Raw genomic sequence first — 57,671 nt, 5'->3', positions numbered from 1 at the left:
GCCAGAAATATCATTAATAATATCTGCTCCAGCTTCTACAGATGCCTTGGCGACAGCAGCACGGGTTGTATCTACAGAAATCGGGACTGAAATCTCTGGTCTTAACACCTGTAATACCGATAGTACCCGGTCAAGTTCCTCCGCCAGAGTTATTTGCTTTGCCCCTGGTCGAGTTGATTGACCGCCCACATCGATGATGTCAGCACCAGCAGCCACCAGTGCTTGCGCCTGTATTAAAGCGGCAGAGGAAGTGTTAAACTCACCCCCATCACTAAAGCTATCGGGCGTTACATTTAAAATGCCCATCAAATAAGTCCGCTGTCCCCAATTGAAACAGCGTCCTCGAATTATCAAGTTCCTTGGCATAAAACAGGAGTCAGAATGGGCTAAACGCCCCGCTACCGCTAACAGGAGTCAGAATTCAGAATACTCCATCCCTTCAGGTGTGGAGTATCAACTCTTGAAAAATATTTTAATTTTCTTTCGCCCACAAAGAGCAATCTTTTTAAGCAATATTCATAACCCAGTCGTACAAAATTCAATTCTGAATTCTGACTACTGAGTTCTGAATTCTTCTTATCTACATTAGGCATTCCCATGCTCTGCATGGGAACGAGAAAAAAGCACATCACACTGATTTAAAATTCACAATCCGAGCGAAACTCTCAGGTTCTAGACTTGCTCCTCCTACGAGGACACCATCAATTTCTGGTTGAGCCATAATCTCATCAATATTATTCGGCTTGACTGAACCGCCATATTGAATTGAGACATTTGGATTAGTCAACTTGCTACGAATTAAGCCAATTATTCGATTAGCTTCTTCTGCTTCACAAGTGTCACCAGTACCAATGGCCCAAATCGGTTCATAGGCAATCACCAAATTATCCTGATCGATATCTACCAAGCCTTTGTCGAGTTGGAGAGCAATCAGTGATTCAGCTTCTCCCGCATCTCGTTGTTGTTTGGTTTCGCCAACACAGAGAATTGGAGTCAACCCAAACCTTTGAGCAGTTCGGAGGCGCAGATTAACGGTGGCGTCCGTTTCCCCAAAATATTGCCGTCGTTCGCTATGACCGACAATCACAAAGCGTACACCGCTTTCTGTCAGCATCGGGCCAGAAATCTCACCCGTATAGGCTCCATATTCTTCCCAATGGATATTTTGTGCCCCCAGTTGGATGAGGCTACCGTGCAAGGTCTTGGACAAAACACTTAAATCAGTGAAAGGAGGACACAATATCACTTCTCGCCCTTGGGGGGTTTCTTCTAAGTGGGGCAGAAATCCTTGTAAAAACTCCTGGGTTTCTGCCTGGGTTTTGAACATTTTCCAGTTGCTAGCAATAACGATTTTCCGCACAGGTAATTTAGTCAAGATCCTAACGCGTTATATTTAGATGCATTTTTCAGTTTATGACTTTTTGTTAGCCATTAGTCACTTGTACTGAGCGAAGCCGAAGTATTGGTCATTGGTCATTAGTTATTTATTATTCTCCCCCGCTCCCTGCTCCCCTGCCCCCCTCCTCCCTAATCTGCACAAACCTCTGTTAAAAATAACTAGGATAAGAGACAGGGCTAATTTAAAAATCCCAAATTTCAAATCTAAAATTGACATGACTTCGACATTGCCCGTGCCTGAACCTCATCAAAGCGATTCTGCTAACCCTGACGCAAATTCTCTCAGCTGGGAGGAAGAATTGGATAGTGCTATTTTCAGTTTTGAAGACATTCAGACGGAACTGAACTATAAACAAGCACAAACAGCGTTGCGAAACTTGGTAGCCAATCTCGACCTTACTCCCCAAGAAAAAACCGGGTTAGAGACGGAAATTGCTGAGTTGGAAACCATGCTGGGAAAGTTAGACCGCATGGTAGTGCAGATTGCGACTTTTGGCATGGTGGGACGTGGGAAGTCTTCTCTACTCAATTCTTTGGTTGGGCAAACGGTATTTGAAACTGGGCGCTGCACGGTGTCACCCGTACTGCCCAAACAGTTAATTGGAGTATTAGCGAGGAGATGATTGGGGAAACTGAACGTGCTTTGCGTGTCACTCTCCCTGGTGTAGGTCAATCTCAAGTGGAATTAATTGATACTCCGGGGTTAGATGAAGTAGATGGTGCAACCCGCGCCGCCTTAGCTGAACAGATTGCCAAACAAGCAGATTTGATTTTGTTTGTGATCTCTGGCGACATGACAAAGCTGGAATACGCCGCCCTTTCTCAGTTGCGGGAAGCAGGTAAACCGATCATTCTGGTATTTAACAAAGTAGACCAGTATCCAGAAGCAGACCGGATGGCAATTTATCACAAAATCCGGGATGAAAGGGTGCGGGAATTACTTACACCTCTAGAAATTGTCATGGCTGCGGCATCGCCATTGGTGAAGACAGCAATTCGTCGCCCTGATGGTACGAGGGGCATACAGTTACGTACAGGGAATGCCCAAGTCGAGGAACTGAAGCTGAAAATATTGGAAATTTTGCATCGTGAGGGTAAAGCCTTGGTTGCCCTCAATACTATGCTTTATGCCGATATTGTAAATGAGCAGTTGATAGAACGAAAACTAATGATTCGGGAACAGAATGCCAATCAGTTGATTTGGAAGGCTGTGATGACTAAAGCATTAGCGATCGCACTCAATCCTGTAACTGTGGTAGATATTCTGAGTAGTGTGGTAATTGATATTGCTCTAATTTTGGGTTTATCTAAACTCTATGGCTTCTCGATGACCGAAGCTGGGGCTGTACAATTGCTACAAAAAATTGCCCTGAGTATGGGCGGTATCGGTGCTAGTGAATTGTTAGCAAATTTAGGCTTGAGTGGATTAAAAACTTTACTTGGGATCTCTGCAACAGCTACGGGTGGCATTGCGCTAGGCCCTTATATATCGGTAGCAATTACCCAAGGAGGAGTAGCTGGTGTTTCTTCTTACGGTATTGGACAAGTTACCAAAGTTTATTTAGCAAATGGCGCAACTTGGGGGCCTGATGGGTCGAAAGCAGTAATTAATCGGATATTGGCAAACTTGGATGAGACTTCAATTCTTAACCGGATTAAAGATGAATTACTCCACAAAGTAAAACTCAAAAAGTGATGCATCAATAAGCTTTGGTTAGCCATATTTATGCTTATATTTGATTCGTCAAGAAAAGCTTAAGGTGTCATTCGCTTTACCATCAGACGAATCAATGAGCCATAAATCATTGCTTCACTTAACTCTGTGTACAACTCATAATCCTTACTCAAACGCCGAAATCGATTGCGACATCTAATTTGTGAATGTACAGGTGTGCTACCAACTGCGCTATGACCCCTTAGAGAATGTTTTAAAAGGGTCTTTTGCTCTCATAATTAGCACAGCCAAGCATTTAAGTATATAGCGAGAACCTTAGTTTTTCGTTGTACTTACCGTAGTCCAGAAGGCAAAAATTATACTTTTTGGTACTTTGAAAACATCTTCTTAAAATCAGGTATATATAGTTACTGAGTTATTATTACTTTGTCAAGCTTTCTGGAAACTAAATTTTAAATATCTCTTCTAGCACTCAGCACTCTCTAGGATACTTGCAACAAATAGGTCATACAATGCCCCATCAAAAAGTAAACTACTAACATGGCAGCAGCAGCCAGAGCAACCAATGTACCAGCCAACATTAGAGAAAATTCTTTACTCTCGTAGGCTTTTTCCATTAAGTGCAGCGACCACGCTACCAGGGCTACATCAAAAAGCAAAATAGGAAGCAACATATTTCTTAATATTTGTTAATACTTGTAAAATAATATTAACACCCTTTTCAGGAAGTGTGTCTAACCTTAGATGGATGTCATTAAATGGGGAATGATGGATCAAGATAATGTTCTGACTGGCACGTTGCGATCGCGCAAGTAACTTTTAATTTCTGCTACGCTTAATTGTCCGTAATGTAACAGTGATGCAAGTAATGCGGCTTCAGCTTTGCCTTGGGTTAGGGCAGTGTAGATATGTTCACAATTACCTGCACCACCAGAAGCAATAACTGGAATTTCTACAGCATCGGCAATTGCTCGTGTGATCTCAATGTCATACCCGGCTTGGGTTCCATCCGCATCCATACTTGTGACTAGCAGTTCTCCGGCCCCCGTTTTTCAACTTCCTGCGCCCACAATAGGGCATCTAAGCCCGTATTTTCTCTGCCACCCCGCACATACACATCCCAACCTGGATTTTCCGGGTTATTTCTGCGTCTGGCATCAATAGCAACAACTATGCACTGATTACCAAAGCGATCGCTGGCCCGATTAATCAAGTCTGGATCACGCACCGCCGCAGAATTAATACTAACTTTATCTGCGCCCGCTCGTAACAAAGCTTTAACATTTTCTAAGGATTGAATGCCACCACCTACAGTCAATGGAATAAAGACCTGTTCAGCAGTGCGGTAGACCACATCTAAAATTGTAGCTCGGTCTTCATGAGTAGCTGTAATATCCAGAAATACTAACTCATCAGCACCTAGCTTCGTTGTAAACCTTGGCCAGCTCTACCGGATCGCCTGCATCTTGGAGATTAACAAAGTTAACTCCTTTTACAACCCGTCCCGCCTTCACATCTAAGCACGGTAAGATTCTTTTAGATAACATAATAACTTTTGTACTTCTGGGTAAATGACCGGAATTTAAATTTTAAATTGGCGCGGGTATTCTCAACCGAAAATTTTCATGGGTATTGGGTATGGGGCAGGGAGGCAGAGGACAAGGGGACAAAGAGAATTGGGGACAAGGGTCTAACTTTTGTCACCCTGCCTCCCCTGCTCCCATGCCCCTCTGCCTCCCTGCCTCCCCCACTCCCTAGTCCCTTATAAAGTAGATAGCTGAATTATGGCGATAATCTCATCGAAAAAACAGCCTCCAGAACCCAACGGAGAACCAAAACAGCGTCGAGAGTCGGCGAAAGCACCATCCACAGAAAATATTTTGAAGCCTGAAGCTGCTATTGATGAGCAAGAACAGCAAGAAGAAGGTATTCGACCACACCGATTTGCTGATTACATTGGGCAAAAAGATTTAAAGGATGTGTTAGATATTGCCATCAAAGCAGCCAAGTCTCGTGGTGAGGTACTGGATCACTTGCTGCTGTATGGGCCGCCAGGATTGGGCAAAACCACAATGGCAATGATTTTAGCATCGGAAATGGGGGTAAATTATAAAATTACCAGTGCGCCAGCCCTAGAACGTCCACGAGATATTGTTGGGCTACTGGTGAACATGAAACCAGGAGATATCTTATTTGTGGATGAGATTCATCGCCTCTCACGGATGACGGAGGAAATTCTCTATCCAGCAATGGAAGATTATCGCTTAGATATTACTATTGGTAAGGGTTCTAGCGCTCGGATCAGAAGTTTGCCGCTATCAAAGTTTACCCTAGTAGGGGCTACAACCCGTGTGGGTGCTTTAACTTCACCACTGCGCGATCGCTTTGGTTTAATTCAAAAACTCCGATTTTACGAAGTTGACGAGCTGACTCAAATTGTACTGCGAACCGCTCAATTACTCAAAACCCCGATCACAGAAGATGGAGCCACAGAAATTGCCTGTCGTTCCCGCGGAACACCACGTATTGCTAATAGGTTACTAAAGCGTGTGCGTGATTATGCGGAAGTAAAAATATCTGGGGAAATTAATGAAACCATTGCATCCGAAGCATTGCAACTATTCCAAGTAGATCCTTGCGGTTTAGATTGGACAGATCGCCAAATGTTAAGTGTGATAATTGAACAATTTAACGGCGGGCCCGTAGGTTTAGAAACAATGGCAGCAGCTACAGGTGAAGATACTCAAACAATTGAAGAGGTGTACGAACCTTACCTCATGCAAATTGGGTATTTAACTCGGACTCATCGTGGAAGGATGGCGACTAAGGCAGCATATAAGCATTTGGGATTCACGCCGCCTAATGAACAGTTGTCATTATTGTAATTATGGGGGTTGGGCAAAACAGTGCTGAGTAATGAGTTAGGAGTTAGGAGTTAGGAGTTAGGAGTTAGGAGTTAGGAGTTAGGAGTTAAAAGTTAGGAGTTATTCTCCCTTCTGCCCCACTCAGCACTCTTGAGGGGCATTGGGCATTGGGCATTAGGCATTGATACTCGTAAATGAGCCTTTGAACTCCATTCCTCTGCCCCATACTCAATGACAAATGACAAAGAACAAATTAGGTAAACCTAGATGATTAAATTGATTGGTATTTTTCTCAGTCTGTTACTTGTGTTTGGCTGGGGTACTCCAGTTATGGCACAATCTCAGCCGCCCATTACTCAAGAACAGTTAAAACAAGGTGATGAGTGGGCAAATCAAGCGTTTATAGCGACGAATCAAGGTGACTTTGCTACGGCTGAAACTTACTGGACAAAGATTATTGAGCAATTTCCTACGAATGCCGGGGCGTGGAGTAACCGGGGAAATTCGCGGGTGAGTCAGAATAAATTGCCAGAGGCGTTGGCAGATTATAACAAAGCCATAGAACTAGCACCAAATGTCACCGATCCATATTTAAATCGGGGTGCGGCGTTGGAAGGGATGGGAAAATGGGATGATGCGATCGCAGATTATAATCATGTCTTAGAACTCGATCCTAACGATGCGATGGCATATAACAATCGCGGCAATGCCAAAACAGGTTTAGGAAAATGGGAAGATGCGATCGCAGACTATAAAAAATCTAATGAGATAGCCCCAAATTTTGCCTTCGCCCGTGCTAACTACGCCCTCGCTCTGTATGAAACTGGTCAAAAAGAGCAAGCAATCCGCGAAATGCGAAATATCGCCCGTAAATACTCCAAGTTTGCTGATGTGCGTGCCGCTCTCACAGCTGCATATTGGGTAAATGGAGAACAAGGTGAAGCCGAAAGCAACTGGGTAGCAGCTTATGGACTTGATAGCCGCTACAAGGATATCGACTGGGTAAAAAATATCCGCCGNTTGGCTCCCAGCCTAGTTACAGCTTTGGATAAGTTCTTGAAAATCAAGTAGAGGCGTTTATCATGACTCATTTTGGTATCATCTGTCCTGGTGCAGCAACCGGCCCCCTCAACACCATGCTTCCCTTGGGACAGGAACTTCAACGGCGTGGGCATCGCGTCACCTTCTTTGGCTCACTCGATACTCAATCTAAGGTACTGGCAGCAGGAATAGAATTCCAAGCAATTGGTGAAAAAGATTTTATTCCTGGCTCAACAGCAGAAACCTTTGCTAAATTGGGTCAACTGCGTGGATTGGCTGCGTTGCGATACACTATTGACCTGCTGAAGCGTGTTTCATCTGTGACACTCCAAGAGGCTCCAGCAGCAATTAAAGCAGCAGGCGTAGAAGCTTTGCTAGTAAACCAAAGTTCAGTAGAGGGAGGGACAATTGCCGAGTTTCTGAAAATTCCTTTTATTACTGTATGCAGCGCCGTGGTGCTGAATCGAGAACCTAGCATTCCTCCTTTTTTCACAACTTGGAACTATAACCCATCTGGGTGGGGACGCTTACGCAACCAAATGGGTTACACGTTACAGAATAACGTCGTCAAACCACTTCAAGATTTGATCAATGAATATCGTCGAGAGTGGAAATTACCCCTGTACTCTAGTCTTAAAGATAGTTACTCTCCACTTGCTCAAATAAGTAATGCACCTGCTGAGTTTGAATTTCCCAGAGAAGAATTACCTCCTTGGTTCCATTTCACGGGAAGCTATCATACTTCAGCCAGTCGAGCAACTGTTTCTTTCCCTTATGAAAAATTGACAGGGAAACCATTAATTTACGCTTCGATGGGAACATTGCAAAACCGTCTGATTTGGGTTTTTCAGACTATTGCTTCAGCTTGTGAAGATTTGGATGCTCAGTTAGTGATTTCTCTGGGGGGTTCTGCTAAACCAGAATCACTACCACACTTGGCAGGAAATCCTTTAGTAGTTGAGTATGCACCTCAATTAGAAGTGCTGGAGAAAGCCACCCTCATGATTACTCATGCGGGAATGAATACAACAATGGAATGTCTCAAAAAAGGAGTGCCAATGGTGGCGATTCCAGTTGCTAATGACCAGCCAGGAGTAGCAGCGCGGATTGCTTGGACAGGGGCGGGTGAGCTTATCACTCTCAAAAAACTGAATGTTCCCCGATTGAAAAATGCTATCAAGCGGGTGTTGGCAGAAGAATCTTATAAACAGAATGCGCTCAGATTACAAGCAGCTACTCTCGCGGCTGGGGGGGTAAATCGAGCGGCTGATATTATTGAGCAGGCCGTATCTACAGGTAAGCCTGTCTTGGCTTAAACAAAGTAATAACGATATTTCTCAGTTTTTATAGTAACTGTAGAATTTGGCGCTAAATAGTAGTTAGTAATACCTTAGAGAATGCAATGGAAAAATTGAAATATACCACTAAAAGCGAAACAGATAGGGTATTTAGCGTATTTGACACTTTCAAACAAGATGCTGAAGATACTAAAGACTCTCGTACAAATGATGTCATAAGTGCTAAAGAGCCAGTTCTAACAATGTCCTCTCTTGGACAGTTTGGGCGATTCGGTAATCAGCTATTCCAGTATGCTTTTCTGAGAATCTGTGCAAAAAAAAATGGAGCAAGAGTAGAGTCTCCTCCTTGGATTGGACAAACTCTCTTTGGTCATAAGGATGCCCCCATTTCCAAGCGCTTACCTCCTGCAATTGAGTCCTGCAATTTTAGAGAAAGTTTATTTGAGATTATTCCAGAATTTATCCCTTATCTTGAAAAACTTGCTGATGCGAAAAGTTCCTATGTGGGTTCAGAAGCTCTAGAAGAGGGTCTTGCTAACGTCGATATCTGGGGTTTCTTCCAATTACCAACCCATTTACTAGCGCCATACAAAGAATACTTTCGTTCGCTCTTCCAGCCCGTTCAGGAGCTAAAAATTCCGTTGGTCAATACTCTAAATATTCTCCGTTCTAAAGGTAAAACAATCATTGGAATTCACTTACGCCGAGGTGATTATATTGCAGAGGTTAGGGCTAGTTTTACGTTAGTATTTCCTGCAAAATGGTATTGTGAATGGCTAGATGAGATATGGGAAAACTTAGAAGAACCGATTCTCTTTCTTTGCAGCGATGATATCGACAGCATTCTTCCAGAATTTGAAAAATTTTCTCCTGTGACTTCGAGAGATTTGGATGTAAATTTGCCAGAAGAAATGAAAGAGTTAAATATAGAGTTCTACATAGACTTTTTCATGTTGAGCAACTGTGACATAGTATGTATTAGCAATAGCGTCTTTAGCTTTGCCGCTTGTATGCTTAACGAGGGTGGAGAAACTTTTATCCGTCCCCATTGGGATTTTTCTACAAAGTTCATAGCTTTTGATCCTTGGAATAGTGAACCACTGTTACGGTTAGGGGGTAAAGAACCTAAATTCTTCAAAAGTTTGGTTGATATTTTGTATGTTACATATATCACCCAAGGGATATGGATAATGCTCAAATCCATATTTATCTATGTTCCTAAGAGCCGGATCAAAGGGTTGCAACTTCGAGCATACTTGGGTTACCAAATCCAAGGTATTTTAGGTATAGTTAAGAGCTTATTGTATACATTAGGTTGGGATTCTTTATGGAAAAAACCGGGTTTACTTAGCTCTAAATAGTACAGTTTTTTGCTCATCTTTGAGAATTAATTAAGCTGCATTAAAAAGGGCTTATATGGATCACAGCAAGGTAGGCGAGGCAAGTCGAGCCATTGATATTATTGAACAACTCGTTACTATATAGGCAAACCTGTTTATCTAGTCAAACATAAAATGCTATGTGCGATCGCTCCCACCCCATGCCATCACATTCTCTCACTCTTCACGCTAAACTAGAACTTGTCTGCAAAACAGACTGATTTTGCTGGCGTTTCCCCTTTACCACCATCTTCACACCACCTGCTGGGCTAAATAGCAAACCCTTACGTACTGGTTGCACAGGTTTACTATCAGCCAGTTCCATCTTCCAGTGAGACAGCACTTTTGCCAACACCAATTTCATCTCAAACAAGGCAAATGCCATACCAATACAGCGACGGTTGCCGCCACCAAAGGGTAAATACTCATAAGGAGAAAATTGCCGTTCCAGAAAACGCTCTGGCTTAAATTGCTTCGACTCAGGATATAAATCTTCTCGATGATGGGTCAAATAAATAGAGGGATTGAGCAAAGTACCAGGTTCAAAGTTGTATTCTCCAATTTGTAGCGGTGATTTGACCACTCGATTTAGTGCCGATATCGCCACTGGGTAAAGGCGTAGGGTTTCAGAACAGACAGCATTCAAATAAGGCAATCGGAAAATAGCGTTTGGATCTGGTTGTTCACCCAACTTATCTAGTTCTTGCAGCAGTTTTTCACGCACCTGTGGTAGATGATGAATCCAGTACAGGGCCCATGATAAGGAAGTTGCAGTAGTTTCGTGACCCGCCACTAATAGCGTCATCAGTTCATCACGTAATTCCAAGTCTGTCATCGGCTCTCCCGCCTCATCACGAGCAGCCATCATCAAAGATAGAATATCAGTCCGAGATGGATCGGGTTGTGCTTTGCGTTCTTGAATCTGGGCGTAGATGAGTTGATCGATTTGCTGCCGTAAACGCAAGTATTTTCCCCAAGGACTCCACGCTCCTAAATCCCGTCGCATTGCTGGGAAAAGAAGCAGAATTGTTCTTAATATGGGGATTTTGGGATTTAGGATTGTAATTAGGAGTTCATTGAGTTTTTCATAACGTGGCCCATCTTCTAGACCAAATACAGCCTTCAAAATCACTTGGAAAGAGATTGCTTGCATAGAAGGCAGAACTGCAAAGGTTTCTCCAACCTGCCACTGATTAATCACTTGCTGAGTGATGTCGCGGATTAATTCACCATAAGCTAGCATTCGTTCCCCATGTAAGGGTGGTGTCAATAGCTTTCGTTGTCGCTGATGAGGCTTTCCTTCCAACGCCAGTAGTGATTGGCGTCCTAATAAAGGCGATCTAATCCCTGCTGGCTCACCAGAGTCTAACTGTTTTGGATCTGTAGTAAAAATCTGCTGAATCGCTTGGGGATTGCTAATGAAAACTTGAGCAGGAGAATTTTGTCCTAGCTGAAGGGTGAAGATATCACCATAACGTTTAGCACAGTCTTCTAGGTATTCTAAAGGATTAGTCAGCCATTGATACGTCTGTACCCAAGGGTGAGTTTGAGGGCCGTTAGGCAGTTTAAGTGCAGACATTTTTATTAATCTCCCAATGATTAAAGCAAGATTGTTATCAGTCAGTCATTCATGCACCCGTAGCTTGATTAATCTTAGACCACAAATTGGGGAGATGAACTCACCAAAAACTTGGGTCTGAAGCCCCGTCCTTTGAAGACGAGCTTTTTATCATCGGTGACAGGACTTTAAATGAGTAATGAGTAATGAGTGGATGAAAAATGGGTATTTACTCATTACTCATTACTTATTACTTATTACTCCAGAATCACCGACCCTTCAGGGCAGTGAGTATGTCAACAATTTTTGAATCTGTCTTGGAGTCAATTCCTGCACATTACGCAAAACTACTGCTGCTCCTGCTGCTATTAGTGTCTCACTGTATGCATCACTACGCGCTGCTGTTTCCTGGACATGGGGCGGTAAAACGCCTACACCAATCCAAGGGCGAGAAGAATCTAGACTCCGCGCTTTCTCGACGGTATACATATCTGCTACCGTATCTCCCACATACACGATCGCTAATCTTTCCTCAATTCCATTATCTAACTCCCGAACTGTAGCGAAAAGTCCCGTAGGATCAGGTTTCCCCGGTGCATCTTCCATCGCAATCAACACTGGAGATGCCAAACCCAGCCGTTTTTCTAAGACGTAGTTCGCAGAAGCACGAGTTGCACCACTAAAAAATCCCCATGCAATCCCCGCTTCGGTAAGTTGCTCTAAATAGCTGGGTTGCAATAATAAAGGTTCATTACAGATATACCCAGTAAAATTATTTGGGTCAGGGCCGCGGTAACTGGATTGAAAAAANGCAACGATCGCAGTGTAATCTAGTTGCAGTTGTTCACGGCTCTGTTTTTGGGTTTCAAAGTAGCGGTAAATTAATTCCTGTGATGCTTCCCAATCGTTATTCCACACGCCTTCAGACTTCAATTGGTCAATATCCAGTGGGGTTGGACGATATGCTTGGGTAGTAAAATATTCTACGGTATCTGCGATCGCCCGGCGATAGGAACCGCTAACATCGCGCACAACGCCATCAATATCGAAAACAACGATCGCTTTTGTAGAAGTGAGTTGAGTCATGGGGTAGGAAGCAAAAGAGTTTTAAATTATCATAATGCGCTTAGGCACTTGGTACTTAGCACGGGCTAAACGCCCCACTAACGCTAACAGCGCTCCTGAATGTTTGGTCATTTGATAGGGTATTGCGTTAAAATAAGCGATCGCTATCCTTGTTAAATAATGCCCGGAAATTCCCGGAGGTGTGATTGACCAAGTTTATTTTGAAAATTTTGTGGTTAGACGAGAACGTTGCTCTCGCAGTGGATCAAGTTGTAGGCAAAGGCACCAGTCCCTTGACTAAGTACTTTTTTTGGCCCAGAAATGATGCCTGGGAAGAGTTAAAAAAGGAATTAGAGTCCAAACATTGGATTACTGATCTGGATCGGGTTGAGTTGCTTAACAAAGCGACAGAAGTGATTAACTACTGGCAAGAGGAAGGCAGAAACCGTCCAATGGCAGAAGCTCAGTTGAAATTTCCAGAAGTTGCCTTTACAGGTAGCGCTTGATATTACAAAATTAGCTATTGTCCTGTTCTACAAGCTGCCACAGTTTGATAGTCTTGTCCCGGCTGCCGCTTGCAATTAATTGTGTAACTTTGCTCACAGCAACAGCAGATACTGTGTCTACATGACCAGAGAGAGTAACAATCTCTTCTGCTGTGCTTACCCTCCAAAGTTTAACTGTTTTGTCGCAACTTGCACTTAGGAGCGTTTCGCCATCGGCAGTAAAAGCCACAGCCACCACAGACCAAGAATGGCCTACAAGTGTGCAAATTAGCTGACCCGTGTTTACCTCCCATAACTTAATAGTGTTATCATCACTACCCGTCGCCAAAATTTTCCCATCGGGACTAAAAGCGACTGTCAAAACCGCCCATGCATGACCCGAAAGGGTGCTTAACAAGCTATAGCATGGGCGGTTTTGAAATTCTCTTGGGGAACCTTCTATCTGCCACAAGCGAATTGTTCTGTCATAACTAGCGCTAGCTAAAAGCTGTCCTTGGGGACTAAATGCTACTGAATTTACCTGTAATTGGTGTCCAGTTATGGTGCAAATTTCTGTGCCAGTATTGACATCCCAAAGTTTGATTGTCTTATCCCAGCTACCACTAGCGAGAATCTGCCCATCTGGACTAAAAGCAACTGATTTTACCGCGTGTGAGTGTCCCAAGAGGGTGCAGATTTCTTTTAATGTCTCAATCTGCCACAATTTAATAGTTTTATCATCGCTAGCAGTTGCCAGAATTTGACCATCAGGACTGAAGGCAACTGATTTTACAGCTTGGGAATGTCCTGATAAGCTAGCTAGGACTTTTTTATTATTTAAATCCCACAACTTGATGTTTTTGTCATCACTACCACTGGCTAAAGTGTGACTGTCTGGACTAATGGCAATGGTATTCACCCTACTCAACGCACCAGAATCTCCACTTAGAGTATGCAAGCATCGCCAAGGAGGAGTTGGTAATTTAAAATTTTGAGTTTTACATTCCATACCCATTGCTTGCATAACTTCATCAGCCGATTGAAAGCGACGGTTAACAGCGTTTTGCAGCAGCTTGTCGAGGATTTGGGACAAGCGTAGACTTTTTGAGTCTTGTCGCCAGACATCGCTAACTTTGGTAGTAAGATATTGTTGCCAGACCCAACAATCATTTGCAATATCATATAAATCAAAGGGAGAAATCTGGGTCAGTAAGTAAATACAAGTTACACCCAAGCTATATAAATCACTCGCAAAAACCGCTTTTCCTCTTGTTTGTTCTGGTGCAGCATATTCTGGACTGCCGATACTGGTTTCAGATGTTAAGCGATCGATTTCTGTAATAATTTTCGCAGTGCTAAAATCAACTATGAAAAAATCCCCCTTCTTGCTAATTGGGGATCTACGGATGATATTTTGGGGTTTGATATCGCGGTGGATAATCTTGCGATCGCTCATAAACTGCAAAACTGGCAACACATCTTCTAACAGTTGCCAAATCTGAGTTTCATTAAAAGCGCCTTCTTCTTCAACCACCTGAGCTAAATTAGTGCCTGCAATAAACTCCTGCACTAAATAAAAATGCCCGTTATGCTGAAAATAATTTAATAAAGCGGGAATTTGGGGATGCTTTCCTAATTCCTCTAGCTTGTGCGCCTTTTGCTGAAAATTTTTAAATGTTTCGGATTCCAGCAATAATTCTTGCACAACGCAAGGAATTGGAGGAAACTGGCCTTCATCTACAGCGAGGAAGGTTTTACAGAATCCCCCTTTACTAATCTGCTTGATTAAACGATAACGTTCTTGTAAAAGCAAAATTTCTCCGCCATATTTACAGGGTAGGCTTTCCGGCTTATATCATGTCCGCTTGATTGCTTATTAAACCCGAAGAACCCCACCCCGCCAAAGCTGTGCTTTGTCTCCCCTCCCCGCAGGCGGGGAGGGGGTTGGGGGTAGGGTTATTTTATTATGGGTAATTTGGCGGACATGATATTACCCCACAATAAAATATCGTTTTAAATTACGTTTATCGTAGTAGCAAGCGTTCTAGAGTTGCCCTCATCCCCTAACCCCTTCTCCCAACATGGGAGAAGGGGAATTGGAGAATTTGCTCCCCTCTCCCAATTTAGGGGCTGGGGCTGAGGGCAAAACTCATGCAGCCAAGAGTTTTAGCTTAAACACCAATGATGGCTGTGTGCGCCTACCAAATGTTCCTGATGTTACTTATCTTCAGGAAAATTCACAACTATAGGTGGATAACCGTTTTCTGAGGTTGGTTGTGCTTTAGTAACTACTGGTTGTGGATGCAAAGGTGTTGGTGTCAATTCACCCTTACCAGTTTGATTCCATAAAATCATCGATAGTAGCCCATCCACTAAGCCGTTATTGCTGCCATTACTGCCAACTAAGACATCTGGAATCAAACGGACATTGCGATCGCCTATAATCTGCATTAGTTGCATTGCTGTATAACCTTGTGGCCCCAAGGCTTCCACACCAGCGCGGTAGGTTTCAGCTTTGGCGTTACCTGTGGCGCGAATACCTTCAGCCTCAGCAATTGCCCGGAGTTTTGTACCCTCAGCTTCACCGTTCGCCTGCTTAATTTGAGCTTGGGCTTTAAGGTCAGCTATATGCACACTCTGCTCTGATTTCACCATTTCTTGCTGAATATTAGCGAGTGCCGTCTCCCGAACAAGCTGCTGCCGTTGGGTTTGCGCCATTTGCTGGACTTCATAAGTCTTGCGTTCTTCTTCGGCAATTTTCCGGTCTGTCTGTGTCTGCATTAACGATGCTGGTGGCTGAATATCACCAATGAGGGTGTCGATCGCTTGCACGTCATAAGCCCGCAATGCTGTTTTAATATACTCAGCAGCCTCAGCTTGGCGTTCGCTCCGAGCGGTGAGAAAGTCTAGTACAGTATAGTCTTGGGCTGAGTTGCGGAAATAATTACCGATGGTCGGTTCTAATACATGGTCTACGAGATTTTGCATAGCACCAACACGAGAAATTACCTTCGGCGCATCTAAAGCACCCACATGGATAATTTGTGCTACTTCCAAATCAAAGGCAAACCCATCACGCGATCGCACCGTTAAAGAAGCCAGTTTAGCATCATAACTGTGGCGTTCAGTCCGACCTGACCAGTTTAAGACGATGTTGGTCGTTGGCACGAGTTCAATCTTCATAATTCGAGAATTAATCGGGTGCTTACCAGGATATAGCGGTTCGACCCACACACCTTTATGTCCTTGATTCACCAAATTACCGTGGGTGAAAGCTGCACCGCTGACATCTTGATGTGCCTTACCCACGAAAGAAATCACCACACCTACATACCCAATGGGAATTTCCGTCATCGGCACTTGCTCAACTTGGACAAACCAAGGATTCAAGTTCCAAGAACCAGAAAGCAAGGTTTGTTCTTGTAAACCTCGCCGCCCACCCCCATTAATAAATTTCTGACCATTTTGGAAGTTGTCGTGTCCGTCAATTATCGGGCCTGCGAGTTCACCAGCAGAAATTGGTATGCCATCTAAAGTAGTGACGATGCCAACTTTGTCAGATGCCAGACTATACACCCGCAACTGTTCTGGAGTCATGCCATGAGCGCTGGCATTTGATGCCATGATGACTTTAAACAAGGCGGTATTAATCCTGTACGTACCAGCCGTAAGAAAACCCATTTGCCGCCCTTTTTCGCCGCCTTGGGTGAGGAATTTTCGAGCATCTTGGAAGTTGTCACAACCCACGATTTTACCCAAAATCCGCTCTGGTGGGTTGGATGCGCCATCTGCCGCTACAATCAAAGCGATTTCCCCTTGGGGAACGACAATTACTGGTTCTTTTTTTACAGAATACTGCCAAGGCCAATAGCCCCAGTGCCAACCAGGAGCTAAAGTATCTGCCTGTAAGCCAGCTTCGCCGTTGAGGGCAATCAAACTACCAGCGGGGAGTCCACGCCCGGAAAGGGTAAATTTTCTAACTACAATGCCAACTTCCCGTTCGCCAATAACTACAAGCCCGCCAAAGAATAGGGGGACGAATATGACTAAACCGCCAACAAGTAGAATGGGAACCACTACAACTGGATCAAGTCCAGCAGCTTGATATTGAGTCCTGCTCGTTTGTAACTGGGTAATATTTGGTGTGGTCTGATTTAGCTGGGCAGTCGCTGAAGTAATTTCTTTTGCAGTAGTTATTTTGACAGAAGTAGCATTGGCAGAGTGAACACTACCAGCAATTGCTAACGTTGCTACCACAGATGCTGCAAAACGAGCTACTTTATTTTGTTTACACGTACCAAGCAAAGATGAAATGCTTTTCATAATTTGTGCCCATTTGGGCAACTAATTAGTTAAGTTAACACTTCATCAAAGCTTGGCTCGATTTCTTAAACTTGGCGTAATTTTTTTAAAATTTAATAAACAAGGAGTCAGAATTAAGAATGGGCTACGCCCCGCTGCGCTAACAGAATTCAGAATTCTCTATCCGTGAAGGGATAGAGTTTTAGCATCCGTACAGAATTTATACTGAATTCTGGCTCCTGACTCCTGAGTTCTTCTGAATAAATATTTTGTAGGTTGAACATTGCCCAACCTACAAAGTGGAAATATAAAGTTAAATTAGACCGAACCGCCAGCAGCTTGAAACCGAGCGCGGGCGCGTTTGAAGGCTTGGGTTGCCTGAATTTGGGCTTGGCGATCGTCTGCGGAAACTTGACTTAGACGTGTTTCTGCTTGGTTATAAGCAGTACGAGCTTCATCAAGGTTAATTTTGTCGCCACGTTCAGCGCCGTTAACCAGAATTGTCACTTCATTTTCTTCGACTTCGGCAAAGCCACCCAAAAGAGCGATCGCTTCCCAATTCTGATTTTTAGCGCCACGAACTCGCATGACACCAGTATCTAGAGCGGTCAAAAGTGGTGCGTGTCCAGTTAGGATACCTAGTTGACCAGTAGTGCTAGGCAAAACGACTTCTTCAGCTGGAGCATCCCAGACTGTTTTATCTGGGGAAATTACACGAACGGTTAATGTCATTTGTCTTTTGTCCTTTGTCCTTCGTCCTTTGTCCTTTGTCTTTTGTAATTGCCATTAGTCATTAGCACTTGAACTAATGACTAATGACTAATGACCAATACTTCGGCTTCGCTCAGTACAAGTGACTAATGACTAACCTTTGATTTTTTCAGCTTTGGCGATCGCTTCGTTAATATCGCCAACCAAGTAGAAAGCCTGTTCTGGTAGAGCGTCTAACTCACCAGACAGAATCTTTTGGAACCCTTTAATGGTGTCTTCCAACTTCACGTACTTACCAGGAGAACCAGTGAATACTTCTGCCACAAAGAACGGCTGAGACAAGAAACGCTCAACTTTCCGGGCCCGCGCTACGATGAGACGGTCTTCTTCAGACAATTCATCTAGACCGAGAATGGCGATAATGTCTTGGAGTTCTTTATAACGTTGCAGAGTTGATTGCACCGCCCGCGCAGTATTGTAGTGTTCTTCACCTACAATGTTTGGTTGGAGCATAGTGGAAGTTGAACCAAGGGGATCAACTGCGGGATAAATTCCCTTAGCAGCCAAACCGCGAGACAGTACTGTGGTTCCGTCCAAGTGGGCGAAGGTAGTAGCAGGTGCGGGGTCTGTGAGGTCATCCGCAGGTACGTATACTGCTTGAATGGAGGTAATCGAACCTTCTGTAGTCGAGGTAATTCGCTCTTGCAGTTCACCTACGTCGGTTCCCAATGTGGGCTGATATCCCACCGCTGAAGGCATCCGACCTAGTAGCGCTGATACTTCCGAACCTGCTTGGACAAACCGGAAAATGTTGTCAATAAACAACAGCACATCCTGCTTGTTCACATCACGGAAGTATTCTGCTACTGTCAATCCCGAAAGACCAACCCGCATTCTGGCTCCGGGTGGCTCGTTCATTTGACCGTAGACTAGAGCAATTTTTGATTCGTTGAGGTTGTCTTTGTTGATAACCCCAGATTCAATCATTTCATTGTAGAGGTCATTGCCTTCACGGGTACGTTCACCCACACCAGCAAAAACGGATACTCCACCGTGCTGAGTAGCGATGTTGTTGATCAACTCCATCATGATCACGGTCTTACCAACACCAGCACCGCCGAACAGACCAATCTTACCGCCGCGTCGATAGGGAGTCAGAAGGTCAACAACTTTAATCCCAGTCTCGAACACGGAAGGTTTAGTTTCCAGGTCGGTGAATTTGGGAGCAGAGCGGTGGATGGGTAAACTTGCCTCAGCATTTACAGGGCCTTTGTTGTCCACAGGTTCGCCAAGGACGTTAAAAATTCGACCTAAAGTGGCTTTACCAACTGGCACGTTAATGGGAGCGCCTGTATCGGTGACTTCAAAACCGCGCACTAAGCCTTCGGTGGAACTCATCGCAACAGTCCGCACTTGGTTGTCGCCCAGCAGTTGCTGTACTTCAACGGTGATGTTGATTTCCTGTCCAGCTTCGTTGGTGCCAACGATTTTCAAAGCGTTGTAGATTTGTGGCAATTTCCCGCCGGGAAATTTAACGTCTACAACTGGGCCAATGATTTGGGTAATGTAGCCAATGTTTGTTTTTTCTGCGGTTGTGACCATGCTGCGCCTAATGATTGAAGCTAGATTTCAGATAAGGTCGGAGAAGACATAAGAATAAGAAATGTCACCTTTCACTCTAGCACCGGACGGGGACATAACTCTCTTAGTAATTCCTTAAAAAGGTGTTTGGTGGCTATGGTTGTAGTCCCCATCTTGACTAGATTGACGGGATAGGCTCTAGTTTATCCCTAATCTCCTTTTTTAGATGCGATCGCCCCATATCTAACGCATGTAGCAAAAAGTACTGATGTCCTAGATTACTTAGATGTTTACACTTGCAGGCAAAAAGCTAGATATTTGATACCTAGCTTTTGCCTTGAAATAATTCATATTTGTATTACATCATGTGCCTTGCATGGGTACAGCCCATCGAAGACATCACCAACACAGCATTTGCTAAAAGTTAGTTAGTAATAGATATATAAAGCTATCCATAAACTACATTTCCAAAACTTCTGAATATCCATAAGATGAAGATAGATACAAAAAACAGCTTTTGGCCAAGCTGCGATGCCTGGGTTAGTCGTAGCTGCGGCTTCATCCTCACACTTACACCGAGCAACAGCTTATGAATTTCTCGTCAGCACGACAATATTTTTACCAAGAGATTCAGCAGTCTGACGAGCGCATTGATTTGGCAAAGGCAGCTTTGTATATTGCACAAGAAGAATATCCCAATCTAGATGCAGAAGAATATCTCAACGCCCTTGATACAATGGCTTGGGAACTTCAAGAACGCCTGCCTGATTCACGATATCCTTTGCGGATAGTTCAAAGTATTAATCAGTATCTCTACGATGATTTAAAATTTTCTGGTAATAAAATTGACTATTACGACCCGCGCAACAGCTTTTTCAATGATGTAATCGATCGCAGATTAGGGATTCCCATTACCTTAGCGTTGCTTTACCTGGAAGTTGCTCGACGGATTGATTTTCCGATGGTGGGTATAGGGATGCCAGGACATTTCCTGATCCGCCCAGATATTCCTGATATCGAGATTTTTGTGGATGCTTTCAATGGTGGTGAAATAATATTTGCCCAAGATTGCGAAGAACGCCTGTCTCAACTTTATCAGCAACCTGTGACGCTACAACCAGAATTTTTAGCTGTAGTTAGTAATCGGCAATTTTTGGCCCGGATGTTGACAAATTTAAAATTTATTTACCTTAAACAGCAAGAGTTAGAAAAAACGCTGGCAGCAGTTGAACGAATTTTGTTGCTGTTTCCTGGTTTAACTTTAGAATTGCGCGATCGCGGTTTGATCTACTATCAACTCGGTTATTATCCCCAAGCCGTAGACGATTTACAAAACTATTTAGCAAAAGTTCCAGATGCCGAGGATGCATCTGTGATTCGGCGGCTACTTACGGAATTGGGTAAAGAGAAGTAGGGCAGGGGAGCAGCACTTCTCTACGAGAGGCTTCTCTTTCAGAGACGCTAACGCGAACGCCAACGGCTACGCTCAGTGACCAAGGAGCAGGGGAGCAGGGGAGAAGTTGCAGTAAGTTTTTCCCCTCTGCCCCTCTGCCCCTCTGCCTCTTCTGCCCAATTACGAATTACGAACTTGTATTGAGCGCAGCCGAAATATTACGAATTATTTTCTTCTTCTGCGACTCGTTTGAGGCGGCGCAGTTGGGCTTGCATATCTTCTTTCGTCCAAGATGCAGCAAAAGTGTTGAAGCCCCAACTTACTAAGGGGTTAGGGATATCGTACTCAAAGCGATTGAGTAAAAGCGTTCCCTTTTCTGTGGGTTGACATTCCCAGCGATCGCGCCCTTGAAAAAATCCCTGAAATTCCCAAACTACTAAACCCGGTTGTCGTTCTACAACTACGCTATTCAAAGTGGGTTTTATTAGAGGAATTTGAATAATAAAACGACTTTTACTGCCGACATCGGTACTCCAAGCTTCGCCCATAGGTTCGCAACGAAGAACGGGGTTGAGCCAACGGTGCATGAGAGCTAAATCGCTAAGACAGCGCTCCACCACCGTAGCTGTAGCATTAATTTGAATCGATTGTTCCAAAACTTGGGACATTCCACATCTTTGATGCTGTTGCTGCAATTAGAGTAACGCAAAATTCAGCGCAGTGGAAGATGAGGGAGCAAGGGAGCAGGGGAGAAGTTGCAGTAAGTTTTTCCCTCCGCATTTCTGCCCCTTATGCCCAATCCCCGTAGATTAAATCAAATATGAGTAAATATGTATGTTTTTACTGGTAAATTGATAGGCAAAACACTGACTCAGTGTTTGCGGCGAATACTTAAACATAATTCCCGAAAACCATGAACACAACTTGGCAAGAAATAACCCAGGTGATGTCTACGACGGGCTACGCCTACGGAGTTAGTTTATCCACAAGGGTGCAGCAATTTTTAGCACAATCATCGCCCAGCCTACAACCAATACAACCAGCAGTGAATCAAGGAATCGCTGATGTGCAAGGTATTGTACAACAGTTGATTCTGTTTACGCCTCGTCTTTTGGGGGCGGTAGCAATTTTATTAGTAGGTTGGCTCATTGCAGCGATCGCAGCAGCACTGACGCGAGGAATCCTCAATCGTACAAACATAGATAACCGCATTGCCGCAGGGATAACAGGTCGTCAAGATGTTCCCCAAGTGGAGAAATTCATCTCCGGCATAGTCTTTTGGAGTATTCTCCTATTGACAGCGGTAGCTGTTTTACAGACATTGGATCTGGAAATTGCCTCTCGTCCCCTCAATAATTTCCTCAATCAACTTATTGGCTTTTTGCCAAAGTTGGTTGGTGCAGGAATCCTTTTGGGAGTAGCCTGGTTGTTGGCGACCATTGTGAAGATTATCACTGTGCGATCATTACAGGCATTTAACCTAGATGAGCGTTTGAATCCAGAACCAGAAGACAGAGCGCCCAGCCTGAATCAGCTGTCTTTGAGTGAGACGATTGGCAATGCTCTGTATTGGTTTATATTTTTACTGTTTCTCGCCCCAGTTTTAGATACTCTCGGACTCAGGCAGGCTTTACAACCAGTACAAGCTCTAATTACAGAAGTTCTGCTAATTCTGCCGAACATTTTAGCGGCGATCTTGATTGCTGTAGTTGGCTGGTTCATCGCTAATGTAGTACGGCGGATTGTGACGAACTTGCTGGCGACAACTGGTCTTGACCATTTAGGTAGTCGCTTAGGATTATCTTCAGCTGCGGGGGTGCAACCTCTATCGAGTATCATCGGCACAATTGTCTATGTTTTGATTCTGATTCCTGTAGCGATCGCAGCGCTGAATGCCTTGCGAATTGATGCGATCTCAATACCTGCGATCGCTATGCTGCAACAGGTTCTCAATGCCCTACCTGCCATCTTTACAGCGGTGGCAATTTTGATTGTTGCCTATTTCGTCGGGCGGTTTATCGCGGACTTGGTTACAAGTATCCTCACCAATTTAGGGTTTAATAACATTTTCACTATTTTGGGTCTGACAACACCCAGCAGACGAATCGTCATTTCCACAGAACCAACAGTTGAGCCGATTACAACCCGTACTCCATCGGAAATTGTAGGCATTGTTGCCTTAGTGGGGATCATGCTGTTTGCCACAGTGGCGGCGGTGAATATCTTGAATATTCCAGCTCTCACAGCATTAGTGTCTGGTATTGTGATTATATTCGGGCGGATTTTGGCGGGATTGGTAATCTTTGCCGTTGGCTTATTCCTGGCAAATCTGGCTTTTAACATCATTACCAGTTCCGGCGAACGTCAAGCCCAGATTTTGGGACAAGTGGCGCGGATTGCAATTATTGCCTTAGTTTCTGCAATGGCACTGCAACAGATTGGAGTTGCCAGTGATATTGTGAATTTAGCCTTTGGACTTTTACTGGGTGCGATCGCAGTTGCTATTGCCCTAGCCTTTGGTCTTGGAGGGCGCGATATTGCAAGAGAGCAAGTTCAAGAATGGCTAAACTCTTTCAAAGGTAGAAACTAACAATTGATGAAGGCGCAATTTTATCTGTAAATCTGGAAAAGTGCAGCCGTAAGCATCAATAGTGCAGAAAATCTATCGGCAATTTTGCTTAAGAGGTTGAAAGCTAGAGCTGAGAAACTCGGAGTTTGAGTAGAGAATTTGACGTTTTGAGTTCTAAAGCTCAAGTTCCGAGTTCTGAAGCTCAATGGTAATAATCGGCGATCGCTTTCAGAAACAAGAGATATAGCAGATTTCAAATTGGTAAGCTACAAAAATAATGGAAAGCAGAGAGCAATCGGACTGAAGAAGTGAAACTGCTAAAATAGCTAAGTTTTTAAAAGTAATATCATGTCCGCATAATTTAGTTATGATTCCCAGAGTCATTGCACCCCACCCCCAGCCCCTCCCCGCTCTTCGGGAGGGGAGACAAAGCGCAGCTTTGGCGGGGTGGGGTTCTTGGGGTTTAGTAAGTAATCAAGCGGACATGACATAACATAGCAAAATTTACCAAAGACAGCTGCCGAATTAGCCCAAGAGATGCCCAAGATTGCCAATAGGCTAAGATATCGTGCTGGTGTTCGGGTGGGAGACTTACCTCGCTCTGATGCAGATGTCATGAAGCTTTTTGAGAAAATTCCTGGCACATCAAAGCTTGGAGGTAAAGAATATACAATTCGTCAATTTCTTAGAGATAAGCATGGTAGCCACATCAATCCACGTTCCCAAGGTGGATCGAATGCTGCTGATAATATTCTTTGGGAAGTAGGTGTTGACAATTTCCGCTTTTCTTAATTGAATTGTATTGGATTTGATTTGGTAATAGGGTTTAGTTAAGGGCTACTGGCAAAAATTTTGGTTTTTTTAGACGCGATAACTCGTCTTATCTACAAGTGTTTTGGGCTTATATGAACTGTATTGGGTTATGTTGAGTTACGGAATTTATAATAAAAATCATGTATATTCAGTTACATTGGCAGAGTAATAATAAATTTTGTTCCCTCACCAGGTGTTGACAAGCAGTTAACTTGTCCGTTGTGTTTGTCAACAATAATTTGGTAGCTAATCGCTAATCCCAGCCCGGTTCCCTTGCCCACAGCCTTGGTTGTGAAAGATTGATCAAAAATTCGAGATTGCACCTCAGTAAGCATACCGGGACCGTTATCTTGGATGCAAATTGTAACGGTTTTTTGTTGGGGATCAAACGATGTGGTAATAGTGATGATGTTCGGGCAAGCAGCAATATTTCGATCGCAATTGTTTTGATGGAGTTCATCAAATGCATCAATGGCATTGGCGATGATATTCATGAACACCTGGTTCAGTTGTCCGGGATAGCAACTGATTGGGGGTAAATCACCATATTGTGTGACAACCTGGATTTTAGTGCGATCGCCATTACCTTTTAGTCGATGTTTCAACAGCATTAAGGTGCTATCGATTCCTTCGTGAATCTGAAACTCCACCTGAGATGAAATATCTGCGCGAGTAAAAGTTCTCAAAGAGAGACTGATATCTTTAAGACGGGTAATTCCTTGGTGCATTGATGCCAGTAGTTTTGGCAGATCCTCTGCTAGATACTCCAAGTCAATTTCTTCAAGAAGCTCTTGAATTTCCGAGTCTGGTTGCGTTAGCTTCTCCTGTTGCAGGCTCACCAGGCGAAGTAGATTATTTACATGTTCCTCAATATAAGATAAATTTCCACCAACAAAACCAACCGGATTATTAATTTCATGACCAATACCTGCAACCATCTGCCCTAAAGTGGACATTTTTTCACTCTGGATCATTTGTAGTTGGGTTTGCTGTAACTGCTGTAGAGATTGAGTTAATTCTGCGGTGCGTTCTTGCACGCGTTCTTCTAATGTGCGCGTGAGATGGGAAATTTTGAGGTGTAACTTTAAACGGGCAATGACTTCTTCGTGTTGGAAGGGTTTGGTAATGTAGTCAACTGCACCTATTTCCAATCCCGCCACCTTGTCTGTAGAATCGGATAGGGCAGTCATGAAAATTACTGGAATATTGTGAGTGATAGGATTGGTTTTCAGTCTGCGACAAGTTTCAAATCCATCAATACCTGCCATCATCACATCCAAGAGAATCAGATCGGGATGAGCATATTCTGTTTGTTCGATCGCTGACTCTCCATCTGTTGCCATGAGGGCTTTCCAGCCACACCTCTGAATCGCTTCCGATAGCACCTTGAGATTGTTTGGATTATCATCCACTAACAAAATATGTATGGGTTTCGAGATAGGAACAGCGATCATGGATGTAACTCCGTTGTGACAAATGATTTGAGTAACTTACGGATTTTTCCGGTTTGGAAATTGGCAGTGAGTTTGCTTAACTCTGCTGCAAAGGGAGCTAGTTGACTGTTTTCCTCAATTAGTTCTTTTAACATTCCCTCAATCGCCGAGATATCTCCCATCATTGCCAGATGATAGAGTTGTTGCAAAACATCTTGGGATGGTAGGATCAATTCACTATCAGTAATCTGCTCACCTTTGGGAGGCGAAGATTCGGCATATATCCATTCCACTCCCAAGAGCGATCGCAGTCTATTAAGTAGTTCGTCGATCTGGAGGGGTTTGGATAAGAATGCTGTTGCCCCTGCCTCTAAACTCCGCTGGCGATTTGACTCAAAGACACTAGCACTAGAAACAATAATGGGAATAGAACGGGTTTCGGGATTCGCTTGCAGATGAACCATTAGCTCAAAACCATCCATATTGGGCATGGCTAAATCGAGTAGAATCACATCTGGATTGTGTTCAATTGCTACTTCTAGCCCATGTTTGCCATCGGTTGCTTCCAGGGTTTGACAGCCAATTTCTTGCAGCAGATTGGTCAACATAGAACAGTGGTTGCGATCGTCATCGACAATTAGAATCTGAGGCGCACTACCCCGAATTCCGGTAATTTTTTGAGGAGTTGAGGCTGTATCTGTGCCCATCGTAGACATCGCTCCTCCATACCAGTCATGAGCAAGTGGTACTGGTACTGTCAAATCCAGCCAAAATAGACTTCCTTCACCTAAGTGGCTCTGTACCTGAATTTGGCTTCCCATCAATGCCGCAATTCTTTGGCTAATCGCCAACCCCAAGCCAGTACCTTCAGATCGCTGTCCTGCTTCACCCACTTGCTCAAAAGGCAAAAAGATTTTCTCTAGTTGGTCTGGTGACATTCCAATACCCGTATCTTCAATCTGAAAACGAATCTTTTGATGTGTCATTTGTCCATTGTCATTTGTCATTTGTTTAGACTCTTGACTAATGACTTCCACTTTGAAGGTTACGCTACCGCTATCTGTAAATTTGATCGCGTTGCCCAGTAAGTTAATTAACACTTGCCGCAGGCGTTTTTCATCAACTTCAATGGCCAGTGGTAGGCGATCGCTAATTAAGATATTAAATCCAATTCCTTTTTGTTCAGCCCGGATACCACAAATCTCAGTCACACCATGTAAAAAACTGGGCAAATGCACACTCGTAACAACCAAATCCAATTTTCTTGCTTCTATCTTCGAGAGATCGAGAATGTCATTGATCAGCATCAAAAGGTGCGATCCGCATTGGTAGATAATGCTAACCCCTTCTAGGTTTTTAGCTGTCATGTTTGGCGATCCTTCTAGTACCTGGGCAAAACCAAGGATGCCATTGAGAGGTGTACGTAGTTCGTGGCTCATGTTGGCGAGAAACTCACTCTTGGCCTGATTGGCAGCATCGGCAGCTTGCTTTGCCTCGACTAATTCATGAGTGCGTTCTTCGACTTTTGTCTCTAGGGTTTTGGAATAATCCAAAAGTTGACTGTTGGCAATTTCTAGTTGGCGATTGGTTTCTTCTAACTTCCGCTGTTTATAAGCATTAGTTGTTGCAATCACACTACCGATAAACGCGGCTAAAGCGGGTGTTATTGGAATTAAAACACCATGCAAAAACATCCCATAGCCACCCCATATACAGCCTCCACTGATACTTACAGTTGCCCAAAGGATTTTGCCACCGGGAATCCGCAGCTTGCTACTAGATAATAACCAACTGCCCGTAGAACCAATGACAGACCACAAAACAATCCACAACGACAGAAAAATGCCAGAAACACCGTGCAGAGTGGCATTTCCTGTTTTTGCTCCTCGTACTAGTTGATGAGCAATATTGGCATGAACAACCACACCTGGAGTCGGTTTTTGAGCAGAGATCCACGAAGAGAAGGGTGTGCTGAAGAAATCATTGGTACTGGAGGCAATTGACCCAATAAATACCATGCGATCGCGCATCAAATCTCTCGGAATTTTCCCTGTTAACACATCGCGCATCGCAACTGTCCGAAATGCGGCTTCTGAACCATGCCAATTCAGCAGAATTTGATAGCCTCCTAAATCAGCATCGTTATAACCTGCTTCTTGATTTTGCAGTGGTAAGTAAATTTCTTTACCCAACTGAAACTTTTGTTTTTGGGGGTCAATGCTTTCTAAGCTAATTTTTTCAGCTTCGAGGTACTTTAGGGCTACAAGGGTTGCTAGTCCGGCTTTAATGGTGTTTTTCTCTTTGGCATCTTCAGCTGTCAAGAGGGCGCGACGTACAAAGCGATCGCCATCCAAGACTAAATCTGCTAATCCTACCCGATCCTGTTTTTTCAATTCTGGTGGGGGATTGACGCGTTCGCCAGTAATTTTCTCAACTCCGATTAAATTGGGAGTGTTGCGAAAAACTTGAACAAGTTGCTCGTGTCCGCTTCCTTCGGGTAAATCTCGATAGAGATCCAAGCCAATGGCTCTAGGCTGCTGCGCCCGGATTTTTTCTAGTAATCGTGCCAGCGCCCAGTCTGGAACTGGCCATTTACGCACCGATTGGATATCGCGCTCATCGATTGTAACAATCACAATCTCATCTGCGTAGGCATAGCCCGCCATAGGCATCGCCTGTGAAGATCGCTGACGAACCCATTCGTCGCGAATTTTCCATTCCGGTAAATTGAAAAGTCCCAACGATTGCCCAACCATAACAGTCAAGGCAACGCTGGGAGTAATAATCAAAACGCTGCGAGTACCTTGGATAAAAGCCTGGAATCTGCGCCACATATTTGTGTCATGCAATGGGGATTGGGGAAGGTAGGGTTCCCTCTGGGGATAAGAGGTAATGGGGACTGGGTGGAAGTAAGAAGAGGGGAACAAAGGGTACAAGGGGGAATTATTGAACAAGTTTCTTCTTTGTCTCCCCCCTCTCCCTTGTCTACCTTGTCTCTTCTCATGCCCAATGCCCAAACTGGTATTAGTTAGTAGATGCTAATAAGTTGGCTGTTACAATCTCCTTTAAACTCACTGAGGATAGAAGTTCTTCCCATTGTTTGCGGAGAGTTGCATTGTTAGGTTGAGCGGTATATACCGATGCAAGTGTTGCCACACAGTCATACCAAACACCATTTTTACCCAAAATAGTAGCCTGCTTCAAAGCATCTTGCTCTTGGATTGCTGTTGCCAACTCCGCACTGGGCTGGATACGCTGAATCCAACCATCGACGTAAGGCGTACTCGGACTGAGTTGCCCATCTACTTTTAGTGCTAGGAACCATTGATAGTTTTTACCAACGGCTAAAGCGGGTGCATTAGCTGGTAATTCGATCGCGATTACCCCAGTTTTCCCTGCAACTGAAATGTTCATCTGATGTTGCATATTGCCAGCTTCATCTTTGAGGCTGAACACTGCTTCTTCGGCATTGGAAGCTGGGAGATACACCAAGATTGTGGGACGTTCAGATATTGTTGTGCCATAGAAATTTTGGGGCAACAGGGCGATTAGCGCTGCTGGCTGCGTTGTACTTGTAGTCGATGGATTCAAGTAGTAAGTACCAACGCGAGAAGCACCCGCACTTGCTTGTTGGGGAGCGCCTTTGCCAGGGGCAGGTGTAAACAGCTTGCCGCGAGAAGCTCCTCCAGTTGCCTGTCTGGGCGTACCTTTGCCAGGGGCAGGTGTAAAGAGGTTGCCACGAGATGCTCCTCCAGTTGCTTGTCTGGGCGCACCTTTGCCGACAGCAGGGGCAAACATACTACCGCGAGAAGCTCCTCCAGTTGCTTGTCTGGGCGCACCTTTGCCGACAGCAGGGGTAAAAATACTACCGCGAGAAGCTCCTCCAGTTGCTTGTCTAGGAGAGCTACTGTTGGGGGGTGGGGTAAATGTAACAGCATAGGCAGTAGTCCATGTACTGCTAGCGATCAGTGCGATGACGCTTAATGTACTGGCTAAATATCGACGTTTCATGATGTTTTTCCTTATGTCTTTGAAATGTGATACAAACAAAATGCGTTTCTTTTGACTATGTTCAGAAGCTCAGAGAATAAGTCTAAGTAACAGTAAAGTCAGGGAAGTTCTACTAGCAGTATAGGCGAACTTGATATCAAACGCTGTAAAAAATAGCCTAAATTATTTGCAATGAAGTCCGTTGTATTACTTAGCTAAATCCAGTTGCCGATCAAAACAAAGCCAGACCAAAAGAACGGTTCGTGGAAATCAGTTTGGCGAATTAGGCTAATTTGTGCTTGTCTTAGTGCTTCGGCTTTAGTGATTTTGGGTTGTCGCAGTTGCTCATAGAAGCGAGTCATTAGCATCGCGGCTGCCCGATCTTTGACGGGCCATAGGGTAGCGATAGTTGAGCGAGCGCCGGATTTGACAGCCAAGCCTGCTAGTCCCAGGACGGCGCGATCGTCTCCTGCGGCAGTATCGCAGGCACTTAGTACCAGCAACTCGATAGCTTTTGATGGATCGCTACCCCGATTTTTCAGGAGTTCAGATAATTCTTTAACATTGACTTGTCCATCCCAAGTGAGCAAGAAGGTGTCTTCAAGGCGGGAACTAAACTGTCCGTGGGTTGCTAGGTGGACAATACCTGCACTACTAGATTTCACACGTTCAGCAAGGGCTTGACTGGTAAATTCCTGATTCAGTAACATCTTAGAAGATACCGCCTTGGAGATTTGTTTCACTTCTGATTCGACGGCGGGCAAAGCACTAAAGCCAGCACGAGATTGGCTAATGCCACCGACGATCGCACTGATGTGGTTTTACGATCGCGTCGCCATCAGTTGCAATCCTGGTGAGAGCGCTACAGCATACTTCTCGATCAGATATTGCTTACCGTCAAAAAGGGCTGCTATGGGAATATTCCGCAATCGACCATCCAAAACAAACACCAATGTCTTGGTATCAATAAATGCTTGCTCTGCTTCCTCTGGACGAATCAACCAACTATAAATTTGTTGAGATAATCGATCTCGGTTTTTAGAATCTGAGACAGGGTTAAGAGCAACCAAAAAATTGTCTAGAGTCTGCTCAATTTCAGCTTGCGATTTGTGAGTGACATAGGAACGGAGTGGTTGCCCTGCTTTGGAGAGAATTACTGTTAAGCGATCTGGCAGGATAATCGGATAAATGACGGTTGCAGTAGGATCAACCCGATCAATTTGTTGAGTTTTATCTAAACAGGCTTCCCGAAAAAAGTTATCGAGTTCCGCAATTTGGAGGGACTCAATCAATTCACGAGCTTGGATTAGTTCTGCTTGACTAGGTTGATTCTCTAGAAGTAAATCAACCAGTTCTCGGTAGACCGGCTCCACACTGGTGCGAAAAGAGAACTGGACATCCGGGTTGATAGCTACCAAATCTCCCCGCAGTGCCTTTAAAGCGTTGACTGCTTCTGTATAGGCGGTAATCGCTTTTGAGCGATCGCCTTGTTGTTTATACAACTGTCCCACCTGCCAAGCAGATTGAGCAATGATATCGTTAGCTTGGAGTTGGCGGGCAATGTTGAGGGATTTCTGAGTTAACGCCTGTGCTTCAGATAACTGCTGTGTACGCTGATAGAGTTTTCCCCACTGATTTAGTGCATGAGCTTCGGCTTGAGTATCCTGAATTTGCTGTGCAGATTTGACTGTGACTGCCATCAGTTGCGCCAAATCCTTCAGCGGTAAGATTTGGTCAGGATTTGACTGACGATCTAGGGTGGCAACAAAATTGATCGCTGCGTAGAGTGAGGTGTGACTGGGGGGCAGTTCCCGGAGTTGTTGGAGTAGCTGAGGTGCGAGTGGGTTAACAAATTCCAGTTTGTCGTAATTGAGGAAAAGTTTGAACTGAGCTAAACGCGCTTGTAACTGATCGCTTGGGTTAGTTGTTAAGAGTTGAGCCTGTTCAAAGTAATTTAATGCTGCTTCTGGATCTTGCAAGTCAACGGCAGTTTGACCCAAGCTTATCAGGATAGAACTCAAATGGGGTTTCGCAGCAATTTTCTGTGCGATCGCTAAACTTTGCTCTAAAGTCTGTTGACTCTTACCAGAGTCGCCAATCATTTGCAGGGCTAAACCAAGCGATCGCAGTCCACTGACTTTGATTTCATTATCCGGCATCCCTTGGAGTTTTTGAGTCAGTGCTTCTAACTGTTGTTTAGAACGGCGATAAAATCCTAAAGTTTGTAAAGCTTGTGCCTGGTTGATTTGACTACCCAGGCTTCCCATTGTGTCGCCTGCTTGCTCATAAAATTTTTGAGCTTTTTGCCAACTTTCGAGGGCGGTTTCGGCTTTGCCAGTGTGCAATTGCAAATTTGCTTGGGTATTGAGTGCTTGTGCCCAGAGAATTGCATCAGCAGAGGGAATAGAGGTTTGCAACAGTTTCAGACTTTGCTCAATAGACTGTTGGGCTGCTTGCCATTGATTAAGCTCCTGTTGTGTCAGTGATAGGTAACTTAAACTTAAAGCTTCGCCCTGGCGATCGCCTTGGGTATGATACTGTTGTGCTGCCGTTTGCCAAATCGTCACTGCTTCTGCAAAGCGTCCTGAATGGTAGAGGTTTCGTCCCTGTTCTAGCCAATTGGTCGGTTGAGAAGTGGATGCTGACACATTCAGGATAGAAGTTGTTGGTACTTGCACAGATGCTCTAGTAGGTGTAATGGTTATTGCCAAACACAAGCTCAAGATACTCAGACTGATATATAGCCAACGAAGTTGTTTAATTTGGAAAATCATCAGTAATTATCCGTATAAAATTATTTCATCAATTGTATATTAAATTACTTTAAAATTAATTAACTTGGTTACAAAATTATTGGGCAAATTAACTCTTGGGAACCGCAGCACAAGTTAACTGCGGCTGTTTATTTGTAGTAGATTTGGTGACAATTAATTCAATTTTGCCGTTAGCGTTACGCTGCCAAGAAGTGGCTTCAACGAGGACTTTTGGGGATACAGGTATCTGTGTAGTGACCTCACCCGTTTTGCGATAAGCAGACAAATCGCGCACATCGTCCCAGGTGCGTAGGCGTAGCCCGTCGTAGACATCACTCGTCAGTTGATTAGGATTTTGCGGCACACCACCTCGTCCTGTTGCCACAAAGCGACTGCCTTCACTATCTGCGCAGCCTGTAGCAATTTGCTGGGATGGATCGGTGACATTTACAGGCAATTCGACTAAACCGGAATTTGGATCGATACCGATAGTATTAACTTGAACCGTGCCACTTACCCCAAATTGGGAACTGGCGGTGATGTCACTTTCTGGGGTGAGTTGGTTGCGGAACTTCAGCCCAAAGATGCCTTGAGTGGTGATTTGGATATTACCACCTCTGCCTCGCACTGCATTAGCAATAATGTCGCTGTTTTTTAAGCCGACGATGATGGGTGCATTGATGTTTATATTACCTCCATTCCCCGATCCGCCAGCTGTTGAGGTTATCTGGCTATTGTCTTGCAGAAGCAATAGGTTTGTGGTGGACAATTTAATATTTCCACCATTACCGGATTCTGTTTGTGCTTGAATAAACCCTTGATTCTTTAATTGGATGCTGGCTGCACTGATGTTAATATTGCCACTATTTCCACTGCCTTGACTGGTGACACTGACTGTCCCGCCATCGGTCAGCGTTAAGTTCGGTGTGGTAATGCTCAAAGTACCGGCATTCGCTGTTAATATATCTGGCAAACCGAATCGTATCCGCACTAACGTATCGGGTCGGATGGTGGAGGCGTTAATGCTACTATTAGTTGCCCGACCTTGACCACTGATGATGATCGCTTCCGTAGCATTGATACTCAAATCTCCCCCATTACCTGCAAAAAATGAGGTGGTAGCAACTGCTCCCCCATCCAGAATTTGCAATTTGGCAGTATTCAGGGTCAAGGTTTTGGCACTTCCGGTTGCAAATGTAGTTGAGCTAATATTGCTGTAAAGTCCAGAGGGACTTTCTCCCATCACCGTGGTATTGGTGTTGCGAATCGTCACTTTACCGCTAGAACCACTGCCAAAGGTAGCCGAAGATAGTGAGGCACCGCTTGATACTAGTAGACTATTACTATTGACGAAAACATCACCAGCATTCCCAGTGCCTAGTGTAGTAGTGTTGAGTGTGGTGACATCAGCAGGATTAATGCCTGAAAAGCCAGACAGTTCAATGGCGGTTGCATCAATGTAAATATTGCCACTCGGAGCTGCTCCAAGAGTTGTGCTATTCAACCCCGCTCCCGACTTGATAGTGAAGTTAGGAGTAATAACGCTGATATTTCCACTAGCTCCCATACCAAAAGCATTACTACGCACTCCGCTCTGAATTGTGCCATCAGCTGTTTTGGCAATCATATTAATGGACTGTGTAGCCTGAAGGCGAATGTCACCACCGGGGAGATTGCCAAAATTTTGCGCCAGTACCAGAGAGCCATCGGTGAATTGAATTTGCCTACCCTGAATTTGAACAGAACCCGCATTTACCCCGCTAATATCTAATAGCGATCGCTGTGCCAATTGAATATCGCCAAAGCTTTGTACATTACCATATTCCAGTGTATAGCCCTGTGCGGTTGGTATCAGGTTTACCAATGCTGTTCCACTTACACTACCCAATTCAACTCGCCCTCTTTCAGCGATCAGGTTTGCCCCATTTAGATGTATGTCGCCACCCACAAAAGCTAGGGTATTTCCCGGCTGTACCCGCAGTTTTGTAGAACTGGGAATCTGAATCGGGGGAAGCAGAGTCAGTCCACTGACATTCCTCAAAGTATGTCCTGTACCTTGAATGTTGATGGGTGCGGGATTGTTACCCAGTTGCAACCCAATGGGAACATTGATACTCAACAAGGGCGCAGATTCAGAATTAATTACACTAAACTCAGCGCCATCGGCAAATTTAATACTGCTGGCAGTGCTACCAATAAACGAACCCCCAATATTTAGTTGGGCATTGGCTCCAAAGATGATCCCACTAGGGTTGATCAAGAACAGACTGACGGGGTTGTTGCCGTTAATTGTCTGAATCAAACCATCAATGTTAGAAATATTACCGCCAGTAACACGGCTGAAGATGGTAGAAATGTTGGGCGTGTTTATTAAATCAAAAGTAGCCGAACCGCCAGTGGGAACCGAAAACTGCTGGAAACTGTGAAATAAGTTACTCTTGGCGGCACTACCATTAGTAATGGTGAAGTTATTACCGCTTTGGGAGACAGCAGTATTGAGGGTGCCATCGGGAGTTAGCTGGGCACTCACAGAGGCACACCAAAGCAGCATCCCACCTGTCAGCACTATATCGATCAAACCCCAGCAAACAGAGGGTGCTTTCATCGCTCACTTTCTATCAATACTTAATATATATAGGGTTCCCTAAACGGTATTGTGTTTGCACAGCATCAACAGTTTTAGTAGTTATCTTGGTGTAGCTTTGTGAAAACGAAACTTGCCGTAGGCGTTGCAATTACTGGAACTTCAGTTCGCACCACAGGTTATATCGTGTCCGGTTAAAGACTTATCATTAAGACGGCAGGGGGAAAGAGGGTTTCCCGGTTTTTGCACAGGTGCGGGAATTATAACTAATTAGTCGGACATGATATTAAATATGGTTGTACATGGGTTGGTTGAGCCGCAATTAACTCAATTTTGCCTTGGGTGTTCCGGTGCCAGGAAGTAGCTTGGACAAGAACTTCTGAAGATTCAGGCATTTGTGCTGTGACTTCCCCAGTTTTGCGGTATTCAGAGATATCGCGGACATCAGACCAAGTGCTTAGGCGTAGTCCGTCGTAGACATTGCTCGTCACATCTTGATTGGGATTTTGCGGCACACCACCCCGTCCCGTTACCACAAATCGACTGCCTTGATTTGCAGAACAACCACTGGCTATTTGCTGCGATGAATCGCTGACATTCGCTGGTAGTTGAATTAAGCCAGAATTGGGATCGACACCGATTGTATTAACTTGAACAGTACCGCTAACCCCAAACTGTGAACTAGCAGTGATGTCATTTTCTGGAGTCAGTTGAGGACGATATTTCAGCCCAATAATTCCCTGAGTTGTGATTTGAATATTGCCACCTTTTCCTTGGACTGCATTGGCAATAATGTCACTGTTTTCTAAACCCACGATGTTCGGAGCATTAAGCGTGATATTGCCACCATCACCACTACCCCCTGCTTCTGCACTGATAAAGCTACCATGACGCATCAGTAGTAGATCCCGCAGTTGTAAATTAGTGTTACCACCTCCGCCTGCTTTTGTGGATGCTGAAATGCTGGCCCCATTGTCGAGTCGTAGGGTGTTCGCCTGAATGTTTAAAGTACCAGCCTTACCGGAGCCAAGGTTTTGGACAAAAACTGTTGCACCATTACTGATGTTAAGAAGTGGGGTGTTAATCGTGGTGTTACCTGAAGTAGCGCTGGAAAATCTAAAAACAGGACGAACAGCTGTACCAATATAGCTGGGATTTGCTGCATCTTTGACACCATTCACATCAATCGATTCAGACGCATTGATAGTCAGTGAACCTGCATTTCCTAAAACTATGCTAGAAGCTGACACTCTGCCGCCAGCTTGAACCGACAGCTTGCGGGTATCGATTTTCAAATCCCCTGCATTACCAAACCCAAATGTGGCAGTAGACAACAGACTAAAATACAAACCCTTTGGCGCTCCCTCATTTGTCACCTGAATCGTATCCGCCTTGACGATGAGATCGCCGCCATTGCCTGAAGCGTAGGGTCTTGCTGCGATATTGCCGCCAGCTAAAATAGACAGGTTTTGAGTGGAGATGTTAACATTTCCACCTTTTCCAGCCCCATAGGAAGCAGCTAATATCTGGCTGACTGCTCGAAAAGGAGAAGGATCGCCAAATGCAAAACCATTCACCTGCATTTCATCAGTATTTATTGCAATATTGCCACCCGATGCTGTGCTAAAGGTACGGTTTAAGATATACCCACCCCCGTCAATATTCAACTGTGGGGTGGTAACGATAATATTCCCTGCTGCACCTGGGGATATAGTTTCATTAATTAAACTGCTGGAACTTTTAAAATCAGGAGACTTGCCGATAATCTGGAGGGACTCTGTGGCATTGATGGCAATATCACCAGCAGTTTGATTGCTGCGATTTTGCACCGATACCAGTGAACCATCTCGGATGCTGACCTGTTTACCCTGAATTTGAATGGCTCCTCCCCTTTGCCCACTAAGGTCGCGTGTAGATGCTAGAGCTAGTTGGGTTATCTGGATATTGCCAAAACTCGAAGCATTAGGATAACTTAGTGCAAATCCTTCAGGGATAGTATTGAGTGTGACACTTCCACTAGTAATACTACCCAATTCTATTTGTCCTCCTGGTGTAGAGAGCAATCCTCCATCTAAGGCGACATTCCCACCCACCAATGCTAGGGTTCTTCCAGGTTGCAACTGTAATCCTCTCGTACCGAGGTTTAATCCAGAAACCTGAAGTGAGTCGCCTAATTGGGCATTGTGTCCTGACCCTTGGACGGTAATGGCTCCTGGATTGCTACCAAATTGCAAGCCAATTGGTACATTCATCGTCAACAAAGGGGCTACTGCGGTATTGGTAGCACTAAACTCCACCCCGTCAGAGAACTTGATGCTGGTTGCAGTTGTACCAACAAACGATCCGCCAATATTCAGTTGGGCATTGAGGCCAAATAAAATACCCGCAGGATTGACCACGAACAAATTGGCACTACCATTGGCGCGGATTAACCCATCGATATTAGACACACTACCGCCTGTGACACGGGCGAAGATGTTTTGCACATCGGTGGCATTGTCAAAGAAGGCAGAACCACCTGTAGGCAAGGAGAACTGGCTGAAGCTATGGAACAAGTTTTTCGCGATCTGATTGCCATTGATAATAGTGAAATTATTACCACTTTGGGAGACTGTGGTGTTGAGGGTGCTATCAGGTGTTACTTGGGCGTTAGTCGAATTGCTCCAGAGAAGTACAGTACCCAAAGGTACAAGCATCCCACTTCTAAATATGCTATCCAAAAAACTCAGCCAAATAGAGGTTATTTTCATTGTTTAGCTTGTTAAAATTTCTAATTGCCTAAACTCATTACTATCAATACCCTGAGAGCTTTTTGCATAAAAACTTTCTGAGCGATCTCTACTCATAGTCAGAGAAATTGGCGATCGCCTCAAAACTGTGAATAGCGTATCGAGAAATACAACCCATTTTCTTGGAGCGATCGCTTTTCACCATCCACTGAAATCAAAGGAATGCCCCAATCTATGCGGGCCAAGAAGTCATCACCCTGTTTCCATAACAGCCCCAACCCAGTACTAACAAGCGTACTCGGTGATGGATTTTCGCCTTTGGTATTCCAGCCTTTACCTACATCAATGAAGGGTGTCAGTTGCAACACTCCGCCAATTTTAGCAGCGCGGACAATTGGGACTCGAAATTCCGCCGAAAATAACAGACCATTATCTGTGAGTAATGCGTCTTGGCGATAGCCCCGGACACTTAGCTGTCCACCAAGACCAAATTGCTCTAAAGGTACTAAGGAATCTGCTGCCAATTGGAAATCGCCCCTAGCTAAAAATAGAGTATCTGGTGCTAATTGTCGCACCCACTGCGCCTGTCCCCGCCACGCAAAAAAGCGGCTATCTGGTTCATTCTCACTGACATTAGCATCGAACCAATCTACACCAAAACTCAATTGCGATCGCGCCGCAAAGACATACTGGTTACTTCGCTGAGTATATTCTTGGAAAAAGCGCAGAGCCGAAATATTAGTTTTTCCCTTCTCGTCTGCACCCGGGGATAGTTTAAATGGCCCAATATTATCTATACCTAACTCAGTTTGGCTGGACTGGCGCGAGAATGACAGCCCAACTGCCAACTCTTGGGTTGGTTTTTGGATCAGTGGTTGCCGATAGCCCAATTCGTAAGACTGGGAATCTGACTGGATATCAAGGACACTGAACGGTTTTTCAATAACGTGGTTCCATCCCTGGCTAAAGCCAAAGGATACAGTGCCATTATGGGCATTAATCGGTAAGGTGTAATTGAGATTAATTGTATTACTACCATCAGTATTGGTGTATCCCATACTCAGGGTATCGCCCAAACCCAATAAATTGGCTTCTTGCAGATCCACTCCCCGGCGAAAACTGCCCACACTAGGCGATCGCCCATTATCTAGGCTTGCTGTCAGTTGAAAAGTGTCTGCTTCTTCAACCTCAACTTGCAATATGTTGGTTCCTGGACGCACACCTTTCTGCAACTCGGCTGACAGGTTTTGGATGCGTGGATCGAGGCGGAGTAGTTGAAGTTTTTCTAGTAAGCGGGGTACATTTAGAGGCTTGCCAGCGCCAAGTTTAATGCGATCGCGAATGTATTGAGTGTGTAATCGCCTATTACCGACAATCTGAATTTCTTGCAAACTACCCTCAATCACCTGAATCTTGACTGTCCCAGCTTCTAGTGTCTGTGGTGTAATCAATGCGCCTGTGGTGACATAGCCGTTATCAGTGTAGAGTTTGGTGATGGCATCTTTAACTTGCAACAACTCTGCAAATGTCAGTTCCCGTCCCACAAAGGGATTTGTGACAGCGGCAAACTGTTCTGCTTTGAAAACTGTACTACCCAAAACTTCAATGCGATCAACCTGAAATCTGGTATTAGGGTCATTTTGCTCCAGAATCGGCTGATTCGGTAGTTTTAGAGATGGAAGCAATTGATTCTCGTCTGGTGGCTTGGGTAGCACATTCGATGGTAACGGACTGTCAGGAATATCCTCTAACCGACCTGGGGGTAATGTTTGAGGATCGGGTGTTTGGGCGATTGCATCTTGATAGTTGCACAATATTGCTGCGATCGCAAAGCTGAGTGTTATAAATCCAGCAAAAATCCTTAGTTCGCCCACGGACTTCCTTACCTTTAGCTGATTTATAACCAAGGTTTTTTTAACCATTATTTGTAATTAAATAAATTAGAGATTAAATTCTTAATACTTTGGGAAGTATAAGTCAATAAGTGGTAAGTACTATATCTAACTTAAAAATATTTTGAAAAGATCAGTAATATTACTATTTGTCAAAAATTTTCAGGCGCAAAGTCAGAGACAAGAAGGTATCCTGCCCAAACAAATGGATAAATTACTGGTTAAAGACACCTACAAAACTTGAAATTTGGTAGTTTACAAAACACTTGCGGACTCTCTACCACTACGAGAAAGCAAGCTAGCAAGACCATCTTGATTCTGAATTCTACCTTTTCTTCAATTAATTTGATATTGTTAATTATGCAAGTGTATCAAGATAATTGCACCATATATAAAGCAAAAGTCAGAGCGAAGATTTCCTCGGCTCTGAACTTTGTAAGAGAGTATTCTTATTTAAATTCCCTAACTTTAGTTATAGGAATTCACTGTTAACTGATAACTGTTAAGCAGCATATTTCACTCACCAATTAAGATGTACTTATTTTGATTTGGTTTTTTTGCAGTGTGATTCACGAGGTTTCAGAGGGTTTTTCATCTTTAGGATAAAGAGAGCGAATTAACTCCCGAATTACATCAGTTGCTGGTCTGCCTGTTGTTGAACAGTATTGTTCAAGCTTCTGTGCCTCGCCTGATGTGAGATTGATTGTAAGTCGTTTAACAGCCCATTTTTTATTCATGTACTAGACAAGCTATGTTTTTAAACTACTTCTCTAATATCAATCATCTAAACTGCTCTTACAATGGTATAAGTAATGACATTTAGTTTAAGTAATCATGAAGTTAAATAGGATATTTTTCCAAGTAATAGTGAAGAGGTGAAGTATATTCTAAATTATAAAGTTAAGCTACTTTTCGGACAGTAATTATAAGTAGAATGTAAAAATAAAATTAAATATATCTATACAAAATAAGTATTCTCACAGAACTGTTGAGGATAATAATGAAAAATTTGGCAGCCCTAGCAAATAGAATTCGCGGTTACACACATCAAATCCATCTTCCAATACTTCTAGGGTTTTGGGGAAAAGGGGAAGGGTAAAGGGCACAGGTGTCAACTTAAGCTAAAAGCTTTGTCAAATCTCGTTTCCAGCCTCTGGGCTGGAAATGCAACTCAAAAGCGGCTCTGCCGCCAGCAAGGGAGGCGGAGCCTCTAGGACGGCATTCCCAGTCTCCGACTGGGAACGAGGAAAGTCCTATCAAACAAGGTTTTTAGGACTTGTGTGTACACCGTAGCCCGCTTGTAGGGAGGGGTTGGGGGTGGGGTGTAATGACTGTGGTTAGCATAACTAAATTATGCGGACATGATATAATATAATGTCCGCCAAATTACCCATAATAAAATAACCCCACCCCCAACCCCCTCCCCGCCTGCGGAGAGGGGAGACAAAGCACAACTTTGGCGGGGTGGGGTTCTTCGGGTTTAATAAGCAATCAAGCGGACATGATATAACCTTTTCCCAAAACCCGATTCGGAATTAAAAATGCTTAACTGAGAAGTATTGACGCACCTCCAGGGGTTTTAAAACCTTGATTTTCTCTTAGACTACTCGGTGGGAAAGACTTACATAGGTTTTTGTCGTAGCGAATTTCATTTTCCCAATCTTTTTCAAACTTAATTGGTTTTAATTGTTAGTAAGTCATGTGTTGATAATGTATCGGCAGCAGATTTAATCACATCAAATGACATTCCCGACTTTTCTGCAATATCTAATAGAGTATGCTGACCATCAGATAAATTTAAAACCCACAGGATTGCCATTTCATTTAGTCCGCTATCTTTGTTACCACCAACTGCCCGATATATTCCTCTTTTACCTAACTGTGGCTCACATTTAGGATTTTTGTTGTAGTAGATTTCGTTATTGTTGAGGATATACAACATCGAATGACATTGAAAGAATGACTCGGCTAGATATTGGGGTTGAACGAAATTTAAATCATCAGCTGAGGTATGGTATTCAGGAAAACTACCATGAGGCGATCGCATGAAGCAACCTACAGCTAAATTAAATCCAGGTGAGCAATATTGTCGCTCATCATAGCCATAGGGGAAAAAATCTATAATTTTGTGATCTTGTTTTGAGTTTTTGAGTACATAAGCAGCAACTTTATCGATTTCAGTGTCACCTCTACGGCTTTTTTTGTAGGTAAAGTTGCCTGAATCTCCTAAACAAGTTAATACCAAGCCATGTTTAATGTTGTTGACTTTAGCTTCATTGAGAGCCAACCATGTAATTGAGCCAATGGTTCCGGGAATCCAGAGAAATCTATAGGAATATCTTGGTGTAGTTTGACTTAAATATTTAGCGATAAAAGTAGCGATCGCAATTCCCGAAAGATTATCATTACATAGTGAAGGATGACAAGCATGACAAGAAATCAAGACTTCATCAGTACTGTCTCCGGGAATATAATACTCGCCATAAGTCAAATAACCTGGTTCCAGAGAAGAATCAATACATACTTCATATTCTTCATCATTTAGTTGCAAATACTGATTGTGAGTCAGGCAAAAGCCCCAACTTTCCTTGTAATATGAAGTTCGGTAAGGAATCCAATTAGGATAATCGGCAAGTGTAAATATATGTGATTTAAGTTCTTGAAGAGATATTTTTTGATGTATGGGAATACTATAGTTAACAACGTGCAAATTTGAATTAGTAAAATCTACAATCTTTTCACCTTGAGAGTTTTTAATATAGGCATCTTTAATATTCCACTCATTAGGAACTGTCCAATCAAATACCTCTGTTCCTGTCGGTACTTCATGAACTGACAAAGGAATATGCTGCTGAAGAATTTTTAAAGTTTCTCTAAAACCATCACCTGTAATACTACGGCAAATGGGATATAAATCAGAAATTAGTTGGTAAAGTTCTAGACTGATATCCTTGAGGTTAAAAGAATTTTTGATATCAACTGCAACCATAAGTAGAATCCTTTTAAAAGCCTAAGTCATAGGCGTTACAATTTTTGTCGATTCAAATAAACTCCAAGCCCGATCTTTTTCTGAAATTTCAGTCACAGGTAGAGGCCATTCAATACCAAAGGCTGGATCGTCGTAGCGATACCCATTAGCATATTCTGGTGCATATAAGTCACCCATTTGATAAGCCACTTCGGTTTCGTCAGTGAGCGTTTGGAACCCATGAGCGCACCTATCTGGGATATAGAGAGCAAGGCGATTTTCAGCCGTCAATTCTATACCAATATGAGATAAATAGCTAGGAGAATTTGGACGCAAATCGATAATTACATCATAAATAGCCCCCCTGATACAACGCACCAATTTTGTTTCCTGAGAAGGAGGCATTTGATAATGCATACCCCGCAACGTTCCTTTTTTATAGTTAAAAGATAAATTGCATTGGGCAATAGTAGGCTTTAAACCACGATTTTGAAATTCCTGAACACAAAAAGTCCGAGCAAAAAAGCCGCGAATATCTTGATGCAACTCTAAATCAACAATAAATGCTTCTTTTATTTTAGTTTCAGTGAAGATCATAAATTTACAAACTTGAGAGAAAATTAAAATTCTAATTTTTTAGAAAAACATTTTTCGACAGTAAAAGGCCTCAGCATATTTACCCGGCGAGTTTGATTCAATCCCACGAATTCTGAGCATGGAACGAAAAGTCTCTTCTGTAAACCACTGCTTATTATTCTGGGTAGGGAACGCATCCAAAATATATTGAATTTTTCGGCGGCAGAGTGTTTCATTTAAATGGACAAAGAAATTAGGAATACCCAAATCACCATCATATTTGGGTATTTCATATTCTAAAATTAAATGATTTCTAAAGGTATTCCAAGTCAACTCAGAAATTAAGCGGTGATCTTGGTGGCGATCGTCTCGGTGATGAGTAAAGATTATATCGGGTGAAAATTCTTGCTTCAACTGTTCAAAACATTCCTTCACCTCTATCCCTTGAAAAGGCAAAAAGCCATCTCGAAAATTTTTAATGATAATTTTCTTGACTGGGATTTCTTCTAAGAAGAGATTAGCACTAGTGGTTGCTTCCTCTGCTCTTTGCTCATTGGAACTAAAGACAACCCAATAGATAACAACATCTTGGTAAGTCTCTATCAGCTTTAAGATTGTACCTCCACAACCAATCTCGATATCATCGCAATGAGAACCTAGACAAAGAATTTTGTACTCAGATTCTTCTATCTTATTCAAACTAAGTTGGATCATAAATGGTCGATTTGTACTTGTTCATCTCCCCAAACTTCCCAAGGTCTGTTGCCTTGAGCATACATATCATCCAACTGTTGTTTCTCTTTAAAGGTATCCATTACTCCGAAAAAGCCAGTGTATTTATATGCAAAAAGTTCTTCTTTGGCAATCAATCTTTGAAAAGGCTCCATGACCAGTTCTTCGCCATAATTTATATAGTTGAAAATCTCTTTTTTAAAGATAAAATATCCTCCATTAATCCAAATATCACATTGTTTTACATCTTGGATATTTTTTACCAAACCATCCTCTTTCATATCAACTAAGTGAAAAGTTTGGCTTGGTCTGACACATAAAAAACTACCGATTTTATCACGTTGATAAAAATTATTGATATACGTTGGTAAATGTAAATCTGTCAAACCATCACTATAATTAGCTAAAAATACTTCTTCTCCTTCTAGATACTTTTCTACTGCTTTGAATCTTTGACCAATGTTGGCAGTTAACCCTGTATCTACAAATGTAATATTCCAATCTTGAATATCTCGATTAAACAACTGAATTTGGCTACCGTTAGAAAGAGTAAAGTTATTAGAAAGCCATTCATTGTAATTCAAAAAATAGCTTTTAATGAGGTCAGACTTGTAACCAAGACATAAGATAAAATCTTTGTGTCCATAGTGAGCATAGTATTTCATTACATGCCATAATATTGGCCTATAACCAATATTTACCATTGGCTTAGGAATACTTTCTGAGTATTCTCTCATTCTGGCTCCTAAACCACCGCAAAATAAAACTACTTTCATGTCACTTACCTCTTTTTAACGATTTTTTGACGAGCAAAAATACTAAATACTTAAGAGTAGACATTAACTTCAGGAATTGGTACAACAAATTGTCCTCCCCAGTCCCGAATGTAAGCCATTTGGGTCATAATTTCATTTTTCAGATTCCAGGGTAATATTAGTATATAGTCAGGCTTTGTTTCGGCAATTTTATCTGGATGAAAAATCGGAATATGAGTTCCTGGTAAAAATTGACCCTGTTTATAAGGGTTACGGTCTACTGTATAGTCAAGAAAATCTGTGCGGATACCGCAATAGTTTAAGAGAGTATTTCCCTTACCTGGAGCACCGTAACCAACAATCGATTTTCCTTCTCGCTTAACTTTGATCAAAAAATCTAATAAGTTGCGTTTAGTTTCTTTAACTTGTTCTCTAAAGGAAAAATAGTATTCTAATTGCGTAAAACCAGCCACTTCTTCTCTATTTTTAAGTTCTGACACTTGCTGAGTAACGGGTTTAGACGAGTCTTCATTATGGCGGGCATAAATTCTCAAAGAACCACCATGAGTAGTTAATTCTTCTACATCAAAAATTGTCAAACCGTGAGCAGCAAAAATCTTGTCTACGGTAAGAAAGGAAAAATAAGAGAAATGCTCATGGTAAATAGTATCAAACTGATTTTCCTCGATTAACCGCATCAAGTGGGGAAATTCCATAGTTATTACACCATGCGGTTTGAGGATAATTTTCATCCCCTTGACAAAATCATTGAGATATGGTGTGTGAGCAAGGACATTATTTCCGAGTAATAAATCTGCCTGTTTGCCCTTAGCAACCTGTTCTTGTGCTGTCTCCTGTCCAAAAAATTTGACAACTGTAGGAATACCTTTTTGAATTGCTACCTCAGCAACATTTGCTGCTGGCTCTATTCCCAGCGCCGGGATGCTTTTGGCAACAAAGTATTGCAGTAAGTAGCCATCATTACTAGCAATTTCTATGACCTGACTTTCCTGGTTTAATTGGAAACGTTCTACTACCAAATCAACATATTTTTTGGCGTGTTGTAACCAGCTATCAGAGTAGGAAGAGAAGTAAGCGTAGTCGCTAAAAATATTTTCTGGACTAATGTATTCTTGGAGTTGAACTAAAAAACACTCCTCACAAACATAGACATGCAGAGGATAAAATGGCTCTACTTCATTGAGCTGTTTGAGACTGCGATAACTTTCGCAGGGAGGAGACATACCTAAATCTACAAAGGTATGGTGTAAGCCTGTTCCACAGAATAGACAATTACCAGTTATTAGCTTATTATTTGTTGACTTTAGCAAATTCATAACTTATTATATGAAATTTTTAAACAGTCTGCCAGAAGAAATCTCGATCGATTTGCTGAGTGCGAATGAGGTATTCCAATTGTTTCAGGCGGGTAAAGCCTCTAGACTCAAATGTTGCTCTATCCATATCAATTTGCTGAAAGACATTATATAGTTGTTGGGCACCTCGTTGGGCATTCCATTCACATTTGAATCCTGGTAAATTTTGGTTAATTTTATTAAATAAAACCCGATAGCTGCGGTTATCAGGATCGTGTTTACCAAAGCTCAATTGACAATCTGTAAAGACATCTGCAACTATTTGAGCAATTTGTTTGACTTGATAGTTGCTATTTGTATCACCGACATTGAAAATTTGGTTGTGAATTACATCACGCGGAGCTTCTAAGGTACAGGCAATTGCTTTGCAGATATCCAATAAATGTACTAGGGGACGCCAAGGTGTACCGTCGCTGTTCATCTTGATTTCTTTAATTGTCCATGCCCAACCTGCTAGATTGTTTAAGACAATATCAAAGCGCATTCTTGGAGAGGCGCCATAGGCTGTGGCATTTCGGAGAAAGGTGGGAGAAAAGCCATCATCAGCAAGGAGTTTCACATCCTGTTCGACAAGTGCTTTGCATTTGGCATAAGCTGTTTGGGGATTGATGGTAGACTCTTCGCTAACGTAGTCTTCAGTGGCAAAACCATAGACACTGCATGATGAAGTGTAGATAAAGCGTTGGATTCCAGCTGCTTTCGCCAGTTTCGCTAAATGTACTGAGCCTTTGTGGTTGATATCGTAGGTGATATCAGGGGCTAACTGACCTAAAGGGTCGTTAGAGAGTTCTGCCATGTGAACTACTGCTTCCACACCTTGCAGGTCTTCTGTTGTAATGTGGCGGATGTCTTTGTTGAGGGTTTTGGCAGTTACCTTGGTGCCGTTATATAGCCAACCGACTTTATAAAAGCCAGTATCTAAACCAATAACTTCGTGACCTTCTTGAATCAACAGAGGAGCTAATAACGAGCCGATATAACCTTCAGTTCCAGTTACAAGTATTTTCATATCCTATGATGCGATCGCAATTAGTGGGGATTTTAATTCAGTAGGAATATTATCTTGGGTATTATCTACAGGTAGTGGTAGGAACTTAGCAATGATTTCTTCTCTTAGGGGAGCGGCTTCATCTTGAGTCAACCAAACGAATAACTTTGCTACTGCTTGCGGGGATCTGTCAAGTTTGAGAATTTCTTGGAGCATACGCAAAGCTCCCATAACATTACCACTGTTCAGAGGAATCGCTGCCCTTGTCAAACAATAATTGAAGTTATAGCTACGAGCTTGGGTTGTAATGTCTGCGCAATATTCAGCAGGAAGATAACTCTCTGAAATTTCTATACACTGGCGGATGGATGCCGCCAAAATACCGGATGATAAGTCATCACCTGTCTGTCTGTCGGAATGTATACGGTAACGAGCCAAACTTTCCGGTTCGTACCACCAATCAGAAGAAGCAGTAATGCGTTTATAAAGTTCCCATTCAGGAGTGCAAACTAACTTCGGATAATAACCTCCTATTTTTTCATGAGTTAGGCGACGAATAACAACCGCAGGCATCTGTAATGGACATGTTACACCAATCTGCTGCCAAAAATTCCCACAGATACCTTTCTGATTTCCAAAGCAGGAAATCACTTCCCATTTTTCAAGTACTGTTCCTTTTTCATTGAAATATTCAAAATTTGTGAAAGCGGCTCCTACGGAATCTGGACACCCTTGGAGACTTTGCTGGAGTCGGTCATAAAAACCTGGAACCACACTATCATCATCATGTAGGATATGAATCCACTGACCGCGACTGAGGGAAATGCCTGCATTTTGATTTGGCAATACTCCGATATTTTCCTGATTGCGGTAGTAGCGGATTATCCCCCCCCCAATACTGTTTACAAGATCGAATAACGGTGTTGTACTGGCATTATCCATTACCAGAATTTCCATCTGCTCTGCCCCAGTCCATTGCACCAAGACGCTAGCCAGACATTCAAGAAGATAATCGGTGCGGTTATATACCGGAATCACCACAGTCCAAAATGGTCGAGGTTTTTCTGGGTCTGTTACAGGTGGAATCGCTGGAAACTGATAGTCACCAACAGTAACCTCACCTTGAGGAATGGGGGGAGTAACAAGCATTTCTGGAGTGATGGCAACATCAAAGTAAGCAGACACCGCTTTGGCATAGTGAGGATTGAATAAAGTTAATGCCTGACGATATACAGAAATCGCCTCTGCTCTCTTGTTTTGAGCTTGGTAAACCTGACTCAAACGGATGTAGATTTCCCAGTTTAAGGGATTGAGTTTTAGGGCTTGGCTATAAGAGGCGATCGCTTCTGACCATTGACCTATTTCTTGCAGGGTGTTGCCTAAGCTATAATATGTCTCTGGCAAGTTTGGGTCAAGAGCGATCGCTTGACGATAGTAATTAATTGCTCTCTTGAAATCCCCTGCGATTGTGCAGGAAATTCCCAATTTGTGATTTAAATCCGCGTAGTGCGCTTGTTGATCTTTTGATAGTTTACCTTGCGCGTTGAGGGCGTTACCTAAGTTGACTTCTGCTTCGGCGCAGTTGGGCTGAAGTTCTAAGGCTTTTTGATAACAAGTGACTGCTTCATCAAACTTACCTTGTTGTTCTAAGGTATAACCCAAGTTGTTATGTATTGCTACTAGCTTGGACTCTAGAGCTATAACATCAGGTAGAGAAGCGAAATCAAAATACAATAAAAACTTTTGGCAAGGAATATTTTGAAAGTTTTTATTTTCTTGCTTAAATTTTTGAGATAACAAAACTAATTGTTTATCTCTATTGATTATCTCAATATCGTTCAGCTTTTCTAAAAGCTCACCATCCAATTCTCTGCCGTCATTCCTCGAAGGTGCGTTCTTTTTTAACCAATGTGTATGCCAAAAAATAAAACCTAAATAATAAGATGTTAGTCCTTCAAATTGAATTGCTTCACAGAATGGAATTTTTGCATGTTTATCGAAAATATTTTGCTGCGAAACTGTCCAATATGCTAAATCTCCATTGCCAGAAGCAGGAGATTTTAAATTCGTGTAGTAGTTTGGATCGTCTGGACGTTGATATAAATTTACTCCTGAAAAAAATAAGGCTGTATTTTGCAGATGATTTTGCTTCAAATAATGATAAATATTTTTTAAATGTTCAGTAATACCCACGTGACCACTGTCAATATCAACGCAAATTTTATACCGCGTCAGACTGAGACTAAAATTAGAATAAAAAACGAAAGAATGAATGTTATTTACATCCAATTCAACTTGTTCTTTTGTACCAAATAAATCGACGTAGGGTAAGTAATGAAAAGCCCGTATTTTTTGAGGATATTTTTGTGCAAATGCCTTGATTATTTGGGGAGCTTTGTCCGTACACTGATGAAACACAATTACTAATTCATCTACATAATCAATCCAAGATTCGATCGTTGGTGCTAAAAATTCCTCTTCATTACGAATTCGCATCAGACCGCTAATACCATCTTGCCGATTTTGTGGCTCAAAAGATGAAGTATTTATAGTAGGATGCTCAATCTGACCAATTGACATAGTTTGTTAGTCCAAAATTAAAAAATTTTGCTTTTCCCTAAATAAGTCTTGATAGCGGTTCCCAATCTGGTGAGGTACGTTTTCAAAGTTACTAACTTTGCTCACAAGGATTTGGGTGTACCTCAGTTGCTTAGGAAACACTATATAAAGGAAGTGAGATAAATCTTGAGACAATTTCATCACGCAGAGGAGCTGCTTCTTCTTGTGTTAACCACCGGAATAACTTTGCCACTGCTTCAGGGCTACGATCTATTTTTAAAGCCTCTTCTAACCCTTGCCAAACTCCAGCTAGATTACCAGCCTGTAGGGGAATTATGGCTGATTCTAGACAATAAAGAAAATAATGACTCCGGGATTGGGCAGTAATTTGTGCCGAGTATTCAATAGGAAAATAACTCTTGGAAATTTCAATTGCACGGCGGATAGATATCATCTGTTTCCCAGAGAGTAATAGTTCGCTGGTGACATTGTTAGCGTGTTGGCGGTAACGAGCTAAAATTTCTGGTTCATACCACCAATCGTAAACAGAGGCAATGCGTTTATAAACTTCCCAATCGCTTGTATAGGTCAGTTCAGGATGATATACGCCCAATCGTTCGTGCGCTTCTCGACGAATCACTACCGCAGGCATATTCAATGAGTTACTAACTCCAATAATTTGCAGCCAATTTTGGGCAATTCCTCGCTGCTCTCCATAGACTTGTTGGCTGAAAATTACTTCCCCTTTCTCGTTAATATTTTCATAACCTGTAAAAGCGGCTCCTATAGAATCTGAACACCCTTCTAGACTTTCTTGTAGCTGGGAATAAAAACCTGGGAGAATATAATCATCGTCGTGCAGTAAATGAATCCAATGACCGCGAGTGAGAGCAACTCCGGCATTCCAATTTCCTGGCAGACCGAGATTTTGCGGGTTGCGATAGTAGTTGATTATTCCTTGTCCAATACTATTCACCACTTCAAATACTGGCGTTGTACTAGCATCGTCCATGACGATGATTTCCATCTGCTCTTCTCCTTGCCATTGGGACAATACACTGACAAGGCATTCGAGTAGATAATCTATGCGGTTATATACAGTTATCACCACACTCCAGAAAGGACGCTTACCTGTATTTGCTACTGTCGGAATAGTCGGAAAGCTGTATTCCCCTACAATTACCTCCCCTTGGGGAATTGAGGGCGTGACTGGTACTTGTTGAGGAATTTCAGCATCCTCACCAGCTGCTAATGCTTTGGCATAGTGGGGATTAATTAGCTTTAACCCTTGTCGATAGGCAAAAACTGCTTTCTGGTATTGGTTTAGTTGCTGGTAAATTTTACCTAAGTTGAGGTATATTTCTCCATCGTTGGGATTAAGTTCCAAAAGTTTTTCATAAGATGCGATCGCCTCTTCTAATTCTCCTTGTTCTTGCAGCGCCAAAGCCAAGTTATAATGGGCTTCTAACAAATTTGGTTGTAGTGCGATCGCTTGCTTGTGACAAGTAACAGCATTTTTAAAATCTCCTGCTTTTTTCCGGGCAACACCCAATTGATTATTTAATTGTGCATAGTACATTTGTTGATTGCCGGAGAGCTTACCTTGAGCATGTAACGTATTGCCCAAATTAGCCTCTGCTTCTATAAAGTCTGGCTTTAACTCTAGAGCTTTTTGATAATAGTGAATTGCTTCTTCAAATAATCCTTGTTGTTGCAGAGTATAGCCCAAGTTGTTGTAAATCGGTAGTGAGTTAGGTAATAAAACTAAAGCTTGCCGATAAGCTTTCTCTGCTTCGGCAAACTGCTCCTGAACTAAATGCAAATTACCTAAACTGAACCAAGTTTTCACAGAATCTGGTTGAACTTGTGAAGCCGCATTTAACCACTGTTCAGCAATTTGAGGTTGCCCCATCTGCTGTGCTAACATTCCCAAACCATATAAAGCTTCAGGATTATCAGGTTGTTTTTCCAGAACTTGACTATATAGCTGTTCCGCCTCCAATAAACTATTCTCTCGTTGCTGTTGAACTGCTAGTTCGAGGATTTCAGCTATTTCTGTTTTATCTAGCGATTCAGCTTCATCCTTGTCACCTGACTGATGCTTTTGCACCGCAATTTGAATAAGAGATTTAACTTTAGATTCTGAAATATTCGTAGTATCCATAACTATGTAGTATCTATAACTATATTTGAATTTGATATTATATTGTTATAGATTACTATAAATCCTTACCATAAGTGATAACTATCAATAAAATATTTTACCTATTTTTACTTGTTAATAAAGCAAGTCTATTGATTAAGATAAAGGAGAGATTTTGTCAACAGTATGAGCGATAAATAAGCTTGAAGCTAGCGATCAAACGTTACCAACTCAAGTAATTTCAGTGCGTACACCATAGGGGTTGCTGTTGGCAAAACTTCTCCCAGAAAAGATATCGACATTTTCTTGTACAATCAGATTTTTTACTCACCCGATTGTTTTGACTGAGATGCTTGTAAATCAGAGTCCGTTAGTGAATGAAACGAGGAATTAGCCTTAAGTAAATTAGATTACCGAGCTGATATCACTTGCACTCACGTTTGTAAATAATATGCTTTGTGGAGAATTATTCAAGAGAGACAAAGAATTACCGAGAGACAAAAAATTACCGAGAGAAAAAGAATCACCGAGAGTCAAAGAATTACCGAAAGACAAAGAATTGAAGGTGAGAAGAGCGCCATTGTTGGTATCTGTTACCTTCCCTTGACTTCCCCAGCCATCTAATACAAGCTTATCAACACCAACCTGGAAATCTTGAATGACATCAAAGTCTTTTTTAAGGAAGGTATCGCTACGTTTGAAAGTAAATGTGTCATTACCTTCGCCACCAACTAAGACATCATTACCACTACCACCATAGAGTGTATCATTGCCTTTACCGCCATAGAGTGTATCATTGCCATCGCCACCATTTAGCGAATCATTACCTTGGCCGGCGTCGAGGTCATCATCACCTCTGTTTCCAGATAGCTTATCATCTCCCAAGCTGGCATAAAGTTTATCCGCACCGTTGGTTCCCGTCAGATTATCCTTCCGAATTGTGCCATAGATAACATCTCGACCCAGGTTGCCGATTAAAGTATCTCCTGCCAATTCAACAGAAGTAGTATTAATTTTGACTATAGTTAGGTTGGTATTGCGCTTAAAATTCCGTTCATAAGTCCCAACAGCACTACCATTGAGAAAGTCACTACCATTGTTGCCATTAATATCGGAGCTTCTATCGCGATCGTCAATTTTAACATTGCTACTACGACCAAAGGTTAGATCCCCAATTTTATCGGAGGAGATTAATTTACCCTGGATACCAAAATAATCTAAAACCCTGGCCCTGTTAGGATTTGTAGTATCTAATACCAAAAAAGTGGTTGTAGACTGAGCCTTGTTATATTCTACATCAGGATTTTCAATTTCTTTAGCTGCCAATTTTAAATCTGCTGAAAAATCAAAAGAGAAGCTTTCATTACGACCAACCGCAAAACTAGCAAGTATCTTTGCTTCGCTGTTGGAAGTACCTTCAAATTGACCACTTAATCCAACAACAGCAGATTGAGTGAAAAGTGATGAAAAAGTTGGATCAAAACTTGCTTTAGCCTCAGCAATTGCAGCAGTTATACCACCTTTAACTAATGTATCGGCCTCGGTAGAAGTTAAAATGCTTGCAGCACCTTCACTATAGTTAGAAAAAGTTGCATCCCCTTCAGCGGTAGCAAAATTAGGTCTAGGATCGGGCTTGGGATCGGGTCTATTATTGAGATTAGTTCTACCATTGAAAGAAAGTAACTTTGGAACTGTCAGTGTTAGACTTACTCTTGATGCCATAAAAAACCTGTATTGATTTTGTTAGTTAACAAATTTGCGCGTAATTTGCGCGTAAAAGTTCGGGGAGTAATTCTCTCCTAATTTACGAGCTAAATCTCTCGATATCCCTAATGAACCTGTCAGCTTTTATCCAGGACTTGCTTTGCTTTTAACAGCACTTTTAAATAGCCCAATTGACTATTCCAAGCTGAACGTGGAAGTAATGGGATTTTCTCTAAATCTTGAGATGGTAATGACTTAAGGTCAGTTTTTTTCCCTGAAATTGTGTTAATTTCTGAATTTTCTGCCATGATTTATTATCTCACGATAGAGTAAGAAAATTCGGGTTCTTGTTGCCAACTTTCCGACCACTGAATGCTGTCAGCAGTAAAGTTTAATCGGTCGTTGGCTGGCAACAAAGTATCTGTAGGCTCGAAAATTAGCTCAAATTCGCCATTATCAAATGGCAATCCTTGCGCCTTTACTTTGGGAACTACACGCTCTCTCATACCTTGTTTGGCATGAACAAGAGCGCGATGATGACAGTAAGGATTATTACCTCTCTTATTAAAGAAAACATGGGCAGTCCAACTGCAACCCCCACGACAAAGTTCAGCATATTCGCAGGTTTTACAGAAACCCCACAGGTGTTTTGTGCCTTCAGGTGTTCCTGCTCCTAGATTGAAGCGTAGTTCTTCTGCACCCTCGATAATATCATGCAAGGTTTGTTCTCGAATATTACCACCTGTATAGGCAGTAGTCGGTAGTGAGGGACAACCTTTAATCGCTCCGTCAGCTTCAATTCCCAAGGTTGAGAGTCCTGCACCGCAACCTTGCCAAAATGAGAATTCATGCTCCTTTCCCCGTCCCCGCAACAGTCGCTCATAAGGGCCGTAGTAACCAATGTTATTTCCCGCCTGAAGTTGCACACCTTCTTGGTAAGCACGACGCGCCACACGGGCAAGCATGGGGTAGATATCTAACAGTTCATGGGGTTGGAGCAGGATATCTGCGTTATCGGCAGCATTCCCCATTGGTACAGTTAGCTGAACTTGCCAAGCACGGGCACCGGCATCACGAATGCACTCATAGATGCAGGGAAATTCTGACGCTGACAGGCGGTTAATTTGGGTGTTACAACCAAAAGAAATACCGACTTCTCGCAGATGACTCATGGTCTTAAATGCATATTTCCAAGAGCCTTTCTTTCCCCGCAGACGGTCATGAGTTGCTTCCAAGCCATCAATAGAAACAGAGACGGTACGAATTCCCGCTGACTTCATTTTTTGGGCGGTTTCTAACGAAATGCCATAGCCGCCTGTAGTCATACCACATAACATTCCCGCCTCGTTGATAGCTTTGGCAATTTCCAGCCAGTCTGGACGCAGAAATGCTTCACCACCAATGAGAGTAACTTCTTTAATTCCAACTTCTGCCATCTGCTTGACGAGATCCAAAGCTTCCTCTGGGGAAAGTTCGTTGGCGCGTTCATGTCCTGCACGGGAACCACAGTGACTACAAGCTAGATTGCACTTTAAGGTAATTTCCCAAACTGCGTAGCTTTTGCGGTGATATGTCATAGGTTAACTCTCAATCTCAACCCTCAAAATAAACGTTTTATCGGGTTATTGTACTTCTGTTGAACTAACAACGACTCCATATAACGCTTGTACAGGTGGGTCTATTGCTTGACGAAGTGGCCATGGCTTTGGAAGTGGTCTAGGAATCCATTTAATTGGTTTAATTGATGGTTTTCCAAAGTTTTCGGGAAGTGAAACTACAACATCACGTAATTTTGGTTGAGTGATTAATGGTGGCTTAATAACTGGTTGATTGATGCTTATAAGCCCACCAAATGCTCCCATTAATTCTTCTTCACTGAGGTCATCAAACTGACCTAGTTCTTTTAATTCCAAGATTTTAATGGAGGCTGTTTCAAATTCTTCTTTAGAAAAATTATAGCCACCTTCTTCCATGACTTTTATCACTTCCTCAATCTTATCACTCATCAATTGAGTGTAAAAAGCTTCGTCTTTGACTAGTCTGACTAAGAAGTCTTTAACTTTCTCAAAAATTGTTAATGACATAAATTTTACCCCCTGAATTTGAAAGTTGAAGTTTAGATTGATGAAAATTGACGATCGCGTGAAATAATCCGTTTAGCCAGAAACTTTTAGTGAGTCAACTTGTGTAAATTCTTGTTGCTGGGTTTGGTAAATATCTCCTAATTTGATGTTGGCTTCCTGGTGTTGGGGATTGAACTCCAAAGCTTTTTGATAGCAAGCGATAGCTTCTTCTAACTCCCCTTGCTCTTGCAGTATCATCCCCAAGTTATAATGGGCTTCTACCAAATCAGGCTGTATTGCGATCGCAGTTCGATAGTAAACAACAGCAGTTTGCCAATCACCTCCTTCTTGGTGGGCAATGCCCATCTGATAATTCAATTCTGCGTAATAGGCTTGTTTCTCTGGTGAAAGCTTCCCTTGAGCAAACAGCGCATTCGCTAAATTGATTTCTGCTTCTATGCAGTTGGGCTGAAATTCCAGAGCTTTTTGATAAGATGCGATCGCATCCTCCCACTTATCTTGTTGTTGCAAGGTGTAGCCCAAATTGTTGTATATTGTCCCTGCATCTGGTCGCAACGCAATCGCTTTTCGGTAAGCGGTTTCAGCTTCTGGTAACTGTCCTTGACCTTGAAGCAAATTGCCTAAACTAAACCAAATTTTCACCGAGTTAGGCTGAACTTGGGAAGCTGCACTCAAATGCTTCTCGGCTTCCTGCAACTCACCTTTCTGCTGTGCCAGTATCCCTAAACCGTATAATGCTTCTGAATAGTCTGGTTGTTTTTCTATCACCTGACGATATAGCTGTTCGGCTGTGTCTAGGCGATTAGCTCGATGATCTTGAAGTGCAATTTGAAAGAGTTCAGCAACTTCTTCGGCGTTAAATTGTCTTGGTTTATTAACCAACTGCAAAATAAAATCTTCCAGCGCTCTGACTGGCTTTAAATCGCCATATAATTTATGTTTATTTTCTGCAACTTGCTGGGAAATATATTGCCGATATTGAGCATCTTTCCCCAGACGGATGGCGATTTGGACGTATTCTGATTTATTTGAAGCGATCGTCTCTTCGATACCCATCATCTGCAAAATTGCTAGAGAATGGCGCGATCGCATCATTTCTCCTGGTAAAGTGACAACTGGAATATTATGAGCAATAGATTCGAGCGTGGAGTTACATCCAGACCAACCAATACTATCTAAGAAGACATCTGCTAAAGCTGTAGTCCCAGCAAACTTTCTGTCATTCAGGAAAGACAAAAACAAACAGTGATCTTGATAATCTAACCCGAATGCTGTAAAAGCATGGTTTAAGCGCTGGCGAAATCTTTCTGTGATTTCTTCACTTTTGCTTTTAATAAATACAAACTTAGAATTACCTAACTCTTTAGCAATAGAAGGGAAAACATCATCATGATTAGGCAAATATTTATATAATGACTGACAACACCAGAAGAAAATATCATCCTCTTTTAAACCTATATCTGGTTTCTTAATTTCTTCGGGTGGAATTGCTAAAGGCATGTAATGAATAGATAGATTAGGTAATCTAACTAATTTTTCTGTATAATGTTCTTGAGCATTTTCTGGTTCCATTAAGTCACTGCTCAAGTAATAGTCAATTGTCGGGAGTCCACTCGTCTCAGGGTGTCCCCAAGATGTCATTTGAATTGGTGCTAATCTCAGACAACCCAGTTTGAGCGTCATTGGGTCCATCCCAAATTCTGGGAAAATCAAGATATGTAATTTATCTTTTGTGATTACCTCACACCATTGTTCAGTTGAGCGAACACCTTGGACAAATTTATCAAAAGCTTTGGTGGCACTTATCGTTGAGTAATCTGTTTTATCTCCGGTATAATAACCAAATAATTCAAACTCGCTTCTATCTATATTTTCTACCCAACCTTTAATCGGGATTTTCCAATTAGAATGACTAGATAAAAATCCAGAGACAATACCAATACGAACCTTTTGATTTTTCTCCAAATTTGGCAGAACAAGCGGCTGGCAATCTTGGGGATACCGACTCGACATAATCTGGAAAATCATTTCCCCATAAGTTCGCTGTAAATCTCGGTCATTTAAACCTTGATATGTCAAATAAAAAGGTTGAAATGCTCCCACAGCCTCAGATGCTTTGGCCCGTTCTTCCTGATTAGTTAATTCATAATATTGAGCTAAATCTTGCAAATACTGTTGATACTGATTTCGTCTGAATGCAATGTCATCAACATTAGAATAGATAACTGGTAGTTGGCTCATACAAGCACCAAATTTAGCCAGATCATAGTTTG

Annotated in this window: 38 protein-coding genes and 4 pseudogenes (2 of these 42 running past the window's edge); 9 read left to right on the top strand and 33 right to left on the bottom strand. The window is 42.6% G+C overall.

Features of this window, described 5'->3' with window-relative positions:
• Positions 1-366: the 5' portion of a dihydropteroate synthase gene (gene folP / locus QUD05_RS32835; protein ID WP_289799699.1), read on the bottom strand. Its footprint begins 495 nt before the window's first position; the window shows 366 of its 861 coding nt (coding positions 1-366); its start codon is at positions 364-366; the stop codon falls past the left edge of the window.
• A gap of 262 nt (positions 367-628) precedes the next feature.
• Complete coding sequence (tpiA, locus tag QUD05_RS32830) at positions 629-1,360, bottom strand: triose-phosphate isomerase (protein WP_502911445.1); 732 nt, start codon at positions 1,358-1,360, stop codon at positions 629-631.
• A gap of 253 nt (positions 1,361-1,613) precedes the next feature.
• On the opposite strand from tpiA, the pseudogene QUD05_RS32825 reads away from it, so the two are divergent.
• Positions 1,614-3,094 (top strand): annotated as a pseudogene (locus QUD05_RS32825) (GTP-binding protein).
• A 59-nt stretch (positions 3,095-3,153) separates the two neighbouring features.
• Here QUD05_RS32825 and QUD05_RS32820 read toward each other — a convergent pair.
• From QUD05_RS32820 to hisF, 3 genes and pseudogenes are all read right to left on the bottom strand, one after another.
• Positions 3,154-3,261: pseudogene (locus QUD05_RS32820) on the bottom strand (IS5/IS1182 family transposase); the annotation flags it as partial.
• A gap of 294 nt (positions 3,262-3,555) precedes the next feature.
• A complete protein-coding gene (locus QUD05_RS32815) occupies positions 3,556-3,747 on the bottom strand; it encodes a hypothetical protein (protein WP_094348875.1) in 192 nt (63 codons plus the stop codon).
• Positions 3,748-3,846: 99 nt separating this feature from the next.
• Positions 3,847-4,620 (bottom strand): annotated as a pseudogene (hisF, locus tag QUD05_RS32810) (imidazole glycerol phosphate synthase subunit HisF).
• A 237-nt stretch (positions 4,621-4,857) separates the two neighbouring features.
• Here hisF and ruvB point away from each other — a divergent pair.
• The 4 genes from ruvB (at position 4,858) to QUD05_RS32790 (ending at position 9,637) form a co-directional block, all read left to right on the top strand.
• On the top strand, positions 4,858-5,958 hold the full coding sequence (gene ruvB, locus QUD05_RS32805; protein ID WP_289799697.1) for a Holliday junction branch migration DNA helicase RuvB: 1,101 nt from the start codon (positions 4,858-4,860) through the stop codon (positions 5,956-5,958).
• Positions 5,959-6,204: 246 nt separating this feature from the next.
• On the top strand, positions 6,205-7,008 hold the full coding sequence (locus QUD05_RS32800; RefSeq protein WP_289799696.1) for a tetratricopeptide repeat protein: 804 nt from the start codon (positions 6,205-6,207) through the stop codon (positions 7,006-7,008).
• A gap of 11 nt (positions 7,009-7,019) precedes the next feature.
• Complete coding sequence (locus QUD05_RS32795) at positions 7,020-8,294, top strand: glycosyltransferase (protein ID WP_289799695.1); 1,275 nt, start codon at positions 7,020-7,022, stop codon at positions 8,292-8,294.
• 86 nt (positions 8,295-8,380) lie between these two features.
• Positions 8,381-9,637, top strand: coding sequence for an alpha-1,2-fucosyltransferase (locus QUD05_RS32790; protein ID WP_289799694.1), 1,257 nt, complete (start codon positions 8,381-8,383; stop codon positions 9,635-9,637).
• A 202-nt stretch (positions 9,638-9,839) separates the two neighbouring features.
• Here QUD05_RS32790 and QUD05_RS32785 read toward each other — a convergent pair whose 3' ends face one another.
• Positions 9,840-11,234 (bottom strand): cytochrome P450, encoded by a 1,395-nt coding sequence (locus QUD05_RS32785; RefSeq protein ID WP_289799693.1) that lies wholly within the window; start codon positions 11,232-11,234, stop codon positions 9,840-9,842.
• A 258-nt stretch (positions 11,235-11,492) separates the two neighbouring features.
• Positions 11,493-12,299 carry a TIGR01548 family HAD-type hydrolase gene (locus QUD05_RS32780; RefSeq protein ID WP_289799692.1) on the bottom strand — a complete coding sequence of 269 codons (807 nt, stop codon included), beginning with the start codon at positions 12,297-12,299 and terminating at the stop codon, positions 11,493-11,495.
• Between the two features lie 185 nt (positions 12,300-12,484).
• Between QUD05_RS32780 and QUD05_RS32775 the strand changes: the two genes are divergently transcribed.
• A complete protein-coding gene (locus tag QUD05_RS32775) occupies positions 12,485-12,784 on the top strand; it encodes a 30S ribosomal protein PSRP-3 (RefSeq protein WP_094333099.1) in 300 nt (99 codons plus the stop codon).
• 10 nt (positions 12,785-12,794) lie between these two features.
• On the opposite strand, the gene QUD05_RS32770 is transcribed toward QUD05_RS32775, so the two are convergent.
• The 4 genes from QUD05_RS32770 to atpD all read right to left on the bottom strand — a co-directional run bounded on the left by QUD05_RS32770 (position 12,795) and on the right by atpD (position 19,378).
• Entirely contained in the window at positions 12,795-14,576 is a 1,782-nt protein-coding gene (locus tag QUD05_RS32770) for a serine/threonine-protein kinase (protein WP_289799691.1), read from the bottom strand.
• Between the two features lie 404 nt (positions 14,577-14,980).
• A complete protein-coding gene (locus QUD05_RS32765) occupies positions 14,981-17,086 on the bottom strand; it encodes an SPFH domain-containing protein (protein ID WP_289799690.1) in 2,106 nt (701 codons plus the stop codon).
• Positions 17,087-17,383: 297 nt separating this feature from the next.
• Positions 17,384-17,797 (bottom strand): ATP synthase F1 subunit epsilon, encoded by a 414-nt coding sequence (gene atpC, locus QUD05_RS32760; RefSeq protein WP_194041858.1) that lies wholly within the window; start codon positions 17,795-17,797, stop codon positions 17,384-17,386.
• Positions 17,798-17,929: 132 nt separating this feature from the next.
• Positions 17,930-19,378, bottom strand: a complete 1,449-nt coding sequence (gene atpD, locus QUD05_RS32755; protein WP_289799689.1) for a F0F1 ATP synthase subunit beta — start codon at positions 19,376-19,378, stop codon at positions 17,930-17,932.
• Between the two features lie 568 nt (positions 19,379-19,946).
• Between atpD and QUD05_RS32750 the strand changes: the two genes are divergently transcribed.
• Positions 19,947-20,771, top strand: coding sequence for a SirB1 family protein (locus QUD05_RS32750; protein WP_289799688.1), 825 nt, complete (start codon positions 19,947-19,949; stop codon positions 20,769-20,771).
• A 197-nt stretch (positions 20,772-20,968) separates the two neighbouring features.
• Here QUD05_RS32750 and QUD05_RS32745 read toward each other — a convergent pair whose 3' ends face one another.
• Positions 20,969-21,418, bottom strand: a complete 450-nt coding sequence (locus QUD05_RS32745) for an SRPBCC family protein (RefSeq protein ID WP_289799687.1) — start codon at positions 21,416-21,418, stop codon at positions 20,969-20,971.
• 245 nt (positions 21,419-21,663) lie between these two features.
• Here QUD05_RS32745 and QUD05_RS32740 point away from each other — a divergent pair, with 245 nt between their 5' ends.
• Complete coding sequence (locus QUD05_RS32740; protein WP_289799686.1) at positions 21,664-23,340, top strand: mechanosensitive ion channel; 1,677 nt, start codon at positions 21,664-21,666, stop codon at positions 23,338-23,340.
• A 516-nt stretch (positions 23,341-23,856) separates the two neighbouring features.
• Entirely contained in the window at positions 23,857-24,111 is a 255-nt protein-coding gene (locus QUD05_RS32735) for a hypothetical protein (protein WP_289799685.1), read from the top strand.
• A 173-nt stretch (positions 24,112-24,284) separates the two neighbouring features.
• On the opposite strand, the gene QUD05_RS32730 is transcribed toward QUD05_RS32735, so the two are convergent.
• The 21 genes and pseudogenes from QUD05_RS32730 to QUD05_RS32630 all read right to left on the bottom strand — a co-directional run.
• Positions 24,285-25,586, bottom strand: coding sequence for a hybrid sensor histidine kinase/response regulator (locus QUD05_RS32730; protein ID WP_289799684.1), 1,302 nt, complete (start codon positions 25,584-25,586; stop codon positions 24,285-24,287).
• Positions 25,583-28,399 (bottom strand): CHASE2 domain-containing protein, encoded by a 2,817-nt coding sequence (locus tag QUD05_RS32725; RefSeq protein WP_289799683.1) that lies wholly within the window; start codon positions 28,397-28,399, stop codon positions 25,583-25,585. Before QUD05_RS32725 ends, QUD05_RS32730 begins: the two co-directional genes overlap by 4 nt.
• A gap of 190 nt (positions 28,400-28,589) precedes the next feature.
• Positions 28,590-29,576 (bottom strand): DUF928 domain-containing protein, encoded by a 987-nt coding sequence (locus tag QUD05_RS32720; RefSeq protein ID WP_289799682.1) that lies wholly within the window; start codon positions 29,574-29,576, stop codon positions 28,590-28,592.
• A 194-nt stretch (positions 29,577-29,770) separates the two neighbouring features.
• Positions 29,771-32,329, bottom strand: a pseudogene (locus tag QUD05_RS32715) (CHAT domain-containing protein).
• 88 nt (positions 32,330-32,417) lie between these two features.
• Positions 32,418-34,913: a two-partner secretion domain-containing protein gene (locus QUD05_RS32710; RefSeq protein ID WP_289799681.1), complete on the bottom strand. Its 2,496-nt coding sequence runs from the start codon at positions 34,911-34,913 to the stop codon at positions 32,418-32,420.
• 245 nt (positions 34,914-35,158) lie between these two features.
• Positions 35,159-37,642 (bottom strand): two-partner secretion domain-containing protein, encoded by a 2,484-nt coding sequence (locus QUD05_RS32705; protein WP_289799680.1) that lies wholly within the window; start codon positions 37,640-37,642, stop codon positions 35,159-35,161.
• A gap of 119 nt (positions 37,643-37,761) precedes the next feature.
• Positions 37,762-39,543: a ShlB/FhaC/HecB family hemolysin secretion/activation protein gene (locus QUD05_RS32700; protein WP_289799679.1), complete on the bottom strand. Its 1,782-nt coding sequence runs from the start codon at positions 39,541-39,543 to the stop codon at positions 37,762-37,764.
• 539 nt (positions 39,544-40,082) lie between these two features.
• Positions 40,083-40,250 (bottom strand): CopG family transcriptional regulator, encoded by a 168-nt coding sequence (locus QUD05_RS32695; protein WP_289799678.1) that lies wholly within the window; start codon positions 40,248-40,250, stop codon positions 40,083-40,085.
• 935 nt (positions 40,251-41,185) lie between these two features.
• Positions 41,186-42,502 (bottom strand): DUF4910 domain-containing protein, encoded by a 1,317-nt coding sequence (locus QUD05_RS32690; RefSeq protein WP_289799677.1) that lies wholly within the window; start codon positions 42,500-42,502, stop codon positions 41,186-41,188.
• 21 nt (positions 42,503-42,523) lie between these two features.
• The gene (gene rfbC / locus QUD05_RS32685; protein ID WP_289799676.1) at positions 42,524-43,078 is read right to left on the bottom strand and encodes a dTDP-4-dehydrorhamnose 3,5-epimerase; all 555 of its coding nucleotides are present in this window, start codon (positions 43,076-43,078) and stop codon (positions 42,524-42,526) included.
• A gap of 39 nt (positions 43,079-43,117) precedes the next feature.
• Positions 43,118-43,771, bottom strand: a complete 654-nt coding sequence (locus QUD05_RS32680; protein ID WP_289799675.1) for a PIG-L deacetylase family protein — start codon at positions 43,769-43,771, stop codon at positions 43,118-43,120.
• Positions 43,768-44,565 (bottom strand): sugar phosphate nucleotidyltransferase, encoded by a 798-nt coding sequence (locus QUD05_RS32675; RefSeq protein WP_289799674.1) that lies wholly within the window; start codon positions 44,563-44,565, stop codon positions 43,768-43,770. Before QUD05_RS32675 ends, QUD05_RS32680 begins: the two co-directional genes overlap by 4 nt.
• Before the next feature lie 50 nt (positions 44,566-44,615).
• The gene (locus tag QUD05_RS32670) at positions 44,616-45,881 is read right to left on the bottom strand and encodes a class I SAM-dependent methyltransferase (protein ID WP_289799673.1); all 1,266 of its coding nucleotides are present in this window, start codon (positions 45,879-45,881) and stop codon (positions 44,616-44,618) included.
• 19 nt (positions 45,882-45,900) lie between these two features.
• Positions 45,901-46,929, bottom strand: a complete 1,029-nt coding sequence (locus QUD05_RS32665) for an NAD-dependent epimerase/dehydratase family protein (protein ID WP_289799672.1) — start codon at positions 46,927-46,929, stop codon at positions 45,901-45,903.
• Positions 46,930-46,932: 3 nt separating this feature from the next.
• Positions 46,933-49,488, bottom strand: a complete 2,556-nt coding sequence (locus QUD05_RS32660) for a tetratricopeptide repeat protein (RefSeq protein ID WP_289799671.1) — start codon at positions 49,486-49,488, stop codon at positions 46,933-46,935.
• A gap of 130 nt (positions 49,489-49,618) precedes the next feature.
• A complete protein-coding gene (locus tag QUD05_RS32655; protein ID WP_289799670.1) occupies positions 49,619-51,631 on the bottom strand; it encodes a tetratricopeptide repeat protein in 2,013 nt (670 codons plus the stop codon).
• Positions 51,632-52,015: 384 nt separating this feature from the next.
• A complete protein-coding gene (locus QUD05_RS32650; protein ID WP_289799669.1) occupies positions 52,016-53,332 on the bottom strand; it encodes a calcium-binding protein in 1,317 nt (438 codons plus the stop codon).
• Between the two features lie 119 nt (positions 53,333-53,451).
• Positions 53,452-53,622 carry a hypothetical protein gene (locus QUD05_RS32645; protein ID WP_289799668.1) on the bottom strand — a complete coding sequence of 57 codons (171 nt, stop codon included), beginning with the start codon at positions 53,620-53,622 and terminating at the stop codon, positions 53,452-53,454.
• 6 nt (positions 53,623-53,628) lie between these two features.
• Positions 53,629-54,891: a nif11-class peptide radical SAM maturase 3 gene (locus QUD05_RS32640; protein WP_289799667.1), complete on the bottom strand. Its 1,263-nt coding sequence runs from the start codon at positions 54,889-54,891 to the stop codon at positions 53,629-53,631.
• A 45-nt stretch (positions 54,892-54,936) separates the two neighbouring features.
• Positions 54,937-55,398, bottom strand: coding sequence for a Nif11-like leader peptide family RiPP precursor (locus QUD05_RS32635; protein WP_289799666.1), 462 nt, complete (start codon positions 55,396-55,398; stop codon positions 54,937-54,939).
• Between the two features lie 72 nt (positions 55,399-55,470).
• A protein-coding gene (locus QUD05_RS32630; protein ID WP_289799665.1) for a tetratricopeptide repeat protein crosses the window boundary here: on the bottom strand, positions 55,471-57,671 show its 3' portion. The gene runs 892 nt beyond the window's last position; 2,201 of the gene's 3,093 nt are visible here — the last part of the coding sequence; its start codon lies off the right edge, out of view — the gene reads right to left on this strand; it ends in the stop codon at positions 55,471-55,473.

It is taken from the genome of Nostoc sp. GT001 (assembly GCF_030382115.1).
Taxonomy (GTDB): domain Bacteria; phylum Cyanobacteriota; class Cyanobacteriia; order Cyanobacteriales; family Nostocaceae; genus Nostoc.
The sequence above is the reverse complement of the archived record's forward strand: the minus strand, read 5'-3'. Positions and strand labels throughout refer to the sequence as shown.

Bases quoted from the DNA above. Each gene is read 5' to 3' on its own strand.
- QUD05_RS32815 (WP_094348875.1), bottom strand. From the start codon at position 3,747: ATGTTGCTTCCTATTTTGCTTTTTGATGTAGCCCTGGTAGCGTGGTCG.
- ruvB (WP_289799697.1), top strand. From the start codon at position 4,858: ATGGCGATAATCTCATCGAAAAAACAGCCTCCAGAACCCAACGGAGAA.
- QUD05_RS32795 (WP_289799695.1), top strand. From the start codon at position 7,020: ATGACTCATTTTGGTATCATCTGTCCTGGTGCAGCAACCGGCCCCCTC.
- QUD05_RS32790 (WP_289799694.1), top strand. From the start codon at position 8,381: ATGGAAAAATTGAAATATACCACTAAAAGCGAAACAGATAGGGTATTT.
- QUD05_RS32785 (WP_289799693.1), bottom strand. From the start codon at position 11,234: ATGTCTGCACTTAAACTGCCTAACGGCCCTCAAACTCACCCTTGGGTA.
- QUD05_RS32765 (WP_289799690.1), bottom strand. From the start codon at position 17,086: ATGAAAAGCATTTCATCTTTGCTTGGTACGTGTAAACAAAATAAAGTA.
- atpC (WP_194041858.1), bottom strand. From the start codon at position 17,797: ATGACATTAACCGTTCGTGTAATTTCCCCAGATAAAACAGTCTGGGAT.
- atpD (WP_289799689.1), bottom strand. From the start codon at position 19,378: ATGGTCACAACCGCAGAAAAAACAAACATTGGCTACATTACCCAAATC.
- QUD05_RS32750 (WP_289799688.1), top strand. From the start codon at position 19,947: ATGAATTTCTCGTCAGCACGACAATATTTTTACCAAGAGATTCAGCAG.
- QUD05_RS32745 (WP_289799687.1), bottom strand. From the start codon at position 21,418: ATGTCCCAAGTTTTGGAACAATCGATTCAAATTAATGCTACAGCTACG.
- QUD05_RS32740 (WP_289799686.1), top strand. From the start codon at position 21,664: ATGAACACAACTTGGCAAGAAATAACCCAGGTGATGTCTACGACGGGC.
- QUD05_RS32735 (WP_289799685.1), top strand. From the start codon at position 23,857: ATGCCCAAGATTGCCAATAGGCTAAGATATCGTGCTGGTGTTCGGGTG.
- QUD05_RS32730 (WP_289799684.1), bottom strand. From the start codon at position 25,586: ATGATCGCTGTTCCTATCTCGAAACCCATACATATTTTGTTAGTGGAT.
- QUD05_RS32725 (WP_289799683.1), bottom strand. From the start codon at position 28,399: ATGTGGCGCAGATTCCAGGCTTTTATCCAAGGTACTCGCAGCGTTTTG.
- QUD05_RS32720 (WP_289799682.1), bottom strand. From the start codon at position 29,576: ATGAAACGTCGATATTTAGCCAGTACATTAAGCGTCATCGCACTGATC.
- QUD05_RS32710 (WP_289799681.1), bottom strand. From the start codon at position 34,913: ATGAAAGCACCCTCTGTTTGCTGGGGTTTGATCGATATAGTGCTGACA.
- QUD05_RS32705 (WP_289799680.1), bottom strand. From the start codon at position 37,642: ATGAAAATAACCTCTATTTGGCTGAGTTTTTTGGATAGCATATTTAGA.
- QUD05_RS32700 (WP_289799679.1), bottom strand. From the start codon at position 39,543: ATGGTTAAAAAAACCTTGGTTATAAATCAGCTAAAGGTAAGGAAGTCC.
- QUD05_RS32695 (WP_289799678.1), bottom strand. From the start codon at position 40,250: ATGAATAAAAAATGGGCTGTTAAACGACTTACAATCAATCTCACATCA.
- QUD05_RS32690 (WP_289799677.1), bottom strand. From the start codon at position 42,502: ATGGTTGCAGTTGATATCAAAAATTCTTTTAACCTCAAGGATATCAGT.
- rfbC (WP_289799676.1), bottom strand. From the start codon at position 43,078: ATGATCTTCACTGAAACTAAAATAAAAGAAGCATTTATTGTTGATTTA.
- QUD05_RS32680 (WP_289799675.1), bottom strand. From the start codon at position 43,771: ATGATCCAACTTAGTTTGAATAAGATAGAAGAATCTGAGTACAAAATT.
- QUD05_RS32675 (WP_289799674.1), bottom strand. From the start codon at position 44,565: ATGAAAGTAGTTTTATTTTGCGGTGGTTTAGGAGCCAGAATGAGAGAA.
- QUD05_RS32670 (WP_289799673.1), bottom strand. From the start codon at position 45,881: ATGAATTTGCTAAAGTCAACAAATAATAAGCTAATAACTGGTAATTGT.
- QUD05_RS32665 (WP_289799672.1), bottom strand. From the start codon at position 46,929: ATGAAAATACTTGTAACTGGAACTGAAGGTTATATCGGCTCGTTATTA.
- QUD05_RS32660 (WP_289799671.1), bottom strand. From the start codon at position 49,488: ATGTCAATTGGTCAGATTGAGCATCCTACTATAAATACTTCATCTTTT.
- QUD05_RS32655 (WP_289799670.1), bottom strand. From the start codon at position 51,631: ATGGATACTACGAATATTTCAGAATCTAAAGTTAAATCTCTTATTCAA.
- QUD05_RS32650 (WP_289799669.1), bottom strand. From the start codon at position 53,332: ATGGCATCAAGAGTAAGTCTAACACTGACAGTTCCAAAGTTACTTTCT.
- QUD05_RS32645 (WP_289799668.1), bottom strand. From the start codon at position 53,622: ATGGCAGAAAATTCAGAAATTAACACAATTTCAGGGAAAAAAACTGAC.
- QUD05_RS32640 (WP_289799667.1), bottom strand. From the start codon at position 54,891: ATGACATATCACCGCAAAAGCTACGCAGTTTGGGAAATTACCTTAAAG.
- QUD05_RS32635 (WP_289799666.1), bottom strand. From the start codon at position 55,398: ATGTCATTAACAATTTTTGAGAAAGTTAAAGACTTCTTAGTCAGACTA.